A 53,184-nucleotide genomic window follows, 5' to 3' on the forward strand; every position below is an offset into this window, starting at 1 on the left:
AAACCAACATTTCTGATATTCCCCTCATAAGTATCGGATACAATTCGCCGTTTTTTATGTACAGCAAATAGGTTAAAAAATATGCGAATTGGCTATATTCGGGTGTCAACAATTGACCAAAATACAGAACTTCAGCGAGAAGCTATTGAACGCGCAAATTGCGAGCTAATTTTCGAAGATAAAATGACCGGTACCAAGGCTAAAAGGCCTGGGTTAAACCGGCTGCTTAAAAAATTAAAGCCGGGTGATACGGTTGTTGTCTGGAAGCTTGACCGGCTGGGACGTTCGCTCATAAATCTGGCTGATCTATTGCAAACATTTAAACAGAAAAACATCAAATTCCTGTCTCTGACTGAGGGAATCAATACCGATACATCAATGGGCCGCTTCACGTTCCATATCATGTCAGCACTGGCGGAAATGGAGCGTGAAATCATCATTGAACGAACGCGCGCGGGACTGGCTGTTGCACGTAAAAAAGGCCGGATTGGTGGTCGCCCACCAAAATACTCACCGGAAGATTGGGCGCAAATGGGTCGCCTGATTCTCGACGGCATGAGCCGAAATCAGGTCGCCATTATTTTCGACGTAGGCGTTTCGACGCTCTATAAAAAATTTCCGGCATCACAGATGGATGACCTGAATGATGCATATGCGGATGCTGATGATCAAGATGCGTTCAGCAAACGTCCTATATGGGAACAGGCCCTGGAAGAAGAATAAACCACTCAGTAAGTCTAAGCAGCCCCCCGCCAAATGTAACTTTCAATAAAATCGGACCTTGAAATAACTTGAAACGAGGTCCGAGGTGCTGATCAGCAACGACATCTTGCCGATAGCCATCGCCGTCGGCCTATCTCTCCTTAGCGGTACAGGTGTTTTCCTGATGGAACTGAGGGAAGGCAAGGTCAAAGGAACTGTAGTGGATTTCCTCACCACGATTTCTTATGCGGTAACAGCAGGGCTAATGGCTTACTACATTGGGCGGCACCAGAAATTCGATGAACCAATCATCTACTTTTCCGTACTGCTCTCCAGTAACAACGGGTACGAGGTCGTCCACATGGCCAGAAAGATAAATACTGAATCTGTTGCGAGAGTAATAACTCAAATTTTCTCAAAGGGTGGCAAATAATGATTGCTTTGATATTGGTTGTAGGGGCCAGCATAACCATGGCTGCCGACCGTTGGGCGCTGCGGCGCGCGACGGTAAAAAACCTTTTCGTCGGTGAACATAAAATCGAGCAAGGGCACTTACGCGTCCCTGTGTATTACAACGTAAGATCATCCCGTCTTATCGGGGCGACAATCGAGTTTACGCTGAGGGATAAGAGTTGCCCAACGACCGTTGTAGCCTACCGTCGTCGCACGCTGGAGCATGCGTCTAAAGGGGAAAACTGCGAATACCTTGATATTCCTCTCGACCGTCTAATCATCCCTGCTGGGGAATGGATCATCAACGTTAAAATTCTGCACGGTGATTCATTCTACAATCCTCTTTACCGTATTTTTCCGCTTCACCTTGATGCTCAGAAAGAGTTTGAAATTCTTCCCGGAGGGACGCATTAATGCCCGTGCCAAATAATCTCACCTCAAAGAACGGGAAAAAATACGCTCAGGTCAATTTCGACCAGGTAACAGAGAAGGGATTAAAACCTTTCCTCGACGCGCTCAAAAAAGCCGGTCTCACTGTCGAAAACGTAGCGGCAAGCAACCGAGTTACCAAGAAGAATGGGCTTAACGTGAAGACCGCAACATTGCGCTTCGAAGATGGCCAAGAACTTCAAACTGAAATTAACGACTCTGGTGATTTTTCTGGATTCAAATTAAACGGGAAACCGATCCCTGCAGTTCGCGCTGATACGTTATCCAAAATTGCAGATAGTCTCGCAACAACTGTTAAGCAAAACGCTAAAAAATTCAGTGAAAGTCTGGCTCGTAAGGCCAAGCGTGTCATAGATATTTCAGGCACCAAACCAGCGGTAAAATCTAACGTTCAGCGCCTTAAGGAAGCTAAGGATCGGCGGGATAAGCTGAATAAAAATGTTCAAACCCTTCAGGAAACCGTCAACACGGCCACGAAGCAGAAATCCGACCTCACTCAACGGGTACAGGATGCCCAAACGCGTCTGACGACAGCCAAAGCAATAACAGCTCAGCTTGAAGATCAGCTGAAAAAACTGGAGAACCCAGATGCTTAAGACCATTAACCATCATTCTGGACTCACATTGTCCAATCGCCAGGACCTACCCGCTATCCACATATCCGAGCAGGCAGTGCAGCAGCTCTACGCCGGTGATGGTGAACACTTCATGCTGGAATCGCTCTCACTTGAAGAATTCACCAGTACTTATTTTTACGATGTCCCGATGCTGCCGGAAGAGGACCTGATGCTTGAAGCAATTACCTCAACTCGATCGCGCCTGGCCGCGACTATGCGAGCGTTCGTCCGAGCATTAAACCAGTCACTTAATGGTACCGGGATTACTGCTGGCAACGACAGCGCCGGTGAAGTGGAAGACGGAACCAAATCCATTGGCGGCGCAAATATCGGTAGGGCGCGAAAGGTGCAGGGGATTGCGGTTATGCCTGCGCAAATTCCACTATCAGACGGTCAGAGTATAACTCTGATTTTCCATAGTCCGAGCGGTAATGTCGGGACGATCACAACAACCGATACGCTGGTTGCTTTCCGTTTCCTGCTGAATAAGCGAGATGTGACAAACGTCGTATCTCCCGCAAACGGTCGTGATATTTCGCTGAAACAGGTAACCATGGCACTTTCGAACCTGATTGAGCGAAATACCGCGAAATTCCAGAAGGCACAGGCACGCCAGGCAGAAGTAAAAAGCGAGATAGCTAACCTCCAGGAACAAGGCGATAAGCTGGAACAGCAGCAGTTGGCCCTCGTCGAAAGTGGTGATGAAATAAAGGCCGGGCTGAGTAATCTGTCTCAGCAGCTCAATTCGTTGAATGCCCAAGCCGTAGAACAGGAAGATCTGAATGATGAACTGCGTAAACAGATCGAGATCGTAGAAGCAGAAGCCGAGGCGAGAAAACAGAAGCCAATTCCTCCTGTCGATAATGAGCCATCACCGTTTGTGGTTGCCGCCGGTGCGATTGCCGCACGTACAGGCCACACAGAAGACCAGGTAACGCATTGGGCAGAAACAAAAGGGTTTAGCTCCGCGGAGCTTGTAGAGCTCTCAGAGAAGCTCTCAGCGCATCCCACGACACGTAACATCGAGAAGATGAAGTCAGCGATTGATTTTGGCGAGGACATTCCAACAATTTTGGAGTCTGAACCCGATGCCCCCCCTCCGGAAGCTGACACCGAAGCACAAAAGGCAATTGCTTATCTCAACAGTATTGCAGAGCTGGAAAGCTCTGACCTGGTGGTGATCAGAAATGCACGTGGTTCCGTACGTGAAGCCATATCAGCACTTACCGCCGCCGGTATTTATGACGAAAATGAAGAGCTGGTAAACACAGCAGTACAGCACCTGTCTGATCTGCTGGCCAACATAGCGCAGGGAGGCGCTGCAGCATGAAACTCAGCGCGATTGAACGCTTAGATCTCTCAGACAAACTTGATGAACTTCTGGGACAGGCAAAATCGGCAACCGGCATAGCCTTACTGGACCTCAACGACCAAATTGATGAGGTATTAGTGAAGTTGGGTTACGGGCCGACCGGCGAACCCGACACGCCAGCTGGTCCACCTAAGATCGTTACTGATTTCCTCGCCGGTGAATTCAACAAACAGAGCGCCACTGATTTTGTCGCTACGCTGAGAGCGCTGGAGCCCTTCCAGAGCGTTTTTCTCACCTTTGATGATATCAAGGCAGGCGCGCTCACCTGGATTAACGAGAACGCCTTACAGGCTGCCTAACGACATTAGCCGCCCCGATGATCCAACGATCCGGGCGGCGTGGATCTGGATCTATGTTAAAAACCACCCTCAAAGCCCCTAAAACGGACAAAAAAACGAAGGTCATCATCGGTATGTGCAATTCCGTTGATGACCTATCAGCTGCGATCCTCAGTTTCTGGGATCGTGAAGCTGTTAGTGGTAGCAGCTACTCTTTCATCCTCGATCGACTTTCTGCGTTATCCCTTAAGACAACTGCTAGCGAAAGCGATATCACTGCATTCACCAACTTGGCCAGCGCTGTACTGGGTAAAACTTTCACTGCTGCAAAGAAAGAGCTTGGCTACGGGAAAAGCATCTTTTTGACTAAAGCCGGGGAAATAACCCGAGTCCATCCGTTAGCAATCGAAAACCAGAAAATTTGGCGCTTCATGTTCGTCACCGGTGATTTCTTTCGGGTACGTAGTGTCGCGTTAGAGTGGAAGAGCGCTAAAAGCCCAGAAGAAAGAGATGCTGCTGCATTACGCATGAGAGAAATGCTCTATCCCATCATGGTCGACAACATAAAGTTTAAGTTCCCGGCCATATCAGCGGTCATGTCACGTATTGGCGATTTACTGAATGACCAGATGTTCAATATTTTTCAGATGCTACGTGTCGGAACGGAGGAACCAGCCAGCCAGACATTAACATCAGAGAGTGCATCTGACGCTTACCAGCAACGAAAAACGACTGGTGCCGACTTTCTTCGATCCATGTCAATACCAGGAAGGATCGAAGAGGCAAAGGCTGAAATAGCCAATCTGCTGGACAGCAAAAACCCGGAATCTCTGGAGTGGATTAACGTACGCAATTTGTTTGGGGAACGAGCTGAAGCCGTTCGTACTGCATTGCTGAGTGGGAAATTTGGTTTCGGTAGCCCAGGCGAGCAAGATGGGTGCGCGAATTTTATCAACTCTGGTCCAAGTCATGGCGCGGAGTGGTTAAAAGATGTGATCCAAACGTCGATCCAAAAAGTGATCCCTCAAGTAGAGCAAATCAGGGAAGAGTTGTTAAATGACGCCGAAATCAATGATGAGCAGGCTGAAGAGTGGATCGCCGGTATCAAAGTTAGCCGTGCGCTTATAAGCGAGTACGATATTTACAGCGGCGCAGAAGGTAGCTTTCTGCGGGATCTTAAAGCTGTTTTTAAACTTGCTCGCGGCCGCATCCGGACACTAAAAAACATCGATATCCTCCGTGGCCGGTCGTTTGCCAACATTCAAAAGAAACAAATCGCCCTGAACCCTCGCGGTGGTAAACGAGCACTCTGGCACGAAGTGGGCCATCACTTTGAGTTTTCAAACCCTGATTATCTGTTGATGGCGCGCGCCTATCTGGCGGAACGAACCAACGGGGAAAACGCTGCAGTAGCATCATTGAACCGTTTTTATCGGAATGGGGTTTACGGCGACAAAGAGGTTGCGATAGCTGATCACCTCTCATCACCCTACATCGGTAAAATCTATGGTGGCTACCATATCGATACCGCAAAGTTCACAGAGGTCTTTTCCTCTGGTTTCGAATATCTGGCGCAGCCTAACTCTGGCGCCATATCCCTGGTAAACAGTGATGGCCTCATCGAGTTTGTCACTGGTGTACTGAAGGAAGGTCACTGATGGTTGATATACAAATTTCCGACGGCACTCGCACCGGCGTAGTAACGTTCTATGGGGATGAAGCTCTTGAACCGTGTGATTTCGGTGTAACCGGTGATTTCTCGGTTGAGTCCATCATGAACTTGTTCTGGTTAATTACTGCTACTGCAGAGGGGACTGGGCAGGGTATTTACCCGGTCAACGGTCCGTTGTGCGCGCCGTATGAAATGCTTCGAGTATTTGAGCTCACAGCAGTAACAGTAACTGGTGTTCCTGATGCTTGGCTGGAGGAAATGGAAGCAGAGCTGCAGCAGAGCTATGAAGAATTTGAGAGTGATTCAGTCTCCTGAGTAGTCTTGAAAGGCGGTACTTGCCGCCTGTTTTTATCCCCATCGGGATGTAACTTTCCGTAGCATCCTCCAAAAGAAAAAGGACACCTGATGGCGTCCTTGTGAGTACTACTAACTTGTCTGCTGCATTTTTCCATAAGTTACATCTGGAGTAGACATGAATCCGAACATACAAGCGTTTATGAAAACGATCCGTTTTTCTGAGGGTACGCTAAATCATCCGCTTACAGTGAATGACGGCTATGATGTGATCGTTACGGGCATCGATGGCAAACCAGAGGTTTTTACTGATTACAGCGATCATCCATTTGCCAAGGGCCGCCCGGGTAAAGTGTTTAACAAAGCGGGGCAGCGATCAACAGCATCTGGTGGCTATCAGCAGCTTTATAAATATTGGCCGACGTACAAAGAGCAGTTAGGGTTGAAAGATTTTAGCCCTGAGAGCCAGGACAGACTTTGTCTGCAATTGCTGAAGGAACAGCGTGCTATTGCTGATATTGAAGCTGGCCATATCCGACGAGCGATTGCCAAGTGCGCTAATATCTGGGCAAGCTTCCCGGGAGCAGGGTACGGTCAGAGAGAGCATAAGGTCGAAGTTCTGATCGAGGCTTACAAGAACTTCGGCGGTAAGGTGGCCGAAATCAACTAACTGACGTGGCACTCTTCGGGGTGCCCTTTTATTATTATCCACACCATAGATCATAGTCTTTTAGATCAATATATAGATCAATATACAGATCAATAAAGATCACCACGCTTGTAACGTCATGATTTTACAAACGAAAACGGCACTTTGGGTTAACACTTTCATAAAAAAAGTGGGCACTTTCATAATTTTGGTGGACACTTTCATAATTTTAGTGGACACTTTCATAAATCAAAGGTGGGCACTTTCATAAAATCAGTGTGTTTTATCCACAGGTTTGTGAATAACTCAAAAAATATCTTTGTTATCAATATTTTTCATGTAGATCCTCTGCGTGATGTGAAATTTTTAACCACCGATTATGCACACGATTATTCACAGGCTCGTAATCGGTAAAATCTGAGTGTAGACGATGGAATCGACTGAAAATCAGACAGATGAAGGTTTAAACCCAGAACATCCGTTCGTAGTTCACCGTGAAACTGGTAAAGATTACATGCTGGTGCCAAGTGACGACAAAAGCGTTCAGCCAAGGGCGTTGCTCCGCCTTAGCGTGTTCACGCCTGTCGCACCGAAGGAACGCGGTAAGCGAGATTTCCTTATTGATGCATCAGAAGAGCTATCAACGCTGGAAATCGCGCGGCGCGAGGGCTACACAAAGATCCGAATTCAGGGCGCCAAGCTCAACATGTCCACAGATTTCAAAGCCTGGATAGGGATAGTATCAGCTTTCTCTAAATATGGCTTTGAAGGTGAAAAGATAACTCTCTCATTCTCTGAGTTCGGGCGTATGTGCGGTCTTCGGCCCACAGACCTGAACGGCCGTGCGCGCGCTCGGCTGAAGGAATCTTTATTCAATATCGCGAGTGTAACACTCGGATTTACCAGTAAAGACGGCACCAAGAACATGGTAAGCCACCTGGTACAGAAAGCGAAGCTGGATGAAAACGAGGATGTCGTTGAACTGGTAGGCGATAAGGATTTGTGGGAGTTATATCGCTGGGATCATAAAATCCTGCTCAGTTTGAAACCGCTGTCAAACCTCTCTCGAAAGGAAGCTGCACAGGCTCTGTATATCTACCTTGAAAGCCTCCCATCCAACACCGGCCCTCTGTTTATGACAATGAAGAGGTTTCGCGAGCGATTGCTACTGGACTCACCGGTGAAGACTCAAAACCAGACAATCAGAAAGGCACTGGCTGACTTAGAGAAGATCGGATATCTGGAGTACAAAGAGGTGAAAAAGGGGCGTGAAATTCAGTTCACGATCCTCGCACGCAGACCAAACCTCAAGTTGACCTCATCTAAAGGAAAATATGAGGAAAATGAAGGCGATGGTGGCGAGCAGTGATAGCGTAAAAAGGTAGTCACTTTCATAAAAAAGGTGGGCATTTTCATAAGAGATGCCCGCCTTTTTTGTTTTGGGTGGCTGGTATCATAAAAAGGTGACCACTTTCATAAAGGGGAGGGTGTGTATTCGGTAATTAGGTGGGCAGTTTCATAAAAAAATGGCTAAAGGTGACCACTTTCATAACTGTGTTTTTACCCACTTATGAAAGCAGCCACCTTTTTGATAGTTACGTGGTCACATTCCATAAAACGGAAGGTGTTTTGATGCGTTACAAGGTCACATTTTTATGAAAGTGGTCACCTTTAAATAGAGGCGAGTCACCTTTTATGAAGCTTCCCACCTTTTGAAGAAAAGGTGGGAAGGGTTTATGAAAGTGCATACCTTTTGCTGAGGCCGACTTTTATCGACAGACCGCCGAAGCAGTCCTTACTCTTTATCCAAACAGTTCTTCCAGATTTACTCCATACACCGCCAGCCATGCTCCGCGGGGCCAGGCGTGGACGCACTGAAATTTACGCAGCACCAGCGGCTCGACATTATTCCTGAGACACCAGTTACGCAGCCGGTGCCATTGATATTCTCGGCCCATCTTCCGTTCAACCGCATCGAGCGTGGCATAGTTACGGCTCTGGCCCAACCGTTCTGCCAGCTCGTCACGCTCGCGCAATAGGTCTTGGTTCGTCAATGGCTGGTGGTGGTGGTTTTTTTCTTCCAGTTTGGCGCGAAGTTGCGAGTTTTCGCGCTCGCGGATGAGCAGTTCTTCCAGCAGTTCTATTTGACGTTGTTGCGACTGTATCAATTGATGGGATGATGAATGTTCTGCTGGTGGCATAAGTTTGCCGGTACGGTAATCCAGAAATGTCTGGTTAACCTGCAGACGGAAGGCTGGAGAGATCCAACCGGCATACTCAATGGCCAGCAGCTCATGGGCGAATGTGCCACCGCTTCGGCCCTCATATGAAACTGTGCATATTTGTCCAGTTTGCATTTCGAGTTCAGAAAGCAGTTCTTTAGTTGATTTATTACGTAAGAATTTAGCCGGTGCCTTTTCTTCACCAAGGCGGCTTGCTTTGTGCAGGGCATTGAGGTTGAAACGGCCTTCGGCGTCAGTTGTGATCTCCACACCGCAAATCACCGGCGCTACAATTTCATTTTTGGTTGTGTTCATTTCGCCACCTTCATTCCCTGTGCTTGCCCTAAAAATGCTTTAATCTCACCAGTTAGACGGCGCTTAATGGCAGATTTATTCCTGAGTAAGTAAAAGCCTTCTGTAATCATAAAATGGCTGGCCAGCGTGGAAATTGCATTGATGCCAGTGATGTCTACATGCAGTTTTTGGGCAGCTGCGACGATCGCTTCTTCTGTCAGAAAAGTCATGGGCGAGCCCTCCAGTAGGAGAGAGTTGGGCAGGGCGAAGGAAATCGGGCAACAAAAAGGCAGGGGGCGTCGGGAAGTAGTGATCGGGCATCAGATTCGCAGGAGGCGATAACGATATGGTAACGGCGCAACTGGCAGGAATAGAACCGCCATATAAACAGGGGGTGAATCGGGGTTAGGATCGTAGCCATGGTGGCATCCTCATCGAAGGTTAAACAACACCACCGAGAGGTTCCAATCTCTATTTGGTGGTGAACTGAATGGGGTTGGAACTACCGGCCTTCGATGAACCCGGCGAACCTCTCGGTTCCCCCATCCAGCCCACCATAATTTTGGCGCGCACGGACGCTGGCACAAAAAAACACGCAGAGCGCGTGTTGAGTGCTCATCAAAGGTAATCGGGGTTCCAATCCCGGTCGCAGATTTTGCTACGACAGTAAAACCTTACTCTGAACCACCAGCACGCGTCAACACGTCCGGTATAAAACGGTACATTAAATATGGATATTAGCAAATAAAAATTAGTATTTTCTGTTTAATTAGGGGGCAAAGAGAACCCCCTCTATTAGGAGCTGCTTTATTCTTACTATTCGTCAGGTTCAAAGAAGTTAATGAACTGGCCTAAACTGTTTTTATATAATTTGTAGGTAACTGCTAGTTTATCTCCGTCCGAAAATTCATATGTTCCGTAGCATGTCAGAACATTCAGACCGCCTTTAACCGTCTTCTGGTCATAAGCATCAATTGCTGAGAATTCCGCATTCTGACTTTTCAGGAGATCATTATAAGACTCGATGAGCATTGCCCTAACTTTCGGGGAGTTGCAGTCAGTTTTAGCAAAATTGGCATCAGGATCGCCGACAGCAAAAGCAGATGTAGCAGTAGCAAACAATGAGACAACTAACATTCCCTTAATTATTTTGCGCATTTTTTATCCCATTAAATTAGTGGTTAAGCTCGCTTGCGGATGGCTGGTGGCGAAGGCCTTCAATCTGTGAAACGTCCGGACTACGCTTCCCTGTGATGATATTTTTTAATTCAGGAATGTCGTTCTTATAGACAAGTTTATTCTTCAGCATGAATGCCTGACCATCTGCGTTAGTCAGCATGTTGATTGGCATTACGAATTCACTCAGCCCTGCGGACATGTACCCCATGATCGATTGGTCTTTGGCTATTTTATGAAGGGTGTCGCGGTAGGAGTAACCCGCGGCTTGCATCGCATCATCGAGAGCGAGAGCAGAGTAACCATAGGCGCAGTTGCTGCGGCTTGTTTCGTCGGTTTTTGAGCTGCAGCTCATACCTTTAGCAACGATATTTTGGTCGATATGGCTCGCAACCCACCGAGCTTCCGCTCTGGTCGCTGGCATTGCAGCAGAAAAGGCATTAGCCGAGAAGATAGCCATAGTCGCAATCAAAAGAGTCTTTTTGTTCACTGTATATTCCTTGTGATTTTTTATTTTACTGTGTGGATGTCTAAAAGGGTTGGATATCCTGCTTGCCCGCAAAGTTGGTAATGCACTTTGTAGAAACTGCCAAGCTTAATGAAGTTATTGGCTTGTGACTGTTGGAGTGTTGAGAAGCCAGCGTTCTCGAAATCAGTGGGCATAGCCATTATGCTTTTGTCTGCATTCAGGAACTGGATCAGATCTAATGTCATGCCTGATTTGGAGAACTGTACTGCTACCACTCCCATCGTATCGGTCTTAACTGTGCAGCCAGAGTCAACAGGGGCAATATCCGTGATGCCAGTTTTTGAGATCTCCGCTGCTGAAACACCAGTAGAAACGGCAGCGCATAGAATCCCCAAACTTATTATTTTTTTCATATAGTAGTCGTAAATAAATAATAAAAACGAATGGTTACAATACTACCGCTGCCCCAAAAGTGCATTTGTCCAGGCTCAAAAAATTGACAAAAGAACGTTCTGGTATAAAAAAGCCGCAAGGTTAATCTTCCCCGCGGCCAGCTGATATGAGAATTTTTAAAGCATCTATGCGCTTGGTTTTTTTGGTTTTAAACCCGAATCTTTCTTCTTGGTTTTGCTCTTCAGCGGATTCTGTAAGGGCTTAAGCCCATTTTCCTTGCGGTACTTACAAATCCGGCGCCAGGCATGTTTTTTGTCTTCAAGGCTGATCGGTTCTACCGGCTTCCCATCCACATCGCGACGGGCGCGGCTGTTGATGATCCGCATTTGATAGACCTGTGAGCAGCAGCAAGCGCGCAAAGACTGCTGTAATTTTTCCTCAGAGATATCCAGGCCGCGTCTGACGATCTGTGTGAGCATGTCGTCTTTGATGCCGTTCTTCATCGGCAGCGGATGGTTACCCTGGAAGAGAGCAGGGAATAGTTCTTTGATCAGGTAGCGCTGAGCCCGATTTTTTCGGGTAGTCGCTTTACTGGCGTGGTGTGTTACAGGGGTTTGGGTTTCCACCATTTTTACCTTTGTTATCGACATTACAGAAAATACTAATTTATTATTAGTGTGATGTCGCTAATCAATGGCATAAAAAAGCCCCTTTCGGGGCTTGAATATTCGATTAACCCAACTTGGCGCGGACCAGCGCATCTTTGGCTTCGAGAAGCTTACGCAGTCCTGCGGATTTCTCCGGGCCATCCGGTAGCGCGCTATCCATAATCTCAGCCAACTCACCGATCGGCTTACTTACTTCCTGTAGATGGGCTGGAAGGTGCTCGTACGCGAAATACTTCATGATAGGACTTGGCATTATGGTTCCTTAGCCGAAATGACGTGTGGTGCTTTCAAAGTTAATGATGCTGGACTTGTCGACCGGCTCGGAATGGCGGCGCTTGGCCGGTTGGCTGCTGGTGGAGATCTGCTCTACTGGCAAAGTACGAATAGAAGGGCTGGCCAGCGATTCAAATAACTTATCGACGATGGCTAAATCTTCTTCCGTTTGCATGCTGGCAATGGCATCGCGCTGGCGCTGGTTAGTGAACACCGGCAGCTTATCGAGTACGCGCTCGAACATAGCTGTACGCAGCGCGGTCTTCTCCGCACGTTCCGCTTCACCTTTCCTCAAGGACTCCAGCATGATGCTCTGTTCTTCCAACTGGCGATCCTTATCAAGCAACTCCCCAGCAGCTGCCAGGCGGGCAACTTCCAGTTCCTCGATACGCTGGATACTTTCAAACATTACTTCGTACTCATTCAGTGCGGTGTAATGTTTGATGATTCCGTCGGCGTCTTCTTCGGTGAAGTTCTGCTTGATAAGGGCCTCAGTCATGACAGCGTTGCGATCTTCCGTGCTTTCACGCATAGCGGCCGGATGATCCATGCTGATGAAGTTGGGCATGGTCACATAATCCATGCCGTAGTAGCCCGTAGGTATGGAGATAGCGGGGGAGTCGCGGCCGGTTGTCACCCATGACCAACCACCAGCGCGGGATTCCAGCATACTGGCAACAATCCGCCCGGGTGCGGTATCAAAAATCTCTTCGGTATGAGTGACAACGCCATCATCGTCGACTGAAATAGCGATAGTACGGCTGGCCGGTACGTTCTCTATAACAACTGGTTTGCCCTCCACCATAATGACGGAAGTTTCTGGCAACTCAGGCGTTTTAGCCAACTCACGGCGAGTGTGGCCGTAATAGCCGTAGAGCTCTCCCAGGCGCAGGCCTTCCTGCGTCTCCTGGCTGTTGATCATTCTTTTCACCGCTTCAAGCATGTATTTGCGGTTGTTTTGTTTACCTTTACGCACCTTGTCGAACAGTGAAAAACGGTCCGTGTGCGTTAGCAGGGTTTTGTATTTAGGTGCCATATTGGTCCTCATTCTTCAAACGCTTTGATGATGATGTCTTGCAGCTCGTGTCTGTCCATCGACCTGATGAAATCGCACATGGCGGCATCTGGCCTGTGAGTGACACTTTCAAACATGCCTTTCTTATTGCCACCGCCGAAGTCGTTCTCGTGGTCCTCATCCTGAGATGCTTTAAGTTCTGTCAGCAGGGTTTCGAGCTTGGTTGCTGGGATCTTGAGAACGTCGCCCAACACGATCTGTTTGAAGGTGTTGGATTTTGCCAGGGCGGGGTTGTTGCAGATGGCGTCAGCAATAGTGACGAACACGCTTGCATAGTTGGCGTGACTGTCCATTGCGGCGCTTTCTTCCATCTCGATGCTGGTGGCCATCGAGTTGAATTCGATTTTGTAGGGACGCTCTCCGGAGGGGTAAACCTTCCCGTATTTGGCCGCGAGGTGGATATCGCAAAGACGGTAAATGCACTCGGCAGCGCCGCCACGCAGCCAGCCAGCAACCATGCCCGCCTGAATGCTGGTACGCAGGAAACCACCTTCCCCGAGTCCGCCAGTCATCTGGTCGGCAAAACCGAGCATCGTGTAATCGAGGTTAAGTGCGGACGCCAGCTGCTTGATGTGGAACATGATGTCTTCGATGCCGGATATATCGGCTGGCATCGATTGGGTATCGATGGTGATCTGGCCTTTGCCGTTTGCCAGTATCGGTAATACGGTGTTGGTGACCACCGGCGCAGTGTTGTTCCCGCGCGCCCGTTTCTCCATCTGCATGGCGGATTTTTGTAGCTGCTCGGACACGGTTCGGCCATACAGTGACGCTTTCGCAGGATCGAGATTGTCCATGTTCAGGCCAATCAGCCTGTCGATTTTGCTGGCGTTATAGCGTGATGCTTTTAATGCCCGGATGGCTCCGCGTAGATTCAGGTAAGGCTCGTAAGCATTTTGCAGCAGGCTGGTACCGTAATTCTGCGTTTCGACCGGCATCCGCTTTGTAGGATCTGATAGGAGGCTGAACTGTTCGGCACCGGTGTATATCGGCATGTTCTGCCTGCTCGGATGCCATAGTGGGATCTTCATCGAAACCATATCCCACGGCTTGGCGAACATGAGTGCACCGGTTTCATCCTTCAGGTAGTCACCGGTGAAGCCTGCCAGATCCCCGCCTACGTAATACTCCTTAATGAAGTAGGGAAGGGTGTAGTAGTTGCACTCCATGGAAGTGATGCCAACTTTCTGCGCTATATGCGGGCGTATGTAGCAAACACCGAAGATGGCCATAATCAGCCCCCAACTGGGGAGCTCTGCATTAACTTTTAGACCGATATCGTTGGTTAACTCTCGGCACAGCTCATGAGCCGCTTTATTTTCCTCATCGTTCTCATCCGCCACCGGCTGGAATTCAAAAGAAAGGTTGGTTCTCTTGTTGATAGAGAACGCGTACGACACGTGAATATAGAGTGCCTGGCCGATAGTCGGATACGTGGCCATTTCCTCCAGGAACGGATAGCGTTGAAGGCGCTCGACAGGTAGCGACACCTCATTCAGTAGATCGCGGCCGGAGCTGACCATCGAGTCGCCGAAATACTTATCTGTTTCACCTTTGCCCAGCAGGCAGGAGCGGGAAAACACGTTCATGAAACCGCTGCCGCCGCTGCTGGTGGCTCCCAGCGACATAACGTTTCCGTGATTCGCCTTCCCACCGGGCAGCAGTTGGTCCAACGCTTTCAAAATGTTGTCTTGCCGGAACTTGGGCATTCGAAATGTGACCTTTGATAAACTAAGAAATAAATTAGTACGTTTGGTTAATTTATCAAAAGTTCACTCTCGGAGGTGACGATGCCGGATGGCAAATACGCGGAAATTCTCGACTCATTTCGAACAGTCGAAGAAATCATAAGGCTTATCAGATCGCTGGGTTTAACCCGTGAGCCGGTTATCTACGGGATCACGAAAAAGGATGGTGTATCTGTCGACCGCGAGCGCAAGGAAGCGAATCGGAAAGCTATCGAGCTGCTGAATTCTCTGCCTGATGGTGCTGAGCTTACGCCGGAACAACGGCAGACGCTGGCCCGCTACACCGGCGAAGGCGGGATCGGCGGCTCAACGGACGAATATTACACCCCTCAATTCGTTGCGGAGGGCATTTGGGAAATCATGAAGCTCTACGGGGCTGATGCGGGGAATACCCTGGAGCCATCCTCCGGAGCCGGAGTTTTTAACGAAACGAAGCCGCGCGGTACCGTTATGACGGCGACGGAAATTAGCCCGATATCCGGGCGCATTAACCAGCTTTTACATCCGGAAGACGCCGTTCATGTGATGCCGTTCGAAAAGCTGGCCAGCGGCACCGACGATGCCATTTTCGATCACTGCGTTGGTAACGTGCCGTTTGGATCGACTCGTGGCGATACGATGAATCTCGATAAAGCTTATGCCAAAGAGAAAGACATTGGCCGTTACTTCATTCTCCGTTTACTCGACAAGATTAAGCCTGGTGGCCTGGCGTGCATTATCGTTCCCTATGGCATGACCAGCGGGACCCGAATGAAAAAACTCCGTGAGCAGGTTTCACGTAAAGCGGAGTTCCTCGGTGCTCATCGCTTACCTTCTGGAACATTCAAAGAGAATGGCACGCCGACGGCGGTCGACGTTTGGGTATTGCGTAAACATCCCGAATCGCTTTCCAACATGATCCTCCAGGCTAAAGAAGAGCTATTGGTTGAAGCAAATGTGCTGTGGCCAGAGTTCATCACCGGCAAATGGTTTGAGCATGACGGAAAGCGTTTCGTATACGGTGAGGTCAGTACCGGCTTCCAGGGCCGCATTGTGATTAAGAACGATCAGATCACCCCTAGCGCCCTTAAAGAGAAGTTAGCCCGCCGTTTCGATAGCCGTATCAACTGGGATTTACTCAGCGTGCCGGAGCCTGTCAATCAGAGCGCCAAAGAAGGCGATAAGCGCCTTATGAATGGCCAGTGGTACGAGTTTATCAACGGGCAGTGGGTTATCAGCGTGCCCACCAGCACACTCAAAGTCGACCCGGCAATTTACGGCGTTTCTTCTCTCGATGAAATTAAGGTTGTACTGGATAACCCCAGCGCATTGCTGGCTCGTGACTGGAAGCAGGTCCAGGCGCTGGCCGGTAACTACTGGGAAAGCATGAGCGAGTCGACGCGTAAAGCCTACTCCTATGCGCTGACGCAGCGCGGCGATCTACAGGAACGGCTTTTCCGAGGCGCACTCATTGGCGCGCAGATCGGCGTGCTGCAGGACGCTATCGCCAACAAAATGCCTGGTGACTATATAGACAGCCTGCGCGCCAGCGCCGCGAAGCTGGTGGATGAGGAATACAAGCGCTTTGGTGATCCGAACACCGGCAAGATAAGTAAGATCTCCGGCAACAATAGCGGGGATTGGCTTAAATATCGTGCGGCGATCACCAGCACCGGCGAGCTCTCTGACTTACTACAAGGCAATATTGAGGCGCAGGTATCAGGTGAATACGACACAACCAATCACGAGCAGGTAGTCCGCAGCCTGTTTAACCAGATTGACCTCATTCCTATCACCCTGGCGGAGTTCCGCGCGACGTCGACCGCTGAACTTCCGGAAAGCGATGAGGAATTGCTTGATCTGCTGGCCAACACTGACGGCATAGCGATAACGCCGACCGGTGACCTTATGCCTATGGACCGAGCCACCAGCGGTGATATTGGTCTGATTACCGGGCAGATTCAGGGTGTGCTGGCGATTATCAAAGAAGGTCCGCAGAAAAATAACTATCTGCGCCAGCTGGATGAAATTAAGTCGAAGCGTAAATGGACCGGCGTCGACGATATCGCGTTTACCCTCGATGCGCGCTGGTTTGATCGTAGCCTGGTGCTGGAGTTCTTACGTGAAAATGGTTACGACGAGCTGACGTATGTCGATTCAATTAAGGTTGAGAACGGCGCTTTAGTCTCTGAGCTTGGGTACCGCGGTAACAATGGTGTGTTTGCCGGATATCGTTACGGTACGGTCCTGAAAAAGGACAAAGAAACCGGCGAAAATGTGCCGACTTACGCACGCAGGACCAGTAGCGATCCTTTTGCTGCACAGCTGGAGAAATACCTCAATGGTGGCCGAGCAACAGGCGTTAACACCGAAGCGTATCGCTCGCGTATTGAGGACCTCGAAAGCCGTTTCAATGACTGGATTCGCCAGCATGATGAGATCGATAAGCTGGTGGATCAGTACAACGCCGCTTTTAACTCATTCATCCCCTTCGAACAATCTGATTCGCCGCTGGGCCTTAAGGGTATCAGTGGCCGTCGGGCTCCATTTGGCTATCAAAACCAGGAAATTCGCCGCCTGTCAGAAGATGGCCGCGGAATCATGGGGTTTGGTACCGGCTTAGGGAAAACGACGACCGCGCTGGCGCTGGGTTTGTACAACATCGAGAACGGCCGCAGCACGCGACAGGCTTATGTTGTGCCCAAGGCGGTGTATGAGAACTGGTACTATGAGGCCAAGTCGTTCTACAGCGAAGAGATGTTCAACAAGATCCTCTTTGTTGGCCTGGAGACTATCCCGGACGATGCCGGTGGCATTCGCCAGGTGCAGGTACGCGGTGAAAACGGGGAACCTAAATTTGATGATAACGGCGCTCCGGTAATGCGTGATGCGCTGAAGATTTCAGACAGCGCGACCATTAAAGCCCGCATGAACATGATCCCCCAATCGAACTACCCGATTGTGGTCATGACGAAAGAGCAATACGCCGCTATTCCAATGCGCGAAGAAACCATTCGCGACCATGCTCACGATGTTCTATTTGCTCAGGCTGAAGCTGGCCGAGTGAAAATCCTTGCTGAGACCTACAAAGAACAGCAGAAGAAAAATCGCCTGTTGTCCGAGCACTCCGATACCGGTACCGAGAAACAACACGACTTCCCTTATTTCGAAGACATGCAGTTCGATAGCGTGATCGTCGATGAAGGGCATAACTACCGTAACAGCTATAGCGCTGGTCGTGAGGCCTCTCAGTTGGCTTACCTGCCAGTTCCATCAGTTTCCCAGTCTGCGCGCGATATGGCGGTCAAAAACGCCTACCTGATGGCTAAGAACAATGGCCGTGGGCCGGTGTTGCTGACAGCTACGCCGGTGGTCAACTCGCCGATCGATGCGTTCAATATGCTCTCTCATTGCCTGAGCATGTCCGACTGGCAGCGCATGGGGATCTACACGCCGGATGATTTCGTTAAAGTTTTCGGCAAGAAAGAGATGTGTCTTGTCCAGAAACTGTCTGGTCAGGTTGAAAGTAAGCTGGGCCTGGTTGGCTTCCGAAACCTCCCAGGGCTGCGCGGTATCTTCCATCGCTGGGTATCACTGAAAACGGCGCAGGATGTTTCCGAGCAGGTCAAAATTCCGGAGCTCGACGAACGTACGGTCGAAGCGCCGATGTCGGAAGAGCAGGAGATTGAATACGAGAACCTGCGCCAGCGCGCTGAGAAGCTCTCACAGAATGACAAAATGGGGGATTTCGACTCTGAACCGGAAGAGGCCGACGAAGAGAAGGACACCATTTTCGGCATCATTCGTGATATGGACCGTGTTTGTACTGACATGGACCTGTATAGGCATCAGATCACTTTCTTACTGCCTGCCGCCGACGTGGATAAGGTACAGCAGCTGGTGGCCGATCTTCCTGATTCGCTGGGAGCGAAGGAAGAAAGTGACGAGGACTACGATGCTGAGGGCCGTTTTACCGTCGATGTTGATGGTAATACCTGCACGTTGGTGGTCCCGGAGATGTACGAGCAGGAGGTAATAAAACGCCTCTCAACGTTCGATATTGATCCCAAAGAGGTCTCGCACCCGCTCACGCCGAAATATAGCGCGCTGATCGAGGGACTAAAAGAGGGACTGAAAAACGGCAAACAGATCATCTTCACCGATGAAAAGAGCCAGCACGGTAAGCTCAAACGCATCATTTGCTCGCATCTGGGACTTGATGACAGTGCCGTTGGTATCCTGAACGCCACTACGGTCGCTGAGGCTGGTAAGAAAGGGCGTAAGCCGAAAAAAGTAAAACAGCCGAAAGACCTCCCGGACGAGCCTACCGAAGAGCAGGTTAAAGCCTATTACGAGCAGAAAGCCGCGTACGATGAGTATGTTGCTGCTATCAACGAGGTTAGCCTTGGTGGGTTGGAGCAAATCGCGGCCGACTACAATGAAGGCCGGTCACGCATCCTGATCTGTAATAAAAAGGCTGAGGTCGGGATTAACCTCCATATCGGCACAACCGATATTCACCACCTTACTTTGCCCTGGACACCGGCATCCATCGACCAGCGTAACGGCCGTGGCGCGCGCGTGGGCTCTACTCAGGACTCCGTTAAGGTTCACTATTACTGTGGCCGTGGATCGTTCGATGAATTCCGCCTGCAGACGCTGAAACGTAAAAAGGACTGGATTCGCGAGATCCTCACTTCCGACAAAGCAGAGATGGAAAACGCCGATGCCGGAAACATGGTTGAAATGCAGCTGCTGCTGGCGGCCAACCCAGAAGAGCGTGAGCGTCGTATTGCGGAACAGGTTGCTAAGGCAAAAGCCGCAGTTCTGGAACGCGCTACTAAGCGTGCGAACCTTGACCTTCAGAACTACATCAAAGCTCAGCATGCCAGTGGTTCTGATTTAGAAAAAGAGCAGCAAAGGATCGCCTACCTGGAGGGAGAGGTTGAGCGGACATCAAAACACCTCGAATCAGTCCGTAACGAAATCGAAGAGCTTTTAACTGAGCGCGAGGCGATTAAAGAACGTGAAGCCGCTGGCATAATGAAGAGTAATGACAGCTGGCGCCCACGTGCAATTGAGCGCGAGCTGCGTACCAGACGTGAGCAACTCAACGACGCCAGTAAAGCTGATGTGTCGGCTCGTTCTGCATTGATGAAACAGCAGCGCAAGATCTCCCGCCTGGCTAAAGCCGAGCAGAACATCAAGCAGCTGCGCCCGGTTGTCCTTAAGGCTATCAAAGAGGGATTGCTCAAAGTAGATCCTGATGTGATTGACCACGGCAAAGAGATTCTGCTGGTGGAAGGAAAGACCTATAAGGTCGGCCAGTACTTTCATTTCAATACGGCCACGAGGGGCGGGAAATACGATTCAATTTCCTACGCGAAGATCGTCGGGCTGGACTTTGACGCGCGTACGGCCAACCTTCGCGGTATTTTTTCTGCGAATGGCACAAGCAGTGCGCCCGATGCCAAGAATGTGCCGGTTCAGCTGCTGGGTGATCCATGTGATGTGACTAAAAGCGAACTTGAGGTGCTAAGTGAGCTACAAGGAGGCCTGAGCATTCGCAAGGCAGCAGAATTGCTGAGTAAAGATCAGTTCTATACCTTCCTTAAGACTGGTCAGCTGGTGCTTACCGATAATTATTCTGTTGCCTATGATGGCGGGGAATACACCCAACAAACGCTCAATATACGCAGCGCTGGCTACGGATATGGCTCTTCGGATACCAAGTCGATTGCATGGTACCAGCAGAATGGCCATAAGCTGGTTTACCCGGACCGCAGCGACGAGCAGCTCAAACGGGCTATTGCCATTCAGGAACGCCAACAAGCCCGGTTTACTAATTCATGTCAGGGATTTTTGCTGGCGTTATACGGCGAGAATTACAAGACTGTCATGGCTGGGTTTGGTGAGGTGGCCAGCACCGATGAGATCGCCGCGCTTGTGGCGAAAAAAGTCGCCAGCTTTTCTCTTTGGAGTAGTTCGCGTGATTTTAACATCTCAGTCAATGAGTACATTCGTAGCGGCCTGGTTCGTTCTGTTGAGCTGGATAGGCTGGCGTGGCTGAGCAATGAGGTTCCTGCAATCTACACTAATAAGCAGGACTTTATTAGCGCGTTGGATGCCGAGAAACCGCGGTTAAGAAAGCAGGCGCAGCAAGAGCTGGTTAATGGCGTGGCGAGTGTTGCCCAGGAACGTTATGAGGAATTTAGCCGGGCAATTAAGAGTGGTTATGCGCCTGGGGACCGTGAAATTCAAAGCGTACTGGACGGCTCTGGCACGTTCCTGAACACATACGGCGGTAACGGCCAGGATTACTTCCGGGTTGTTGAAGCGTGTGCGGCCATGGTCATTATAGGGTTGCTTGATCCGTCTAAAGTTACAGCTGAGTTGCTGGTGCATGAAGACGATGCCCGTCTGTTGGTCCGGGATGCAGACAAGCTGTATTACAACATGTCGGATGAGGATAAAAAACGGGTTCGCGATACCTATCAGGCTAAGCGCCTGGGCGTTTCTATCGAGGAATACCAGAAGCACGAGGAAGCCCGTAGGGAGGAAAAACGGAACGCTGAGGATGAGGCAGATGAGCTTGGTCTGCGAATTAAGGTTAACACTACTCATCTCCGCGCTAAGTATGGTCTGAATTTTGCGCCTGGTGGTTGTTATGGGTTGCAGGACCCGAAAGGGAAAGAAGGGGCATTATTCCGCGCTAAAGAGGCTTTAAAGGCTGATTTTGGGGCTCGCTATTATAACGGGAGGGATGCTGGCGAAGAGTTTGCTGGTAGCTGGTGGCTTATCCCTATCAAATATGGTCAGGCCGAAATTCTCAAAGTTGTGGCAAAATACTAATCTGAAAGGAGATTGCCGGGTAAAACCGGCAATAAAATTATGGCTTCATTAGACCAAACTCAAAAACCTACCACCGACTATCTTTCAGCTATCCGTGATGGTGCGTTAGCAGGTAGAAATGAGTCGCAATTTGTTAGCGACTATTTGAAAGGGATCGCCAAGTGCATTGATGACCGTCACGACTACTACCGCAGCTATGGACCTTACTGGCCAGCTATTAAATCGCTGCTGATTGAGAATGAGCTGTACGACGCCACCGGCGAAGTCGATGAAGACGTTCTTAACACATACAGTTATGACGAGGATTCGTTAACCGTAGTGGCCGCATCGCTTTATCAAAATATGCGTCTGGAAGATGGTCTGTTTTATTCTGCATACCACCAGCTGCCGGTGACAGATGATGAAGCATATGAATATTACTCGTATGATCTTGAACAGGAATCAGACAGATCATAATCGGTAAGGAGGATGCATGACTTACACCCCGCTTTTTATGAACCTGCGACGGCTGCAAGCTGAGGCTGAGTTGCATGGATGCGAATTTGTTGAACACCACCCGGTGTGGCGCATTTTCACCCTTAAAAAGGGGGACCGTTGGACATACCTCCGTAACCCTGCGACGAATGAGCCAATCGAGCGTATTCGCGAGCTTGGTGTCGACGATTGGAAGGTGGCAATAGCTAAGGCTGCTGAGTACCTAAAATCGGATGAGTATAAAGAAGCAAAAAATTAGTATTGTCTGTAAGTTTTTCCCAGGGTATATTCCTTACGTGTTACGCAATGCGTAATAACGGGGAGCCAAAAGCTCCATAAAAAAAGGCCCGCATACGCGAGCCTCTCTGTCGCTCAGGGGGCGAAGTCGCCAAACCAGACCCCTGAGCCAACAAAAGGAATATACCATGATCGATTATGTTGGTCGAGTTACCCAACCGCAGGCGCAGCGCGCCAATAAACCCGCTCAAGACTCTGTAGGCACTATGGCGAAAACCGTGGCCTATCTCTTCCCTGTTGTTTTCACCACAGCCTATTTTTTAAATGCCATTTTCGAGATGGCCAGCAGCAGCTGAGCACAATTAAGCGCCCTCGTGGCGCTTTTTTAACGAGAAAAATATGTCGAATTTGCACCCAGGGGAAATCCTGAAAAAGGTCATTGAACAACGCAACATTTCCAGCGCCGCAGCGGCCCGGGAAATAGGTGTGAATATTGCGACCATCTCACGACTGATTAACAAAAAACAGTCATTAACTGCCGATGTGGCGCTGAAATTAGGACCGTTCTGTGGGCTGGAGCCGTTGTGGCTGCTGGCTCAGCAGAATATCTACGACATTGCACTCCTTAGCAAGGAGCAGGGGAAAGATGAATGAGTAATGGAAAAGTGATTCAGATCCGACAGGCGCGTCCGGATGCGGATGAAATGGAATATTTCTGGAAGCTGTATTCCGCGGCGCAGCGTGTCGAGGATCGCTGGTGTACCAATACTGTGCCAGGTATCGCAGAAGAGCTGGCAAATACAGAGCTTTCTCGCGAGGAAAAGCTATTCCTGTTACGCGCCTGGCAAGTGCTGGTGGATGATCGAGGTGGCTTTGGTCGTCATTTAGGCGCGCTGGATACCTACATTCATAACGTACAGGACCCGAACGATAGTTGCGTAGAGTACAAGCCAGAGCTGAAGGCCTGTTTAGAGGATGGGCTCCTGTTTGACGTTATGTGTGAAGCGTATACCGAGGCGAAAACACGCATAGCAGAGCTGGAGTTAAGCCACGCTCAAGTTATCCATTCACGGGATCACTATAAGCGCATGTCAGAAGAGGGACTTAGGCAAATAGGTGAGTCCCGCACTGTCACTGTGCTGCTACCTGAAACTGATTTGAGTTGGGAACAGCAACAATATCACGAAGAAGTTGTTGCTGTGCTTACTGCCGCTGGCATTTGCATTAAGAGGGACTAACTCATGATAACTACTACCAGAGAGTTCACCAAAGAGCAGTTAATAAAATGGGCGGAAGATTGCCGGATGTTGGCGCAGTGCGCTGTTGACGCGCGGCCTGGTGATGTGGCTGCGGCTAAAAATCTGGCGCTGTATGAAATCGCACTGGCATCACTTAACTCGCGGCCGGTGGCTTCCTGTATCGTTGAAGATGGCTCTATGTGCATTGATGGATACGGTGAGTATGCAGAACACTCATTACCTGATGGGGCACATGACCTCTACGCGGTCCCGCCACTTTCCGTACCGCCAGAGCAGGTCCCTGAAACCCTACGTGATGAAATAATCGACTTATGCGATGGCTATGAGGTTGGTGATATAGGTGCGCAGGAGATATGGGATGTTTGCCGTGCCACGATGTTGAATGGAGCGAAGCCATGAAAAACTCACTTGAGGACCTAAACAATCATCTATTTGCCCAAATTGAGCGTTTAGGTGAAGAAGATTTGAAAGAAGAAAAACTCCAGCTGGAGCTGAATCGCACGAAGGCAATAACCAGCGTGGCAACCCAGATCATTCAGAACGGCAAACTTGCTCTTGAGGTACAGAAAGCGCTCGGAGAAGGTCGAGTTAAAAATGTTCAAAAATGGCTGGAATCGAAATGAAGTTTGTCCATACACCAGCGATGTGCGCATGGATGAAGGTTAATTACATGCTACCGGCGGGCAATCTGGCCATAGCGTTCAACAATCGTTTTGGTACTGCCAGAACTCCGAAAGAACTGCATGCATTCCGCAAAAGGTTGGGGTTGAAAACGGGTAGAACCGGTCAATTTCAGAAGGGGCATGTACCGGCCAACGCTGGTACTAAAGGAGTGATGAAAGCAAATTCTGGCTCTTTTAAGAAGGGGCAAACGGCGATTAACAGCCGTCCAGTTGGTGCTGAGCGAATCAATCGCGATGGGTACATAGAAATCAAAGTGGCCGAGCCCAATAAATGGCAACTGAAACAGCGTGTTGTCTGGGAAAAACATAACGGCAAACTGGCAGCTGGTCATTGCGTTACTTTCAAAGATAACGATCCACTAAATTGTGAGCCAGAGAACCTGCAGCTAATAAGCCGCGGCGAGTTAGCCGTACTTAACAAACGATTTGGAGGTATTCCCGTAGAATTGAAGCCAACCGCTCGAGCGGTAGTGACGTTGATCATAAAATCCAAAGAATTAAGCAAAAAACCACTGCCTGACAGTGATGGCCGCACTCAGGACTAAGACTGCGGTTATGCAACATATAATGGCTAAAAATGAGTCATTGAGTGTTGACGATATGAATAATCCCCATAGTTAGATATGGGGATTATTTTCTAATTAAAGAAATTTTCAGCCTTTGATTGGTTTAGTATAAGTACGGGTTATCCAGCCCGTTATAAGATCATCACCTGATTGCACTTGAACATATAACCACTGCCTACCACGTTTGTCCAAAATAGCAACAACCGTATTTTTTCCAATGACTTCAATAACTTCACTTTTCATTGATGGCTTTTCACGGAGGCGAATATTCTCACCCGTAATAATTCTAAAATCATTCAGTGAGTTCCAGTCTATATTTTTGTTTTCTTTCAATATATTTGTTCTGGTAACTGGTTTTTTATCAAAAATGGATTGAATATATGTTTCAGCCTTGTATATTTCAACTAAAACCTTAGCTTTTCCGTAATCAATGAAAGCGCCTAAAAAAATATGAGAAAGTATTGCATAGATAATTAATTGAATAGGTTGTGGGAGTGCTTTAAATAAATTGAGAAACTTTGCGTAATCGTTATTTTCGGTGGGGGCTGAACTAATATCTGATTTTGTTGCTGCTTCATCACTGGTCTCTAAAACACCTTCGTTGTAAGCTTTAGCTACTGAAGATATCCCTAGCTCCATAATGTAAGACAGGGAAGGGTTATTCTCCTTAACGTAAGCATTAAAAATATTTTCAAATTGTTTTAAAGAATTAACTGATTCAAAAAGACCAGCCTGTTTTTGTATATCTTTCAGCAGTGAACCGGCACTATATAAACCTGATAATTTTTTTTCTACGTCAAATCTATCTCGCAATTGACTACCGAAAATTAATTGTTTTTGCATATCAGTAAGCTGTTTTCGAACCAAGTTGCCCAAACTATTTTGTTCAAGAATCTTCTTGGTTTGGTTGCTTAGATACCAAGCTGGACTAGTTTGTTTACTAATTTCTTCTATTTGTTTATGGAACAAACCATCAAAACTCGCATGCTTCTGAATGCCTTCTAATAATCCACCTAAACCAGCCTGTTTGTGAATACCTTCCAGTAGTCCACCAAAACCAGCTTTTTTCTGGATCTCTTCCATTTGTTTATGCAATGAACCGCCAAGCCCTGCTTGTTTCTGGATATTCTCAATTTGTCTATACAGTGCGCCAAAACTTCCTTGTTTCTGCATTTCAATGAGCTCTTTACGCATGCGCTCGTATTTCTCAGTTTGGGTTTTGTGTAACTCTTCTGAGTGTTTGCGTACAATTGCGCTCAAGCTATTTTGTCGATGGTATTCTCCAAGTGTTTTACTCAATGCCCCTTGGGGATCAGATGCTTCCAACTGTTTACGTAATTCATCACTAATGCGTCGTTCATCCTGGTTATCTGTAACATCTGAACTTTCGTTTTCTTCACTTTTTTTTATGTCTGTTGGCTGTTTTTTCATTGTTATATCCTGGGTAAACATATAGGCACGATACCATTAACTTATAAATTTCATGTGGTTATGGCAATAGATTTACATAGTAATTGTCAAGTTATGATCTTGCCTATGTACTGCACTTACCGATTATTTAGTACTATATGTATGCAGCGAGTAATATTATTAGAAATATTCACATACTGGAGAAAAGTTGTGCTTCGATTTGATGAGCGCTGGCTGGAGTCCACCGGTCGGGATAAGAATGGCCGCCTGAAGAAGTCAGGGAAAAAGCGTTCTGACGGTATACCCGATATTATCAGTGTACCAAAGGGTAAGATGGCTTCAGTGATTGCCCGGTTAGAGCAAGATCTTGCTCCGTCAGTTCATGCAAAAGCGCTGACGCAGCTGGCGAACAAGCCCGAGCTGCTCAAGGGTAACTATGAGCACTGGGACCAGGTGCGTTACTTCGATTTTATGCATCGGAAACATCGCGAAATTTACGATCTCCTGCACGCTACGCCTAATGGTGGTGCGCGTTCGGATAAGGTAGGTTTTGACATGAAGGCCGAGGGCCAGAAGAAAGGCTATCCTGACGCCACGCTCGATGCCGCCCGCGGTGTATATCATGGCCTTCGTCTTGAGTTGAAGTTTGGCAAAGGGAAACCAACACCAGAGCAACTGGAGTGGCAACAGCGATTGAGAGAGCAGGGGTATTGCTATGAGATCGTTGTTGGCTGGGAAATGATGGTGAAGATGACGTTGAGGTACTGGTTGCTGGAGCCGGGGGAGTCCATTACGACACCTTAAAACTAAGCGCATGATTAGTATTTTTATAGAGTAACTTATGCTTTAATTCCCTCATTAATCCAACCGGTGCGGCCGTAAACCGCACCGCTATCACTGCTAATGAGGTTCTAATGACTCAAGATCCTGTTCTCGATATCCCTGAAGAGATTGAAGTAATCACCGTTCGCGTGCCTGAGCGTGAAGCTCTTCACGTAGAAGCAAACGGCAGTAGCATCACCATTTTCGGTGATGGCCGTGTAAGTGTGGTATCTGACCAGCCGGTACAAATCAGGACCCCGACACATATTGAGATCTCTGCAACGAATATCTCCATCGATGCTGGTGGTGAAAAACAATCCTCCTGATCTTCACGGAGCTCACGTTGTTTAATGAAGTTTTTTGTGTCGCTTCAGGACCATCGTTGAAAAAAGTGGATTGCGAACGAATAGAAGAACGGGGATACCCAGTTGTTGCAGTTAACAACGCATACAGCATGTTCAGACAGCCGTATGCATTGTTTGCTGGGGATGAAGACTGGTGGCGTCGTTATGGAAAAAGCGTTCCTGAGAATATCAGGCGCTGCACTGCTTCCCGGTCGGCAAGCGTTCTCTACGGTATCGAATACCAGCGCTTTGGCGCGCCAGAGGTTGAATTCAATTCTGGTTCAATGGCCATTCAGTTTGCCGCCAGTCTTGGAGCAAAACATATCTACCTGATCGGATATGACTGCTCTATACGCCGGGGTGTCCATTTTCACGGGCGCCATACCGGCAATTTACGTAATCCATCTCAACTCAGTGTTAAGAAGTGGCACCGCGAATTCGCCGGTGTGCGGGAAGAGCTATCGCATATCGACATAATCAACTGTTCCCGGAGAACTGAACTTACATGCTTTCCTATAAAAAGCCTCGAGGCGGTGATCGGGTGATCATCGTGGCTTCCGGCCCTTCAGCGGCTGGTTTTGTTCCACCACGCGGCGTACCAATTATTGCGGTTAATGGCGCTATTGATTGGCTGTCACGTGCCTCGTATTTCTTCACGTTAGACCCATCACGCGACAACATACGTCGACTGCGCATTCGACGTCGTAACGTGCACTATTGCTCAGCTGGTGCGCCGGTAACCAACCACGTTCATTCGTTTGAGCGGGTAGGGGAGCAGGGACCTGAGCCGCGTATTAAAGGCAGCCCCGAATGGTGGTTATGGCGGTGGTCAGCCAAGAAAACTCTCTCTGAGGATGAGGCCAAGATCCACAACGGCAACTCTGCCTGGGGAGCACTCGGTCTGGCGCATCATCTGGGGTTTAAAAACGTCGCCCTTGTTGGCGTCGATGCCACACAGGAACCGCGGGTACATACTGGAGGGATTCCGAATAACTTGTCCCATCTCCCGTTACTGTTCCGCTCCGCTCTCCCGCAGATAAACGTTGTCTCGTGCGGGAAACTGAATTCCATTCCACAAATGAGCTTAAAACAATGGCTAAAAAACGCTTAACGATAGCCCTGGTGCTGCGTTCCGGTGGTGACTATACCGTCGATCACGTTAAAACACTGGTAGCGCAGCTGCCGACCGGCTACAAAATTATCTGTTTCACCGATACCCCGTTTGTAATGGACCGTGTGGAGTGTGTCCCACTGAGTAACTCTTATCGCGGTATGCACGGCTGGTGGGCGAAGATAGATCTATTCCGCCCTGATATTACAGACGATCTGCTCTACTTTGACCTCGATACAGTCATTGTAGGCAATGTTAGCAAACTGCTGAAGACTACCGGCAATACCATGGTGATGCTCACTGATTTCTATCACCCTGAATACCTGATGAGTTCCGTCATGTATATCCCTAACAACGTAAAAGCGAGGCTCTGGAATACTTTCTGGAATGATTCCGCTCGTCATGTTGCAGAGTGCACTGTGACGTCTAAATGGGGAGACCAGGGATTTATCCGGGGAGTTATTGGTGATTGCCGACGTTGGCAAGATCTCTACCCTGAAATGTTTGTAAGCTACAAAGCAGACATTGCTAAATTTGGTGAGAGTAAATGGGCTACCGAGCGTTATTCTCGTGGCAACGGCTCTCTTCCGTCGACTGCGAGTGTTGTTGTCTTCCATGGACAGCCTCGGCCGTATGATTGCGGTGAGTCCTGGTTACCGCCATTTCTGTACTATTCCTCACCTTCATCTTAAATAACCCGGGCATAAATCTAAAAAATAGGCAAATAACATTACAAACCATACTAATTTTTCGTTATCATCACAAGCTAATTAGTATGGTCTGTAGGGTTTAACATGTTTCAATTTTTCCAACGCCGCTATCACTTTTGGTCCCTCTGTTTTTATACAGAAAAAGGGTTCCAATCCATCATCTACCAAAGCAAAAAACGCCGGTTAACCCCCATGGGGATCGCTGTCGCTGCCCAGCAGGAAAACTTTCCCGCAAATACCCCGTTGGTGTCTGCATCTCACCTGGGCCGAATGACGGTTAAAGACGCCGAAAAATTGTCTTAACGAGGAATTGCCATGTCCGTAAATACCGATATCAAAGAGGAAGCTCCTAACCTTATTGACCTGATCAATGAGGGCTTCACAAGTAGTATTGTCCAGCTCGATTACGCCATAAAACGTGTAAAGGGCGACGATATGTCCACCCGTTACATCCAGAACTGCATCGACAGTCTTCGAATGCTGGCGCAAGAAATTGCTGATGCAGCCGGTGACGACATTGATCAATACAACGAAGCGCTTGAGCTTGCCCAGTCGCGTCTTGAAGCCCAAAAGCTGCTGCAGTTAGATAATGACGCATTGCGCGAGCAAAATGAGATCCTTGCTGGGCGCGCTGAAAATCTCGACAAGGAGATTCAGGAGGCAGTAGACACGGCTGTAGAAAATCATGTCGTTCGAATTCAGCAGTTGGAGCATGCTGACGAACTTCTGAAAAATAAAATTACAGAGCTACGGTCACAGGTAGAAACTTATGCCCTGCGTGAAAAGCGTATTTCGAGCCGTCTCAGAGAGCTCGAAATTATGGAGCCAGACAAGCTCAAAAAGAAAAATGCCGAAGCGAAAAAAGAGCTCCGTGAGACACGAGAGGCACTGAAAAGTACGAGCCAGAAACTGAACCAGCAGCGCATTACTAATTCAGAGTTGTCCAAAAACAACTCGGTACTTATGGCTGGCCTTGAATCTGCACGTAATGAAATCGAAGAGCTGCAGCGGAAGATGCAGAGAGCTAACGGCAAGGCCGCGGAATATTGCTACGACACCACAAAAGAAGATGGCCAGCCGATTCGCTTCACTATGCATCGTTTCTTTCGCGGCAGCCTGATTCACCAGGACCCCGAAGACTACCCGCGTTATGTGAACACGTTGGATTTTACCTATCACATACTCTGCACGCTTGGTATTGGCGCGACAGTGCATCTAAACGAATGGCTGCGCCCAGAATATCGAATTGATCCGCTGGTGGCTGACGTATGGCCAGAAGGTATGTACGAAGACCTGCAGGAGATGTACAGGGATGATATGGCCACCACTCACCCACACTTACTGAAGCGTGTTGATTGGGCTAACAGTGTCAGCCTGGAAGATGTTGAAGGCATCCCGGCCGCCGTCTTGAAAGCGCTGCGCAACCATGACACGCCATTCCAGAATCTGCGGCACGTTCTGATGTTTAGTGAGCCAGAACTGGCGAAGGTTAAGGGTATCGGCGGCAAATCTGCGGCTATGCTGCATCAGGTCTGCCGTAAGCTGGTGGATGAGTGGGAAAAAGAGAACGGTAAACTAAACGTTTCTTTCCCTCCACAGGGCCTCCAGTGAGGCCATAACGTGATTGCCTGCTGTATAAATGCAGGCATTCTTTCGTAAAATATCTAACTAATTAGTATTGTCTGTTACTTTTCGTTGCGTTAAAGTCAACGTCGCATAAAACAAAGATTAACCGAAGGATATTCATATGATGGCTCAGCAGCTGTATGCCCCAGAACTTGAGGCTCCAACCCTAGACGTAATGGAACGGGCAGTGAACATGTTCGCGATAATGACGAACAAAACGCTTACATCCGAAGAGGGATTCCAGTTCCTCACGCTCTGGACAATGGTTAATAAGGCTGGAGCGCAAACTGCACCAGAAGAGCAACCCACAGTAGCAATCGAAGCTGAACCGGCCGTAGTAATTCCTGAATTACCCGCAACTAATACACCGGCGACTCCGGTTGCTAAGGCATCATCAGAGCCAGTGAAAATTGCCGCGATGCCAGCCATTGAAGAAATCAATATTCCTGGTCTTGAAGTCCCTTTGCGTAAGGTACAAAACTTCATTAAGTCGCAAAGCAAGTACTGGATGGAAGGTTATCCATGGCGCATCAGCGTTGAGCCATTCGACCGTTATGGAGAGATGGAAGCGTATTATGTGCATTTTCAGGATCGTCCGACCCCAGAACAGTTTGCTGAGCACTACGCGCATTACCTGTCTGATTCCAATAAATGTCGTGTACACCTCTTTGAAAGTGATGGCACTAACTCACGACGAATCACAGATGAGTATTGTTCTTTCACTGAACGCGGCGATGTGAATTATCCCTCTGACGAAACACTTGTTCCTCGCCTGACCTGGCGTGATGGTGAGCGTTTCCGTATTCGTTTCTTTGATGAGCGGATTCATAAAGACAATTTTATTTACTATCCGCATAAACCGCATAAAAGCGAAGTAAATCGCCTCAGCACCCTTAAGAAGGTTGCTATCGTCGAAGCCCGCAGAGCAGGAAATGATTAGTAAAAACCAAATCGAAGATACGCTGGCGCGTGTGCATAAAAGTATTGATGAGCTCGTTTGCCAGCGTAATGAGCTCGCAGCTGAAGGGGCGGGATTACTCGCCCTGTTTGAAGTCGTGATGAATATTGTGTACGGCAACGAAGTTCGTGCGGAGGTTATTAAAGAACGACTGTCTTTGGCAGTGCGCGGTTGCAACCATGCGACCACCACTACCAAAGCCATTCGTCAATTTGAAGCTGATGGTATGGATAAACTTCTGGCAGAGCTTAAAAAGTCTGTTGAAGAGGGGTTAAGTGCTGAGTACCGGCCTGGCGCAGATCTTTGTCTGGGTATGGTCGAAGCGCTTGCGCGAAAAGGTAGACAGTCCTTATAGCGCTTTCACGGTGCAAACGTGACGCAAGTTTGGTTGGGTTAGTTGTCATCCATGAGAAGACGCCAGCGGCCAGGTAGACCAATCGCCTGAGTGGCCGCGCCGGGATAAGCTCCGGCACTTTTGGCCCCTTAGCTCAGTGGTTAGAGCTGTCGACTCATAATCGATAGGTCGCCGGTTCAAATCCGGCAGGGGCCACCAAACACAACAGGTAAGAGCATTGACGCGTTGACGTCGGACCCATTGGCGATGAGTCAACAGGGAGGGAATACAAACGATACAGTGCTCTTTCCGTTGTGGTGAAAGCTCAAGCTGATGAGCACGAGATCTGCGAAGGCCAAGTAGGTTGACAGTGGAGAAGAAGCGTCATCCTGATAAGGTGAAATGCTCTGATTAAGTTCGAGTCCGCCGGAGATCAGCACCGGCCACTACAACTTAACCGCAGGAACGACCAACAAACGGTAGTCCGTATGGAGAACACCCGTTGAGGAAGAGGCCTGGCCGGAACCGTAACCGGCACACAACATGAAAGCGCACTCCTGTTTATTAACTTTGGGGAAGGTTTGTTATTTGGGTAGTGCGCTTCCAGTTGTGGTGTAGCTTAATTGGAACAGAGCGCCCCCTGAAGGGGGAGTTGAGCGCTACCCAAGGATCATAACCCAGGGTATCTCATGCGGTCCGGCCGGACGTTATCTGGGTTCGAGTCCCAGCGCTGCAACAACATTGAATTGCTGTGTGTAGTCTTCGCCCATCCTCTGTGATGGGCTTTTTTATGGGAATACATTAGATATACCTAGTATATCCAAAGGATTTACCATGTATGTTTTAAGTATATCTTCACGCAATATTCCTCCATCACTTCGCTGCTTGCCTCTCAACAATATTGATCTGCGATAAGTACTAAAAAAAAATATCATTTCCCGCAAAAATTAACATAGATACCGAGTTAACTCTGCATGTATCATTACAGACAATACTAATTTACGGTGATGATATGGATACAAGCGCTCACGAGGTAGAAAAGCCGCTGTTAGCGTACAGCGTGCAGGGGGATGAATACGGATGTGTGGTGTTCGCTCATAGCAACGTTATCGCTCGTCGTAACGGAGCCAATGAGCTCGGCATTGAGTTCAGCCAGGTTAAATCCTGTCGCAGGATGCCAGAGGTGGACAAATACGCTAGTGAACACAAGGTCCCGATGAAAGTCCTTATTGAAGAGTTCGGCTGGTGGCAAGAATGCACATATTGCAGCTCTATGGTCAGCGCTGAAGGCCATAAGGAACGTGTTTGGGACCGTCAAAGCATCTTTTGCGATAAAGAGTGCCAGCAAAACTATCTGGCCCAGGAAGAACGCTGGAGACAGGAACGTGCAGAAGCAGCGGAAAAATTAGCCGAGGTAACACAGCTGGCAATAACGCGGTTCCCCGGCATCACTAATGTCCATGCCTATAAGGAATGGGATGAAGGCCATCGGGTTTATTTCAATTTCCCCGGAGGTAAACGATCTGCGTCCTGGCTCGTTGGCTCTGAAAACATCAACGTAAGTGAATGTGATGTCGACGCGGGAAAAGCATTCATGGAAAAGGTGAGGGCATCTCGATGACCAGAGAAGAAATACTCCCGCGCTTTAGGCGGGACGTCAGAAACCACGTTATGCATATTTTGCGAGATGACAAAGCGTACCGTCACATTCTTTTTAAAGCGCCAGGCACCTCCTGTTATCACTTCGAGCTGCTCACTTGGCCGGGATATCTCACCATTTGCGGAGATTGCGGTACCTATACCTTCAGGCGCGTGAGTGACATGTTCACCTTTTTCCGGATGGACGAACATGATTTCCATTACTCAAAAGGCGAACTGTCAATCAATGTAGGTTATTGGGCTGAGAAATTGCAGCACGGTAATGGCTATCGGAGCGAGTTATATACCGAGTGGGATGAGGATGCCTTTAACGAACGAGTGGATGAATATTACCAGTCGTGGTTAGAGGGATTTGATGAAACCCAGCATGAAGAGCCGGATGAAGTGAAATCCACTGTGAACATGGAAATTGCAGATCTTAAAAAGGCTGGCGACGATGAGTTTGAAGCGGTCATTGCCGTTCGCGAATTTTGCAGTCAGTACATTGAGATCTATGACTTCTGGGAAGGTGATAGTTGTCGAAGACCAACCGGCTCTTTCTTGTGGTGTTTGTACGCCATTGTTTGGGGTATTCAGGCATACGATCGGGAAAAGTTATTAACCCCGGCCATCAATAAATTTCTGGCCATTCGTAGGAGCACATCTTTATGAAGAGTTATCAGATAAACCAAATCAATCTGATTTCCGCTATTACTAATGAACTGAGCCGTCAACACCCAGGTATTGCCGTTGATCATCGCTTCAACAAGATAATCGAAGCCGCAAATATTATTGTCGCTGAATTTGGCCGCCCTTATGTGCCAGCGTCTTCAAATATGGGGCTTGAGGCGTGGTTAAACAGTGACGAAACCGGTAGTAGCAGCCTTTACATGGCCTGGATTCTAAGTGGCGGGGGTTTTGGTCACTGGTGGGGAAGACGTCAACCAGAACCTAATTACCCACGGGACCCGGATGATTTTGGACGTTGCCTGAAAATGGTCGAGGCCGTCCCTGAGTTTAAGGGGATCATTTATAAAATGAACGACTGTGGGCCTGAATGGATGGCCGTTGCGCGTCACTGGGATAGCTGGGAGAAATTGTACCGGGAAAATGATGGTCGTGACTTATATGACTTGATGCAATCCGCCTTTAAAGCTGCCCGGGGTGAATAGTGAAATTGCTCATCATTGGAACGCAGAAGAGGTCCCTGGAAGATGTGAAATGCTACAGCGACATGTGGATGTTTCATCTCTGCTCGGCCTTTCGATCGCTTGGTGTCGAGCTGGTATTTCACCGCGGGTATAAGCCCGATGAAGATCCGACAGCCTTTGCTGATAGCGTTATCAGTATGGTTAAAATCACCACTCCAGCCGCAATTCTCTCGCCAGGAGTACGCGATTTTACCCGGATACCACTTACTATCGGTGGACGCTTACGTAATCTTGCCGGTGTACCAGTAACGCAGATCTATGACGGATCGCTACTTGATAGCGCACCGGTGGATTTTACTTTCACCGTTCGTGATGACGCCTGGAAATTCCAGGATGATAAGCATCGCCTGGCTCGCCACCAGCGCTATAACAAATATGTTGGCTGGGCAGCTGATAGCTCTCTCTTTTACCCCGAGAAAAAACATCATAGCCAGCTACGCATCTTTATTGATCATGCAGCGTTCGACGTTTCCGGCTTTGACCATTCACTGACCATCATGATGAACCTGCGTCAGCTCTCAGCCATGGGAATATCGTTTGTGGCCAGAACGCTGACGGATGAAGGGATAGCAGACGTTGATCCGGAAAATATCTGTCTGAAGCCATATCGTCGCAATGGGGTTTCGGCTATCGAGTTCGCCGCCGAGCTGCGCCAGGCCGATATTTTTATCGTAACGCATCCGGAAAGTCTGGGCCTCACAGTTCTGGAGGCTGCGATGTGCGGCGCATTGGTGCTAACCCCCGACCATTGCATCGCTCCTGACCGTCTGCAGTTGGTAAACCACCAGGTCATAACTTCAAAAATTGATTGGGCTAAAGCGCTGGTCGCTGTCGATCGCGAAGCAAATGCTGAGAGGGTTGCAGGTTTTACGTGGGAAGCAGTCGCGGGCAATATTATTTCGATACTTAATAAATAAGCACAAATTTAGTATTAATAAATTGTTGCTCGTGCCACCACTTAAGCACCGGCGCAATCACACTAGCCAAACAGGATACCGAATGAATATTTCGAATAGACACAATGAAGCCATTGAATTTTTGGCGTCAATTGCCAAAGGGCGGACATCTCTCAGAGAAGTGGCAGAGCAGAGACGTGTATCAATCAGCTATTTAGAGCACTTAGCCGCCGTACTGCGTAAAGCTGGCATGGTTCGTTCTACTCGTGGCGCTGGTGGCGGTTATGAGTTAACCCGTCCATTGAGTGAGATAGATCTGGTGGATCTGCTAAAGGCTGTTGGCCTGAATGATGAGAGCCAAAAGACTGCTCTGATTAAAACGATTCTGCTCAACCTGAGCGGTATTACTGTCGCTCAGGCATTGAGCACGGACAACGCATAAGGTGAAAACTATGGCACGAAAGTTTATCGATGATGATGAAGTCATTAGCTTCCTATCCGTTCACCCGGGCTCCACAGCGATCGAAGTGCAGCAACACATTGGCGCCACGATTAACGGCGTCCGCACGAAGTTGAGAAAAATGGTTGTAGCGAGGGTTGTCGAAAGTAAGCGTATCAATGGTTGCAATCATTACCAGCTTCTTGAGAACACGGCGGTTTTCGGTAGCCCTAACCAGGCATTGTTGAACGCTTTACTAGGCCGCGTGCAGCCGCGGAGGATGTCATTGTGAGCGTTCCAAAACTTATGGCCATGTTTCCTGAAGAGGTCGTTCGTAATAACGATGGCTCTTACTACCATCCAGCCTACACAGCTTTTTGCGCCGGTCGCGAATGGATCAGCTATCCGGAGTTAGAAAACTGGTTAACCGCTCACGGCCTTGAATATGCTGTCAGTCAATTTGACCAGGAACCGGATACGGCCGCTGCGCGCGAATATGCTTCCACAGCATCATTTACGACCTGGGAGCCTGAAGCACCTGGCGGCGATGGATGGTTTATCGCCACCATTTATGAAAGTGAAGACGGGCCTGAATGCATATGGGTGCGCTCCAATGTTTATAGCCAGTTAGATGCGGCGTTAAACACCATACGCGAAGCTAAATCCAATTCTGGTTGCCCTGACGGTGTTGATTTACAAGAGCACCTCAAGCAGTTGGTGGTTGAAGGTGCAGCGCTAAAGCATGCTCCGCAACATAACTCCGTCGCGATGTTGCTTGCTCTTGATGCTCTGAAGAGTACCGCCTTACCTGACGTAGGCCTGCAGCTCGCGTTCTCCACTCTGATCCAAAACCGAAAAACACCGGCGCTGAATGCTGCCATCAGGGCTATCAAAGCTCAGGGCGTTGAGATGGCAATCCAGGAGGTTCTGAGCGTAGACACCATTGCCTCAACCGGTGTTGTAAAACACCTGCTGCATACGTTCGCTACCCAACTACGCCAGGAGGTCTAATGAGCCAGCCTAAAACCCATACCGGCGAAGTCGTCACCAAAGACGGAAATAAGCGCATTAAGTTGCGTGAGACAGCAACAACCTGGTGCGCCGGTCCCAGAGAGACATACGACAAATTCACTGGCCGCCGCATTGGTGCACCGCATACAAAGCGTCGTCTGAAGTTGGACAGCATTAAGCCGATTGAGGAAGGTTGAGGGGTAACTCATGCCAAAAATTACCAGAGAACGCCTTTTAAAAATCCAATCGTGGCGCGAAACATACGGACCAGGAAGCAACATTGTACTGCCAGCCGAAGAGGCTGAAGAGTTGGCGCATATAGCGCTGGCCTCGCTCGATGCTGAGAGAAATAAGTGCTGTCATGGTGCACTGGATAATGAGGACGGTGTAATTACCTGCCGGCCATGCGGTAAGGAGTGGAATGTATGAACAATGACAAACAGGATTTAGACGACGCACTGGACTTTGCAGACGCCGACATCGACGTTGCGATGTTCTCTTCGCTTGAGGGCTTCGCCTCTCTTGTGGTTGGTTCTATTGAGTTCGAACTTGGCAGAGAGTTAACGGAAGAAGAATGCCAGCGTGTTTATCGCTATACGGAAGAGACAATTACTAAAGGGCTAACCCATGAGCAATAACATGTTAACAAGCGAAAATCTGGACGATGAAACGCTGGCTGAATTGATTGAATTTCGACGGACAACACTCAAGCACCATACAGATAAGGAGAACAAAACACAGGCCATATTACACAATATGGTGCTGGTGGCATTGCTTGAGCTTCAAGAACGCCGCAAGCCACAACGACCGGTAGCGTTCCTGAATGATGCACATCTTAATCGCGGTTATGTCGAGGGCGGAGTAACGAGCGACGATGATGCGCCGGGGATGATTCCTGTATACCGGGAGCCTGTGGGCGTGGTCTACGTTAGTTGCCTGCCTGAATCAGAGTTTGATGAGCTACAGGAACGCCGCAAGGCTGATAGTGCAGAACCGATTGGTTGGACGGATGCAGAAGAACTGCGTTCAGTTGAAAAGGACGGCTGCGGCTACTTGTTTAAAGCTAACCCCATCTCACCGAATGCTGACCCTCGGCGCGTGATTAAATTATACCGCCACGCGCAGCCTGCGCCGGTAATGAATGATGACCTCTATAAACTAGCAAATCACGTAGCCAGCAGTAAAAACGGATTGCCGGAGGAGTGGCAAGATTGGGCTGAAGAACTGGAGAGTGAAATCCGCCGCGCCGCCATGCTTAGAACGGAACTTGTAAGCGAGCCTGATAAGCTGCGTACAGTCTCGTTCTATCGTGATGGCATCGAAGCCGCTGCTAATTGGGTAGACCAGCAACGCGAATCCTACGATAGCGAACACGGACGGCAGGATGACGAGACTGGATCGTTTGAATTTGGTAACGACGCGCAACGAGAGTATTCCGACACGCTAGCAGAGATAGCCGAGGGCATCCGGGCACTGCACCCAAATGCAGGTATACGGCCAGCGCCGGAGGTTAATTAATGAACTCAACCTATTTAGTAATGCTGGTGGTTTATATATTGGGGTTTGCTGGCATGTTTTTCTATTCGCTAAAGCGGGATGAGGATTGCGATCTCGAAAGAAACCCAAAAGAAGCATTTCTATTCGGATTGTTTTGGTTTGTGCTCATTCCAATTCTGCTTATCTGGATTGTGGTAGAAAAAATTATTCACTTGGTACGTGTTACATACAACCGGAATAAAAAGAATGGCTGATCTCCACCTAGCGGTGAAAGGCGAATATTTTGATGCTATGAAGCGTGGAGAAAAACCCAAAGAGTACCGTTTGTGTAATGACTATTGGACTAAACGGCTGGTAGGCCGCTCATATGACCGCCTGATTATTACCAAGGGCTATCCACGCAAAGACGACGCGGATCGGCGCATAGTTGTTCCGTATGACGGCTATGACATAGAGACAATAACTCATCCTCACTTTGGTGCCGAGCCGGTGAAGGTGTTTGCAATTAAGGTGAATAAATAAGATGAGCAAACGTGAAGAATTGCTGGCACGTCATGCGCACCGGCTGCAGCAAATGCTGGTGGGCCACCAACAGGAAATTACCGACCTGATCGCTGCGCAACAGCTGGAGCTGGCGGAGTTGATGATTCATGAGGACGATCCTCAGCGCGCGCTCGATGTACTGAATATTGTCAAAGCACCGCTTCAGTATGAGGTAAAGAACGGCAACCCTCAGTTGGCTGATACACTGGACGCAAAATGCCTTGTACACGTCATTGATCGCACCATAGAGCACATTACCGAGAAATATCGCATGTAACCGGAATTGACACCATGCCCCTGCACAATAATACTGTATATAAAACCAGTATCATTGTGCGAGGTATTCCCGTGGGCTTTCCATCACCAGCAAACGATTATGTCGAACGCCGTCTTACCGTAGACGATATCTGCCATAACGATGCTAACTGTTTGACCATACAAACATCGACCGGCTACGCCGTTGTTAACCGCTCATTTAAGCCAAAACAGAGCAACCTGGTGCTGATCTCATTCTGCGGTCGTACTCACTTTGCACGTGTAATGGGGAAAGCGTTGATAACCGACGACGGCGAAGCCATTGAAGGGGATGCTCTTGATGATGTAACGGTCATGGGAGTCGTTACATTCCTCATCAACTCCGCATTAAATGCTGTGACTGATGAGCTTCCCGTAATTTAGGGGAATTATGCCAACTAAAGCTGAACTCCAGGCCAAATGTGAGCAACTGGAAAGGGATAATGCAGAACTTGTGCGCCAGCTGCGGCGCATGGAAAGGCAGCTCTCCGGGCAACTTCTTCCCGAAGAATGCCAACCGGCAGATATGCCGACAAACCTGATGGCGCTGATGAAAAAGCACAGGGTTCCGTGGGAGGTTTTTTGGTGCTATGAACACGGACGCTGGCTTGATGAGTTGTGTAGTAGCTTCCCGCACGATACCTACGGGACGTGTCCGGGTTGCAGGGGGGAAGATGGCCAGAACTGCGACTGAGCGAGCAATGAATATTCCCGGGCACGCATACAGCTACTGGGAACCAGGCCGCGTACATATATGCCAGATTTGCGGCACAGCAGAACACAAAAATGGTGAATACTGGTGGGCTGGCCGGTGGTCATTGGTTGAGCCACCTTGTGGGCATACAAGTACAGAACAGAAGATATGGTTCAACATGGCCAACCCTGATCCTGAATTTCCAGAGTTGCCGGATATGGTGGTAAGCAATGGCAGTCACTGACGAGAGCATTTACTTCAAAATGCTGAGAGAACGGCATCTGATGCGCCAGAAAATAGCGTGTCTTGAGCGCCAGCTGCGTGAGGCAGAAGAACGTCTGAATTGCTACGGGACAAACCAGAGTACGATCCCACCAATACCTATGACAGCGCAGATCCAAGAATGGATGTTTGAGTATGGTCTGCCGTGGGAGGTTTTCTACTGCTACGATCACAAGCGCTGGGTGGACGAGCTGGATAACAGCTTCCCGTATTTCTGCGACAACCGATGCCCTAAGTGTCGGCAGAAGGGATAGCTCGCCCATTTCCCGTTATTGCGCTTTTAACCCGTATTCACCGCCATAAAAACTTACGGCGCTCCATTCATTAGGAAGCTCTTTCTTGTCGAGCGTGTAATGGTGGACAACATAACCGTCGGCTGCGTCTTCAAAAACCAGGCTCACGTAGCCGATGCGAGTTAATTTACCTGGTTCTTTCACTGAATAGATGTCACGGAGATATACCGGATACTCAACGACGATATCTGGAGAGTTAGCCCCCATTGTATCTTCACAGTGCTGAAGTAGCTGATTGTTCATTTCTGCAACTGAGTCGTGGTCGTACACTTCAAGGTAATTACCCCAGTCACGGTGGTATTGAATTTTTGCCATTCTCTTATTCCCTTTTATCCGTTCTGCACTTCGCGGATGCGTTTAATCACAACTTCCCGTAGTTCACGTAGCGCGTTTGCTTCATTACCCAGCTTAGAGATAGACAGCTCAAGCTCATTGCTATACCAGGCCAGTTGATGGAGGTTCATTTGCTTATGGTTGAGGGTAGGTGCGATCTCTACAAAATCGTTTCCTTCCTGCTTTAAGTTAAACAAACTCATTTCTTCTACTGTGGAGAACTCAGCAATGACGACCTGCTGGTGGTCTGGACGCTGTGGTTGTCGAATGAGAATGAACGGTGGTTCTGTCGAGTACAAGAACGTCGGTTGTGCGCGTGTTTTTACCCACTCGGCCTGTTTTTTTTCTGCCAGTTCACAGGCCTCATCATAGGTATCAGCTTTACCAAACAACGTAGGGCGGTCCCACGCTCCACCATTCAGACAGTACACCAGGAATGCGCCGTCATGGGTGATGCAGTAAGGATGATCCCACCAGGTGTCGAGCTGGTTCTTAGATCGTTTGTCGTTTGGTGTAATGTCAAAATTGGCGGGTAATTTTGGGTCTAGCGGAATACAGTTAGCCATAGTATTTCCATATTTCCATGAGGTTTATGCTCATAGATTACACTGTGTGTATAGGGAATAAAGCTAAATTGTGAGAAGAGGGCCCGCCTAAGCGAGCACCTCTTTGCGCACTGAAATTAACGATCTTTCCAGTATTCCAGCAGGGTCATGATAATGACCGCTACAGGGTGCGCAAGTTTCAGCAGAAGAAGAAACATGGCATGAGCCTCTATTGTCTCCGTGCCTGGCTGCAAACACTCTTACACTTGCCTTTGCAGTTTTTGTATCTGTAGTCGCCAGATACATTCGACACGAATTTAGTGGGAATGAGGTTTAAGCATCACCAAAAACCTGGACAAACTAAATTCACATTCAAATCAGTAGTAAACGACTTTTACGTCTAAAAAAATTGAAGATTTCTGCTCCTTTCGTTAAGCTTCCCTCAGTCGCCAGATACATTCGGCACGGTAATTGAGCCGCAAACTCAACTACTGACTGAAAGGCCCAGTCTCATCAACTGGGCTTTTTCTATTTTGGCCTTAACCCAAAATAAAAACTACATGTAGTGGATGCTTGATAAAGTAGACGCTATATGGTGAGTATTCTAGTAGGGATTCTTTTCAGTACAAGAGTTGATTTTGAGATTAAATTGAGGTTGCAAAAGGGTAATATTCGCTAAGTGCGCGTCTTATAAGGCCTGGCAGATATGTCAATAATTGAGAAAAAAAATAGAAAATTTGATCGAGTGCTGTATTATTCATGAGCAGCAAATCAATTCTCTATTTTTTAACGCAAAATAGTGTATGTATGCACAGTTAAATCAGCTAACGCTGGTTCTCAAGACTTTCGAATGACTCCTCAATTTCCCACGGAATAGACTTAAATCTCTCAATCGCCTTAAACACATCCCCCACGCTGGCGGTCGGTTCAACAGCACCTTGCAGCCACGGTAACAGGGCATCAATAACACGGACCTTCATCTGCTCGCCGGAGGCAAGCAAACGGGCCTGGTATGCCTCAATATCAGCCACCAGCGCAGACTCAGCTAAGCGCTGGAATGGTTCGCCTTCGCTGGGTACATCCAGTTGCTCCAGGCGTTCTTTAATGCGCTGCGTATCGCGTTTTATTGCATCAGAAGGCGTGGTTGCTAACCATAGCTGGCATAGGTGATCGGGAATAACGATCGTCGTGCGTGTGCCGGTGCCTTTCCTCACATAGTTCACTTTCATGCTGATTTCCTGCTGTCTTTGGTAGAGCACATCATATCCTTCCATCAATAGAGAGTAAATATTTACTCTTTTCTCTTGATCTCATTCCTCAAATGAGTAAATATTTACTCATTGGCGACGGCGCCACGATAAATTGAGGGAAATACGATGAAACTGATTCGCAACGCTACCACTGCCGCAAACCCTGACCTGCGCGGCCGCAAACACCATTTCACTATCGAGAACGCACCTGCGGCCACCCTGGAAGCAATGGATGACATGCTTACGGCTGCCGGTTGGAGTAATGACGGTTGCCCATGCTACGACGATGGTTTCGGTTGTGGCTGGTGGATCGATCTGAGTGAAGTTGACCAGTTCAAAGCGGCATACAAAGAAGCTAAAGCTGGCGTTAAAGAGTTCATGGCTCAGCCAGTTGCCCCAGCTGAGTTCGAAATCACTATTAAAGGCTCGGTAGGCGTCGATAACCTTTTCCACCCAGGAGATGTCGTTTACTGCGGTTCTAAGCTGCACATGAAAGCTGTCGTTACCACGTTGCCGAAAATTGGTGATGTTATCCCGGCGACCGACCTGATGGGGGAATACGACGCCCGCGTTAAAGTTCGCGAAATTTTAAACGACTGCCCGCCGCGTCCTGCACACCTGCAAGCGGCTCGCGATGCACACCACAACGAGCTGTTTTCTGGTTTCTTCAACGACCGCGTTAAACCTACCGAAGCGCGTAAACACGAGCTGGAAGATATGAGCGATGATCAGATTTATGTAGCCTTTGCTGTTGCACCGGTAGTTTCCTCCGATGAGATTAACGCTGCCCACTCTGAAGCTTTAACAATGGGTGCGCAAATGATGCAGGACGCATGGGATAACGCCGATGAAATAGGTCGTTTAATCGAACTCGAATACGCCTATGACGAAGCGTTAAAAATGGATGAGGAAATAACTTTCGTTCGTGAAATGGAGTCCCTCACAGCTGATCAAGCTATGGCATATGCTGAGCAGTGGGCATATAGCAATGCCGATAATGCAACACAAGAACTCATGTTAGAACGCGACCATATTGAGGCACTTAGCCTCAATGACAAAGTGGATACAGATTTAGCAATTTTACGAAGCGATATCCAAAGCTTTCGCCGTGAACACACCGGCGCGAGGCTGGAACAGGTGATCGACTATGCTATCCGTCACACGTTCAACCGGATCGTGCAGCTGTATGGGGTAGAGATACACCGTGACTTTTTTGCAGATTTAGCCCGCACACCAGAACAGAAAGCTTTTAGTGGTGCAATGAAGGCAGATGCCAACACTGATATTTCGACACCGATACGGATAATTTCTGATTACATGCAGCGCTTCATGCGCAATAACAAAGACGCCAAGCTGTCCGAAGCCAAACAACGGCTTGAAAGTAAGATCGTACTGCTCATAGACGACGGGTACGATGAGCAACACTTGCGCCAGGCATTATCTGCCGCCACCAGCAGCCATACCCGTGAAGCATTCCTCACTGCTATCAAGCACTGAACACAACAATGAATAGCTTAATTCTCATGTCCTGCTCTGCGACAAAGGGCAGGGCAGCTGCCCCGGCAATAGACCTTTATCAAGGGGTCATGTATTCGACGTTCCGCTCGAACGCACCGGAAACATGGCCAGCTGTTGTCATCTTGTCAGCAAGACACGGTTTTATTGACGCGAACCGTATCATTGAACCGTATGAGCAACGCATGACCGAGGCACGAGCAGATGAGATGATCGGCGAGCTACCTGGTTTCGACTCAATAGCATGGCCCGCTGGTGTGCGCTCAATACTGCTAGCTGGTGGTAAAACCTATCAGCGAGTGATGCGAGCTGCGATTGAGCGGCGTATCAAACTAGGCTTGCTTGATGCCGATATCATTATTGAACAAACGAGCGGCGGTATCGGTTATCAGCGGGCGCAGCTCGGAGCTTATCTGCGAAATTTGACTCACACCTAACAGGTATGAAAATTATCAGTAGGGAAGAATTAATATGAGCAAAGATAAATACAGCGCAGCTGCGCAGAAACATAAACGTGCGGTACTGCGCGATGAGGCGAGCGTACTGCTGGAACAGGCCGAAGCGATATTGGTCGCGTTGGTGGAAAGCTACACTACCGAACCGGATGGCAAGTTCTCTGCATGTCACCCCCGATCTGGTTTTTCAAACACCCTGAACCAAATACATAAACTGCGTAAGGCAATGAAATCGGCAAAGGTATGAGCAACCATTGCCGCTTAAACAAATATAACCAACCCTCAAAATTATAACTAAATAACTTGCATTATAACTAAATATAGTTATAATTAATCTCGAAGTTCGACGAGAGGGATACAAAGTGCCGAAGGTTGAATGGAGTAAAAAGGCAAAGAAACAACTCTCCCGCATAGATAGCCGCTACCGTGAAATGATTTTTGACAAGGTAGGTGAGTTAGAGGACTTCCCCGATGTGCAGTTAGATTTAAAGAAGATTCAAGGCAGTAAAGACAAAGAGTATCGGGTAAGGGTGGGAGTATACAGGGTGCTGTTCACAGTGATAGACGGCAAACCGATAATAATCCGAATTGATGAGGTAATGCGCAGACAGACAAATACGTACTAAGGCGAGGCGGGGAAACCCGCCCAACCCAGCGAGAAAGCGACTTTCTCCAATATTTACGAGACCCGTGAGAATGAGAAACATACAATTTTTGACCGACGAAAACGGCGCACGTCAATCAGTAGTGATACCGATTGATTTGTTTAACAAGCTGGTGGCCACTTCTGATCTGGATGAGCTGTATGAAGCCGTCCCATACACAGAAGGCCCGAACGACGATGAGACAATCCCTCATGAAGTTGTAGGCTTTCAGATTAAAAAAGGCGTGACCTTACAAGCGGCCTGGCGCATGTATCGCGGTTTATCTCAGGAGGCCGTAGCAGAGGCGCTAGGCATCACTCAGGCGGGCGTAGCGAACATGGAAAAGCGAAGCAAGCCACAAAAGGCGACTCTCGAAAAGCTGGCCAAACTGTACGACTGCCGCGTTACCCAACTGATAGACGACTGACAGGACACAGCCCGCGAAAGCGGGCTTTCTTGCGAGGACAGGAAAGAATTATGAGTCATTTTCAAAAGGTGTTTGTTTATACGCTCACCTTTGTTGCTTTACCAGCCTGGGGAGTCTGGCTGTACTGTCTGATGATGTGAAACTTGATCTCCAGGCCGTTCTGTCAACGTCCCCTGATACGTTACTAACTGATCGTTTATACATTGAATACTTAGTATGTTCTGTATTAAGATATGTGCGGCATAGCTTCTGAGGGATTTTGTAATGTGCTTAGTCGAGTCCATTCCAAGATTCTTTTGTGAGTAGCCATCGGTAATCTTTGTGCATACTAAAATTCCATGAATCAAGGCGCTTAATGCGCCTTTTTCTTGTTTGCAATTAATGTCGTTTGAAAAACAGACATGTCGTCAGTAGAATCCCTTTTGCATTAGTACAATCTGTCGTATCGGCGAGGTGTCTATTTGGCAAAGCACAATAGGCTAACGTCGTGGGAAATTTCGCAGTATCTGATTGAGCTTGGTAGACCGGCAACAGCAAGGGAAGTAGCTGAAGGGCTAAAATTGAAGTATCCGCAATACCACTCATCGTTACGTAATATTTATCTGAGAATGCGATCTATTGCCTTGTCGCACAACTCAGATTGCGTAGTAGACCTTTCTGTACGCCCACGAACGTTTTACTTAACACGGATAGATGATGCATTCTTCAGGCGTTGCAGAAATCCGGAGAGAATCCCTCCGGACCGCCGTGAAAAAATGCTTATGGATGAGGATGAGAAGGAAAGAGCAGGTGCTTATTTGACGCGGTTGATGCTGTATCCATCGCGAAATACATCAAGCACCGGGCAAGCGGTTAGCGAAGCGACTCACTCTAGCTGAACCTTGTTCCTCTGTTTTTTCCTGCTTTTCTTCAGTAGTTGTTGCTGGTGGCTCCTTAACAGCAGGGGCCACTGGTTTAGTTTGCGCTACAGGTTCTGCTTTAGGTGTCATAACCACCGGCGCGGCCACCGACTCTGTTACACCGATAAACTCCTGCATTCTGGCCAGCAGCATCATTCGCTTTTGATCAATATCGAGTCTGGTAAATGCCTCAGTGTCGATAAAGCCAATAACGGCCATCAGTTCGCATTCCTGCATAATCTGGCCAGCGGTCAAAGCACTGACAATCTTGGTGCGCTTTGCGCTACGGTCGCTGGTGGCACGATACTCATCAATGAAGCGACACGAAGCCGCTGATCGCTTCAAATCCTCGGTGATGTTGATCGACAACACATCACGTTTCGCCTTGGTGTCGCTTCCTGACATATTAAGCCTCCGCAGTTTCCGCTAAATCTTGCAGAATGCGCGTTTGTGCGTTCTGGAGCAGAAGGTGTACGCCACGAACTACGGCGAACTGAGGTTCATCCGGAATGTACGTGTAATCGTGCCACTCTTTAGAGAAGTCTGGCAGATAGTCCAGCTTCCCGCCCAGCCAGTTCGCGCCACCACCGACAAACAGCAGCATATCGATGTCGGTCATGTTGCGGTGCAGACTGCGAATGTCATTGCGGATATCGTTTGCCAGCTCGCGTGCTGCTTGCTCCACCAAATGGCGAATATCACGGCGTAGATGGGCACGCGATGCAGCCTGGCTCCCGGCATAACCACGTTCAATAAAGCCGTCGAGGGCAGACAGGCTAATCTCTTTGGCTTCGGGCAGATTGAGTGCCTCCTGGTGCTCCTGCAGCAGATGATGAAGGCGCTTAATCATCACGTGGATACCGTGCTCTGTAGTGACGCGGTTGAGGATTTCCAGCTCGTTGGTAACGATAGCAATGTCGCAGGTGAAGCGACCGAGATCCACAATCATGCAGCGCTGTACGCCTTCGAACGCGGGGTTTTCGCTGCCGTCTGGCATAACCGTTGCACTGACGTACGCTGTGACCGCTTCAGGGTAAATGGCCACATGTTTGATGTTCGGCGCAGCAGCTGAGCCAGAGTAGTTCTCGACGGCACGCAGCAAGCTATTTTTCTTGGCCTCAATGCGTACTTTGTTGATGCCGTTATCACCGTAATACTGATCCGCTGGCAGCGTATCAGCCAGAACCACGTCACGCCCACCTAACCCCGCACGGCTGAGCGCATTAAGTACCAGCACGCGGTTGGCCGGACTCAGTTGGTACTCTGGATCACAGGTGTTGACCAGCTCGATGCTGGTTGCGTCATTGGTAACCGAGTAGATTTCGTCTTCATCGGTACGCCAGGTTGTAGATGATTCCTGAGTTCCGTGCTGAAGCAGGCCACGACGTACCAGCGCGGGGCTGATGTGCGTTTTCAACTCGCCTTGTTCATTTTCAAAACGAAGCGCGATATTGCCGGAGCCGCCGTCGACAGCCACAAAAATTGGTGATTTAGACATAGTGTTAATCCTTGCGTTTAACGCTAACTGCTTGTGATTGATTGAAATAGCGAGTCACATGTTACAAAAACCACCGAGAAAATCAATAAATCAGCCAACAAATAACATAAATATGTCTGTTTTTTGGTTGTTGAAATAACAGCTAATACCAATCAAAAGTGATCAATTGAGATGTAACGATCAGTAGACTGCGATCATCGTTGTAAAGGGGTGATCGCAGTGGCAGTAAAAACGGACTGGTCAGAACATAGAAATCGCTATGCGGAAATGCGCGCCGCTGGCGAGAAAATATCTATTAAGGAATATGCACTTACCTATGGTTTAAACCCTAATACCGCACGTCGTTACCTGGGTGAAGGCACTACTCAGTTAGGTAAGGTTCAAGACCAGCGATCAGCTGATCAGATCGCTAAAAAGGATGGAAAACGATCAAATGATCAAAAAAAGTCAGGTAAGCGCAAAAACGATCACAAACCCGCGAAACAGAATAAAAATTTATCACAGGAAATCAATGAATTAAGCCTGCAAGTTAAAGAGGCCGGAAGACACGCGCGCGTCGAAGCTGGGCAAACGGAAGAGGCTGTGCTGGTCGGTAAATTGATCAATGCAGTATCGACCAAAACGAAATCGGGACGTACGCGTGATCAGTACATGGCCGGTAGCCAGATTCTGGAAGCATCCATAATCCCCAGCGATGAAGACATGGAGGAAGCCCGAAAGCTAATAGCTGCAGCCGGTGTTGATGATATTGAGGCTATGGCCATCGAATCATCCCTCGTTAACCTGTTCTGCCTTAACCGCACTGTTAAAGCGGTCCTTACCTTCCTTACGGAACAAACACCGGCATCAGGTGATGATGATGAGGCTGGACCAAATCCAATAACTAAAGCTCTCTCTGTTGCCGCAGCCGCAGCGGGCGCCATTAATGACACCGCGCGCTCGTTAGCGGGCATTCGTCAGAGCTATGCGAAGAACAAGCGCGAGCAAGAGCTGCACGACCGCAAAACGGAAGAGCCTGAACGAATTATGCAAGCGTACCAGCAGCGAAAGGAAAACGGTTGGAGCGCTGTTGATACCGCGATCTACATCGAGACGCATGGCTATAAGGTTCCGGCGTTGCTTATGGAGATGGCGCGTAAAGAGGTGAAAGACGGTGAGTCTGACAAGGTTAAAGCCGTGGCTTATGACCCAGAAGAACTGGACCGCCAGGCAAGGGAGGCTCGCGCAATTCGCCATGCTCAGCACGAACAACTTATGGCGGAGAAACGAGAGGCTGTAAATCTCCTTGTTGATGGAGGCGGATTTGGCGATGTCGCTGCTGACGGTTCTCTTAACGATATCAACCTAACGGCACAATTTGCCGACGATGAAATACCAGATGATGAAGTAAATAACCTGCTGTACGGGGGCGACGATGGCAGCCATAACTAGGCGCTCAATCACTGAAGACCCTCGCTGGCAAGAGCTGGTAAAACTCTATCGTTATGACTGGGTAACGGCTGCTGAAGTCATGTTCAATAAGATCCCCACCTGGCAGCAGGAGGAAATTATCGAATCAGTTCAGCAGACCGGCAGCTGGACGACGGTATCCTCCGGGCATGGTACGGGTAAGTCCGACATGACCGCCATCATGATCTTGTGCTACCTGATGTTCTTCCCAGAGTCACGTATCATTATCGTGGCCAACAAACTGCAGCAGGTTAAAACCGGTATCTTTAAGTACATCCGGCAGAACTGGAAAGAATGCCTGAAGCGGTTCCCATGGCTCGGCCAATATTTCACTCTGGCCGATGTCACCTTTTACGAGAATGCGTCGAAGGGTAGCTGGGAAGTTATCGCTAAAGGCTTCCGCCTGGGGAACGAAGAAGCACTCGCCGGTGAGCACGCTGAGCACCTGCTGTACATCATCGATGAAGCATCAGGCGTTTCAGATAAGGCGTTTGGTATCATCAAAGGTGCGCTGACGCAGGACGATAACCGGCTGATGCTCATCTCACAGCCAACTCGTACAGCTGGTGAGTTTTATGACTCTCACCACCGCCTGGCACGCACAGAAGCTAATCCGAATGGGCTCTACAACGCGATTAAGCTCAACTCTGAAGAATCGCCTCTCGTAACGCTGAAGTTTATCCGTGAAAAGCTGGTGGACTATGGTGGCCGGGAGTCACCGGAATACCTCATTAAGGTACGCGGCGAATTCCCCAGCTCGCTTTCCGGCTATCTGCTCGGACGCGATGAATGCGAACGCGCGCAGCGACGGAAGGTTCCCCTTGCAATGGGATGGGGCTGGATCTGCTGCTGTGACGTCGGTAATGGCCGCGATAAATCAGTAATGGGCATCTTCAGGGTATCCGGATACGGAAAACACCGGCGTGTGGTCCCTCACCTGGTTAAGGAGATGGAAGCTACAGTTACACCGTCACGTTTTGCCGATTTCATTTTCAGTGAATGTGATCCGGAGAAATACCCAAATATTCAGATCGCCATCGATGGCGACGGCGTAGGCGCGACCACCGCTGATGTGCTGGAAGAAAAACACGGCATCATCGCTCAGCGAATCCGTTGGGGTAAACGGATGCATACCAAGAAGGATAAAGAGCGATTCATCAACCAGCGCGCCTATGCAAATATCATGGCCAAGATGGCCGTGCAGCAGGGACGCCTCAAATTCGATAAAGGGGGCAAGGCTGTTGACCAGGCATGTAAGATACCGTGCGGACTAAATGAAGCCGGTCAATGGTATATGGTCCCGAAAGAGCAGATGCGCGAGAAGCTCAACATCAAATCGCCGGATCATTGGGATGTGTATTGCTTCACGCAGCTGGTGGACTTTACCCCGGCGAACGAAGAGACCTTCCATGATGAAGAAGAGACTCGTTCTGAAGCCGAGGAATGGTTGCGTAGACGCAGAGCAAGTTAAACTCACACCACCAGCTGCGCGCTGGTGGTCGAGTCAATCGTGGCTGCTACCTGAAGGGTTTTTCTCGCTTGCCGCATGTTCAGCATCAGCCTGGATGGCATTTTTGGCGGCCCGGGTTTTGTTATAGCGCGACCATTGCTCACGCTTGATCTCTTGCTCATTCTCTTCTCGATACTTTTTGCGTGCGGCTTTTGCCTTTTCAACAGTATCGATGTCGTAAATATCTATGCTTTGATAGAGCGATTGTGGAATGGGGCTCAATTCTGAGTAAATCGATGCTTTACTGTTTTTGGTTTTAGGCCCGAAGGTGAAACCCTGTCCAAGAGTACGCTCATCAAAGAACACGCCAGATGATGATACGCGTACCATTATCTGACTCTCTTCAGTTGTGCTATATGCGCAATTCAGATCTGTGTAGCCGGTGCGCCGTAATCTCAGTTTCGTTTTGGGGGGCAAGGCTTCGAATGTTTTACGCTCATCCTGCAACTGGGTAAGGTATGGATTAGTATTATCTATAGCCTTAAAGCGCTCAATTTCACGATCATAGTCAGCAAGAATCTTCTCGCGTGCCTTGGTTGTTACTTCGGTAGCCGGTAGCTCATAACAACGAACGCGTATAGCCCCGGAGATGAATTTCGGGGCTGGCTCGTACAGGGAAACAGGTATGCCCAGCTGAGGGTATTTCTTGAGTTCTTGAGCGAATTTATTCCATTGGTCAATCGCTTCAGTCCATTTTTTAAGCCTGCGCGCGTTGACAAGCACAACAGGCCTAAACCGCTCACCAAACTTATTCGTGCTCCAGGCAGAAGCTTCATCCATAGCATCTGTCAGGAATGCGTCCCGGAATTCAATAAATTCCTTGTAGACGGCTTCGCCCGTACGGCTATCTGACATCAGTATTCTCCGGTTGTGGGCGCAATGCCCAATAGTTAAAACTAAGGGAGAATTTAGTCTATTTCGTTAGAGAAATCGACCATAAGCAGAGTTAGTCTGGGCAAATTTTTGGGAAATGTGTGTGTTTATTTGAAACCGAATGCCTTTACGAAGACGTTTTTGTACGCTGGCGGGCTTGGCATGCAATCCTTTGACAATACAGAAATGGCTGGTGAGCGTTGAAACAGCACGTTGAGAGGTGATATCAAGGTGAAGTTTTTGAATTGCCGTTGTTATTTCGCTGTTAATTAGTAAAAGTTCATCACTGTTAGCCATTTTCTATCCTAAAATCATACAAATTAACGAATTGGGCTTGTATATCATCCTGTTGCCTGGGGTAAAAGGCTGAGAAAGCCAATCATTGAAATTAAGTATGATTTGTATGTAATTTAACCAACAAGCCAAAAATAGAGATTATTCTGATAATTCATCGCATCATTGCTCACCTTTTAGACTCCACCTAAAAAACCAACAAAAGTAATATAACACCCATTATATTACCTTTGTTTTTATGTAAAATGGCATGGTTAACAAAACATCTGAGCCGGTTTTTACATCGCCAATAACCTTAGTCTTTACTCAAGTATTCGCGTTGCTACGTGAAATCTGATAATTCAGCTCGGTCATTGTGCTACAGAATGAAAAATACAGCGGTTTTCTTAAAAACCGTGTAAATTTCATAAAAAACCTAACAGATTATACTAATGTTATGGTAGTTTTCCGTAGTGAGTCACTACTCGTACCCGTGCACATGAGAGATATGCCAATGACCAATTTGCCGGTTAACCATACCGATT

72 protein-coding genes and 2 tRNA genes (1 of these 74 only partly in view) are annotated in these 53,184 nt (G+C 48.6%); 56 read left to right on the top strand and 18 right to left on the bottom strand.

Features of this window, described 5'->3' with window-relative positions:
- The first annotated feature begins 81 nt into the window (after window positions 1–81).
- From OGX94_RS19270 to OGX94_RS19315, 10 genes are all read left to right on the top strand, one after another.
- The gene (locus OGX94_RS19270) at window positions 82–723 is read left to right on the top strand and encodes a recombinase family protein (RefSeq protein WP_181553316.1); all 642 of its coding nucleotides are present in this window, start codon (window positions 82–84) and stop codon (window positions 721–723) included.
- An 85-nt stretch (window positions 724–808) separates the two neighbouring features.
- The gene (locus OGX94_RS19275) at window positions 809–1,135 is read left to right on the top strand and encodes a holin (protein WP_181553315.1); all 327 of its coding nucleotides are present in this window, start codon (window positions 809–811) and stop codon (window positions 1,133–1,135) included.
- On the top strand, window positions 1,135–1,569 hold the full coding sequence (locus OGX94_RS19280) for a lysis protein (RefSeq protein WP_256433815.1): 435 nt from the start codon (window positions 1,135–1,137) through the stop codon (window positions 1,567–1,569). Before OGX94_RS19275 ends, OGX94_RS19280 begins: the two co-directional genes overlap by 1 nt.
- Window positions 1,569–2,201 carry a defense against restriction DarA-related protein gene (locus OGX94_RS19285; protein WP_181553313.1) on the top strand — a complete coding sequence of 211 codons (633 nt, stop codon included), beginning with the start codon at window positions 1,569–1,571 and terminating at the stop codon, window positions 2,199–2,201. Before OGX94_RS19280 ends, OGX94_RS19285 begins: the two co-directional genes overlap by 1 nt.
- Window positions 2,194–3,552, top strand: a complete 1,359-nt coding sequence (gene darA / locus OGX94_RS19290) for an antirestriction phage head protein DarA (protein ID WP_268056573.1) — start codon at window positions 2,194–2,196, stop codon at window positions 3,550–3,552. Before OGX94_RS19285 ends, darA begins: the two co-directional genes overlap by 8 nt.
- Complete coding sequence (locus OGX94_RS19295; RefSeq protein WP_268056575.1) at window positions 3,549–3,893, top strand: ddrA; 345 nt, start codon at window positions 3,549–3,551, stop codon at window positions 3,891–3,893. The genes darA and OGX94_RS19295 overlap by 4 nt, the downstream gene beginning before the upstream one ends.
- Before the next feature lie 53 nt (window positions 3,894–3,946).
- The gene (locus OGX94_RS19300; RefSeq protein ID WP_268056577.1) at window positions 3,947–5,530 is read left to right on the top strand and encodes a hypothetical protein; all 1,584 of its coding nucleotides are present in this window, start codon (window positions 3,947–3,949) and stop codon (window positions 5,528–5,530) included.
- Complete coding sequence (locus OGX94_RS19305) at window positions 5,530–5,859, top strand: hypothetical protein (RefSeq protein WP_268056578.1); 330 nt, start codon at window positions 5,530–5,532, stop codon at window positions 5,857–5,859. The genes OGX94_RS19300 and OGX94_RS19305 overlap by 1 nt, the downstream gene beginning before the upstream one ends.
- A gap of 157 nt (window positions 5,860–6,016) precedes the next feature.
- A complete protein-coding gene (locus OGX94_RS19310) occupies window positions 6,017–6,508 on the top strand; it encodes a glycoside hydrolase family 24 protein (RefSeq protein ID WP_268056579.1) in 492 nt (163 codons plus the stop codon).
- Between the two features lie 409 nt (window positions 6,509–6,917).
- Entirely contained in the window at window positions 6,918–7,856 is a 939-nt protein-coding gene (locus tag OGX94_RS19315) for a RepB family plasmid replication initiator protein (RefSeq protein WP_268056580.1), read from the top strand.
- A 433-nt stretch (window positions 7,857–8,289) separates the two neighbouring features.
- On the opposite strand, the gene OGX94_RS19320 is transcribed toward OGX94_RS19315, so the two are convergent.
- The 10 genes from OGX94_RS19320 to OGX94_RS19365 all read right to left on the bottom strand — a co-directional run bounded on the left by OGX94_RS19320 (window position 8,290) and on the right by OGX94_RS19365 (window position 14,685).
- Entirely contained in the window at window positions 8,290–9,024 is a 735-nt protein-coding gene (locus OGX94_RS19320; protein ID WP_268056581.1) for a KilA-N domain-containing protein, read from the bottom strand.
- Window positions 9,021–9,233 carry a hypothetical protein gene (locus OGX94_RS19325; protein ID WP_181553306.1) on the bottom strand — a complete coding sequence of 71 codons (213 nt, stop codon included), beginning with the start codon at window positions 9,231–9,233 and terminating at the stop codon, window positions 9,021–9,023. Before OGX94_RS19325 ends, OGX94_RS19320 begins: the two co-directional genes overlap by 4 nt.
- A complete protein-coding gene (locus OGX94_RS19330; RefSeq protein ID WP_268056582.1) occupies window positions 9,230–9,424 on the bottom strand; it encodes a host cell division inhibitor Icd-like protein in 195 nt (64 codons plus the stop codon). Before OGX94_RS19330 ends, OGX94_RS19325 begins: the two co-directional genes overlap by 4 nt.
- A 395-nt stretch (window positions 9,425–9,819) precedes the next feature.
- Window positions 9,820–10,161: a hypothetical protein gene (locus OGX94_RS19335; RefSeq protein WP_181553304.1), complete on the bottom strand. Its 342-nt coding sequence runs from the start codon at window positions 10,159–10,161 to the stop codon at window positions 9,820–9,822.
- Window positions 10,162–10,177: 16 nt separating this feature from the next.
- Window positions 10,178–10,669: a hypothetical protein gene (locus tag OGX94_RS19340; protein ID WP_268056584.1), complete on the bottom strand. Its 492-nt coding sequence runs from the start codon at window positions 10,667–10,669 to the stop codon at window positions 10,178–10,180.
- Between the two features lie 20 nt (window positions 10,670–10,689).
- Window positions 10,690–11,061 (bottom strand): hypothetical protein, encoded by a 372-nt coding sequence (locus OGX94_RS19345; protein ID WP_181553302.1) that lies wholly within the window; start codon window positions 11,059–11,061, stop codon window positions 10,690–10,692.
- 165 nt (window positions 11,062–11,226) lie between these two features.
- Window positions 11,227–11,670, bottom strand: coding sequence for a ProQ/FINO family protein (locus tag OGX94_RS19350; protein ID WP_181553301.1), 444 nt, complete (start codon window positions 11,668–11,670; stop codon window positions 11,227–11,229).
- Between the two features lie 103 nt (window positions 11,671–11,773).
- A complete protein-coding gene (locus OGX94_RS19355) occupies window positions 11,774–11,962 on the bottom strand; it encodes a hypothetical protein (protein ID WP_181553300.1) in 189 nt (62 codons plus the stop codon).
- A 9-nt stretch (window positions 11,963–11,971) separates the two neighbouring features.
- Window positions 11,972–13,018, bottom strand: coding sequence for a head processing protein (locus tag OGX94_RS19360; RefSeq protein WP_181553299.1), 1,047 nt, complete (start codon window positions 13,016–13,018; stop codon window positions 11,972–11,974).
- A gap of 8 nt (window positions 13,019–13,026) precedes the next feature.
- Window positions 13,027–14,685: a phage portal protein gene (locus OGX94_RS19365; RefSeq protein ID WP_181553298.1), complete on the bottom strand. Its 1,659-nt coding sequence runs from the start codon at window positions 14,683–14,685 to the stop codon at window positions 13,027–13,029.
- 162 nt (window positions 14,686–14,847) lie between these two features.
- Here OGX94_RS19365 and OGX94_RS19370 point away from each other — a divergent pair, with 162 nt between their 5' ends.
- From OGX94_RS19370 to OGX94_RS19410, 9 genes are all read left to right on the top strand, one after another.
- Window positions 14,848–21,636 carry a helicase-like domain-containing protein gene (locus OGX94_RS19370; protein WP_268056585.1) on the top strand — a complete coding sequence of 2,263 codons (6,789 nt, stop codon included), beginning with the start codon at window positions 14,848–14,850 and terminating at the stop codon, window positions 21,634–21,636.
- A 39-nt stretch (window positions 21,637–21,675) separates the two neighbouring features.
- Window positions 21,676–22,092, top strand: coding sequence for a peptide-binding protein (locus OGX94_RS19375; RefSeq protein ID WP_268056587.1), 417 nt, complete (start codon window positions 21,676–21,678; stop codon window positions 22,090–22,092).
- A gap of 16 nt (window positions 22,093–22,108) precedes the next feature.
- Window positions 22,109–22,369: a hypothetical protein gene (locus OGX94_RS19380; RefSeq protein ID WP_181553295.1), complete on the top strand. Its 261-nt coding sequence runs from the start codon at window positions 22,109–22,111 to the stop codon at window positions 22,367–22,369.
- A gap of 166 nt (window positions 22,370–22,535) precedes the next feature.
- Window positions 22,536–22,703 (top strand): hypothetical protein, encoded by a 168-nt coding sequence (locus tag OGX94_RS19385; protein WP_175540298.1) that lies wholly within the window; start codon window positions 22,536–22,538, stop codon window positions 22,701–22,703.
- Between the two features lie 43 nt (window positions 22,704–22,746).
- Window positions 22,747–23,001, top strand: a complete 255-nt coding sequence (locus tag OGX94_RS19390; RefSeq protein WP_181553293.1) for a HigA family addiction module antitoxin — start codon at window positions 22,747–22,749, stop codon at window positions 22,999–23,001.
- Window positions 22,998–23,585, top strand: coding sequence for a hypothetical protein (locus OGX94_RS19395; protein ID WP_268056588.1), 588 nt, complete (start codon window positions 22,998–23,000; stop codon window positions 23,583–23,585). The genes OGX94_RS19390 and OGX94_RS19395 overlap by 4 nt, the downstream gene beginning before the upstream one ends.
- Window positions 23,586–23,588: 3 nt before the next feature.
- Window positions 23,589–24,005, top strand: a complete 417-nt coding sequence (locus OGX94_RS19400; RefSeq protein WP_268056589.1) for a hypothetical protein — start codon at window positions 23,589–23,591, stop codon at window positions 24,003–24,005.
- Complete coding sequence (locus OGX94_RS19405; RefSeq protein WP_071667216.1) at window positions 24,002–24,229, top strand: hypothetical protein; 228 nt, start codon at window positions 24,002–24,004, stop codon at window positions 24,227–24,229. Before OGX94_RS19400 ends, OGX94_RS19405 begins: the two co-directional genes overlap by 4 nt.
- Window positions 24,211–24,834, top strand: coding sequence for an HNH endonuclease signature motif containing protein (locus OGX94_RS19410; RefSeq protein WP_268056591.1), 624 nt, complete (start codon window positions 24,211–24,213; stop codon window positions 24,832–24,834). The genes OGX94_RS19405 and OGX94_RS19410 overlap by 19 nt, the downstream gene beginning before the upstream one ends.
- 108 nt (window positions 24,835–24,942) lie before the next feature.
- On the opposite strand, the gene OGX94_RS19415 is transcribed toward OGX94_RS19410, so the two are convergent.
- Entirely contained in the window at window positions 24,943–26,286 is a 1,344-nt protein-coding gene (locus OGX94_RS19415) for an SH3 domain-containing protein (RefSeq protein ID WP_268056592.1), read from the bottom strand.
- 189 nt (window positions 26,287–26,475) lie between these two features.
- Here OGX94_RS19415 and OGX94_RS19420 point away from each other — a divergent pair, with 189 nt between their 5' ends.
- The 28 genes from OGX94_RS19420 to OGX94_RS19555 all read left to right on the top strand — a co-directional run bounded on the left by OGX94_RS19420 (window position 26,476) and on the right by OGX94_RS19555 (window position 40,929).
- The gene (locus OGX94_RS19420; protein WP_405234075.1) at window positions 26,476–27,069 is read left to right on the top strand and encodes a PDDEXK family nuclease; all 594 of its coding nucleotides are present in this window, start codon (window positions 26,476–26,478) and stop codon (window positions 27,067–27,069) included.
- A gap of 110 nt (window positions 27,070–27,179) precedes the next feature.
- Window positions 27,180–27,413 carry a hypothetical protein gene (locus OGX94_RS19425; protein ID WP_268056593.1) on the top strand — a complete coding sequence of 78 codons (234 nt, stop codon included), beginning with the start codon at window positions 27,180–27,182 and terminating at the stop codon, window positions 27,411–27,413.
- A 17-nt stretch (window positions 27,414–27,430) separates the two neighbouring features.
- Entirely contained in the window at window positions 27,431–27,976 is a 546-nt protein-coding gene (locus OGX94_RS19430) for a hypothetical protein (RefSeq protein ID WP_071667211.1), read from the top strand.
- Window positions 27,937–28,542, top strand: coding sequence for a hypothetical protein (locus tag OGX94_RS19435; RefSeq protein ID WP_326498236.1), 606 nt, complete (start codon window positions 27,937–27,939; stop codon window positions 28,540–28,542). Before OGX94_RS19430 ends, OGX94_RS19435 begins: the two co-directional genes overlap by 40 nt.
- Window positions 28,524–29,234, top strand: a complete 711-nt coding sequence (locus OGX94_RS19440) for a hypothetical protein (protein WP_256433905.1) — start codon at window positions 28,524–28,526, stop codon at window positions 29,232–29,234. Before OGX94_RS19435 ends, OGX94_RS19440 begins: the two co-directional genes overlap by 19 nt.
- Before the next feature lie 102 nt (window positions 29,235–29,336).
- Entirely contained in the window at window positions 29,337–29,555 is a 219-nt protein-coding gene (locus tag OGX94_RS19445; RefSeq protein WP_181553388.1) for a hypothetical protein, read from the top strand.
- A gap of 12 nt (window positions 29,556–29,567) precedes the next feature.
- On the top strand, window positions 29,568–30,863 hold the full coding sequence (locus OGX94_RS19450; protein ID WP_268056595.1) for a hypothetical protein: 1,296 nt from the start codon (window positions 29,568–29,570) through the stop codon (window positions 30,861–30,863).
- A gap of 136 nt (window positions 30,864–30,999) precedes the next feature.
- Window positions 31,000–31,818 carry a hypothetical protein gene (locus OGX94_RS19455; protein ID WP_268056596.1) on the top strand — a complete coding sequence of 273 codons (819 nt, stop codon included), beginning with the start codon at window positions 31,000–31,002 and terminating at the stop codon, window positions 31,816–31,818.
- Entirely contained in the window at window positions 31,811–32,191 is a 381-nt protein-coding gene (locus tag OGX94_RS19460; protein ID WP_268056598.1) for a hypothetical protein, read from the top strand. The genes OGX94_RS19455 and OGX94_RS19460 overlap by 8 nt, the downstream gene beginning before the upstream one ends.
- A gap of 122 nt (window positions 32,192–32,313) precedes the next feature.
- A tRNA-Ile gene (locus tag OGX94_RS19465) sits at window positions 32,314–32,389 on the top strand.
- Window positions 32,390–32,778: 389 nt separating this feature from the next.
- Window positions 32,779–32,906: transfer RNA gene (locus OGX94_RS19470), tRNA-Met, on the top strand.
- 276 nt (window positions 32,907–33,182) lie between these two features.
- Entirely contained in the window at window positions 33,183–33,791 is a 609-nt protein-coding gene (locus OGX94_RS19475; protein ID WP_268056600.1) for a hypothetical protein, read from the top strand.
- Window positions 33,788–34,480: a hypothetical protein gene (locus tag OGX94_RS19480; protein WP_268056601.1), complete on the top strand. Its 693-nt coding sequence runs from the start codon at window positions 33,788–33,790 to the stop codon at window positions 34,478–34,480. Before OGX94_RS19475 ends, OGX94_RS19480 begins: the two co-directional genes overlap by 4 nt.
- Window positions 34,477–34,980 carry a hypothetical protein gene (locus OGX94_RS19485; protein WP_273622598.1) on the top strand — a complete coding sequence of 168 codons (504 nt, stop codon included), beginning with the start codon at window positions 34,477–34,479 and terminating at the stop codon, window positions 34,978–34,980. The genes OGX94_RS19480 and OGX94_RS19485 overlap by 4 nt, the downstream gene beginning before the upstream one ends.
- Window positions 34,980–35,936 (top strand): glycosyltransferase, encoded by a 957-nt coding sequence (locus tag OGX94_RS19490; protein WP_268056518.1) that lies wholly within the window; start codon window positions 34,980–34,982, stop codon window positions 35,934–35,936. Before OGX94_RS19485 ends, OGX94_RS19490 begins: the two co-directional genes overlap by 1 nt.
- A gap of 82 nt (window positions 35,937–36,018) precedes the next feature.
- Window positions 36,019–36,357 (top strand): RrF2 family transcriptional regulator, encoded by a 339-nt coding sequence (locus tag OGX94_RS19495; RefSeq protein ID WP_268056519.1) that lies wholly within the window; start codon window positions 36,019–36,021, stop codon window positions 36,355–36,357.
- A 10-nt stretch (window positions 36,358–36,367) separates the two neighbouring features.
- The gene (locus OGX94_RS19500; protein WP_268056520.1) at window positions 36,368–36,646 is read left to right on the top strand and encodes a hypothetical protein; all 279 of its coding nucleotides are present in this window, start codon (window positions 36,368–36,370) and stop codon (window positions 36,644–36,646) included.
- Window positions 36,643–37,365: a hypothetical protein gene (locus OGX94_RS19505; protein ID WP_268056521.1), complete on the top strand. Its 723-nt coding sequence runs from the start codon at window positions 36,643–36,645 to the stop codon at window positions 37,363–37,365. Before OGX94_RS19500 ends, OGX94_RS19505 begins: the two co-directional genes overlap by 4 nt.
- Window positions 37,365–37,562: a hypothetical protein gene (locus tag OGX94_RS19510; RefSeq protein WP_071667199.1), complete on the top strand. Its 198-nt coding sequence runs from the start codon at window positions 37,365–37,367 to the stop codon at window positions 37,560–37,562. Before OGX94_RS19505 ends, OGX94_RS19510 begins: the two co-directional genes overlap by 1 nt.
- Before the next feature lie 10 nt (window positions 37,563–37,572).
- Window positions 37,573–37,794: a hypothetical protein gene (locus OGX94_RS19515; protein ID WP_286569798.1), complete on the top strand. Its 222-nt coding sequence runs from the start codon at window positions 37,573–37,575 to the stop codon at window positions 37,792–37,794.
- Window positions 37,791–38,003 carry a hypothetical protein gene (locus tag OGX94_RS19520; RefSeq protein WP_268056523.1) on the top strand — a complete coding sequence of 71 codons (213 nt, stop codon included), beginning with the start codon at window positions 37,791–37,793 and terminating at the stop codon, window positions 38,001–38,003. Before OGX94_RS19515 ends, OGX94_RS19520 begins: the two co-directional genes overlap by 4 nt.
- Window positions 37,993–38,883, top strand: a complete 891-nt coding sequence (locus tag OGX94_RS19525; RefSeq protein WP_268056524.1) for a hypothetical protein — start codon at window positions 37,993–37,995, stop codon at window positions 38,881–38,883. Before OGX94_RS19520 ends, OGX94_RS19525 begins: the two co-directional genes overlap by 11 nt.
- A complete protein-coding gene (locus OGX94_RS19530; RefSeq protein WP_268056525.1) occupies window positions 38,883–39,116 on the top strand; it encodes a hypothetical protein in 234 nt (77 codons plus the stop codon). The genes OGX94_RS19525 and OGX94_RS19530 overlap by 1 nt, the downstream gene beginning before the upstream one ends.
- Window positions 39,109–39,384: an ASCH domain-containing protein gene (locus OGX94_RS19535; protein WP_268056526.1), complete on the top strand. Its 276-nt coding sequence runs from the start codon at window positions 39,109–39,111 to the stop codon at window positions 39,382–39,384. Before OGX94_RS19530 ends, OGX94_RS19535 begins: the two co-directional genes overlap by 8 nt.
- A 1-nt stretch (window position 39,385) precedes the next feature.
- A complete protein-coding gene (locus tag OGX94_RS19540) occupies window positions 39,386–39,682 on the top strand; it encodes a hypothetical protein (protein WP_071444865.1) in 297 nt (98 codons plus the stop codon).
- A gap of 71 nt (window positions 39,683–39,753) precedes the next feature.
- A complete protein-coding gene (locus OGX94_RS19545) occupies window positions 39,754–40,083 on the top strand; it encodes a hypothetical protein (RefSeq protein WP_234105110.1) in 330 nt (109 codons plus the stop codon).
- 7 nt (window positions 40,084–40,090) lie between these two features.
- Window positions 40,091–40,393: a coiled-coil domain-containing protein gene (locus OGX94_RS19550; protein WP_268056528.1), complete on the top strand. Its 303-nt coding sequence runs from the start codon at window positions 40,091–40,093 to the stop codon at window positions 40,391–40,393.
- 230 nt (window positions 40,394–40,623) lie between these two features.
- Window positions 40,624–40,929, top strand: a complete 306-nt coding sequence (locus tag OGX94_RS19555; RefSeq protein ID WP_268056529.1) for a hypothetical protein — start codon at window positions 40,624–40,626, stop codon at window positions 40,927–40,929.
- 15 nt (window positions 40,930–40,944) lie between these two features.
- On the opposite strand, the gene OGX94_RS19560 is transcribed toward OGX94_RS19555, so the two are convergent.
- The 3 genes from OGX94_RS19560 to OGX94_RS19570 form a co-directional block, all read right to left on the bottom strand.
- The gene (locus tag OGX94_RS19560; protein WP_185656619.1) at window positions 40,945–41,283 is read right to left on the bottom strand and encodes a hypothetical protein; all 339 of its coding nucleotides are present in this window, start codon (window positions 41,281–41,283) and stop codon (window positions 40,945–40,947) included.
- Between the two features lie 14 nt (window positions 41,284–41,297).
- Entirely contained in the window at window positions 41,298–41,867 is a 570-nt protein-coding gene (locus OGX94_RS19565) for a DNA-binding protein (RefSeq protein ID WP_185656618.1), read from the bottom strand.
- Window positions 41,868–42,670: 803 nt separating this feature from the next.
- The gene (locus OGX94_RS19570) at window positions 42,671–43,075 is read right to left on the bottom strand and encodes a hypothetical protein (RefSeq protein ID WP_268056531.1); all 405 of its coding nucleotides are present in this window, start codon (window positions 43,073–43,075) and stop codon (window positions 42,671–42,673) included.
- Between the two features lie 147 nt (window positions 43,076–43,222).
- Between OGX94_RS19570 and OGX94_RS19575 the strand changes: the two genes are divergently transcribed.
- From OGX94_RS19575 to OGX94_RS25010, 6 genes are all read left to right on the top strand, one after another.
- The gene (locus tag OGX94_RS19575; RefSeq protein ID WP_268056532.1) at window positions 43,223–44,593 is read left to right on the top strand and encodes a DUF5417 domain-containing protein; all 1,371 of its coding nucleotides are present in this window, start codon (window positions 43,223–43,225) and stop codon (window positions 44,591–44,593) included.
- Between the two features lie 8 nt (window positions 44,594–44,601).
- On the top strand, window positions 44,602–45,048 hold the full coding sequence (locus OGX94_RS19580) for a DUF6884 domain-containing protein (protein ID WP_268056533.1): 447 nt from the start codon (window positions 44,602–44,604) through the stop codon (window positions 45,046–45,048).
- Window positions 45,049–45,082: 34 nt separating this feature from the next.
- Window positions 45,083–45,313 carry a hypothetical protein gene (locus OGX94_RS19585; protein ID WP_268056534.1) on the top strand — a complete coding sequence of 77 codons (231 nt, stop codon included), beginning with the start codon at window positions 45,083–45,085 and terminating at the stop codon, window positions 45,311–45,313.
- Window positions 45,314–45,428: 115 nt separating this feature from the next.
- Window positions 45,429–45,692, top strand: a complete 264-nt coding sequence (locus OGX94_RS19590) for a type II toxin-antitoxin system RelE family toxin (protein WP_268056535.1) — start codon at window positions 45,429–45,431, stop codon at window positions 45,690–45,692.
- Between the two features lie 70 nt (window positions 45,693–45,762).
- Window positions 45,763–46,137 carry a helix-turn-helix domain-containing protein gene (locus OGX94_RS19595; protein ID WP_071667185.1) on the top strand — a complete coding sequence of 125 codons (375 nt, stop codon included), beginning with the start codon at window positions 45,763–45,765 and terminating at the stop codon, window positions 46,135–46,137.
- Window positions 46,138–46,598: 461 nt separating this feature from the next.
- On the top strand, window positions 46,599–47,015 hold the full coding sequence (locus OGX94_RS25010; protein ID WP_442494612.1) for a hypothetical protein: 417 nt from the start codon (window positions 46,599–46,601) through the stop codon (window positions 47,013–47,015).
- On the opposite strand, the gene OGX94_RS19600 is transcribed toward OGX94_RS25010, so the two are convergent.
- Both OGX94_RS19600 and parM read right to left on the bottom strand, forming a co-directional pair.
- Window positions 46,971–47,441, bottom strand: a complete 471-nt coding sequence (locus tag OGX94_RS19600) for a hypothetical protein (RefSeq protein ID WP_268056536.1) — start codon at window positions 47,439–47,441, stop codon at window positions 46,971–46,973. The two genes, OGX94_RS25010 and OGX94_RS19600, sit on opposite strands and share 45 nt — an antisense overlap.
- Window position 47,442: 1 nt before the next feature.
- Window positions 47,443–48,534, bottom strand: coding sequence for a ParM/StbA family protein (gene parM, locus OGX94_RS19605; RefSeq protein ID WP_071667183.1), 1,092 nt, complete (start codon window positions 48,532–48,534; stop codon window positions 47,443–47,445).
- Between the two features lie 219 nt (window positions 48,535–48,753).
- Here parM and OGX94_RS19610 point away from each other — a divergent pair, with 219 nt between their 5' ends.
- Together OGX94_RS19610 and OGX94_RS19615 are read left to right on the top strand one after the other, a co-directional pair.
- Window positions 48,754–49,965, top strand: a complete 1,212-nt coding sequence (locus OGX94_RS19610) for a hypothetical protein (protein ID WP_268056537.1) — start codon at window positions 48,754–48,756, stop codon at window positions 49,963–49,965.
- The gene (locus tag OGX94_RS19615) at window positions 49,949–51,454 is read left to right on the top strand and encodes a terminase (protein ID WP_181553361.1); all 1,506 of its coding nucleotides are present in this window, start codon (window positions 49,949–49,951) and stop codon (window positions 51,452–51,454) included. The genes OGX94_RS19610 and OGX94_RS19615 overlap by 17 nt, the downstream gene beginning before the upstream one ends.
- Window positions 51,455–51,487: 33 nt before the next feature.
- On the opposite strand, the gene OGX94_RS19620 is transcribed toward OGX94_RS19615, so the two are convergent.
- Both OGX94_RS19620 and OGX94_RS19625 read right to left on the bottom strand, forming a co-directional pair.
- Window positions 51,488–52,348, bottom strand: a complete 861-nt coding sequence (locus OGX94_RS19620) for a hypothetical protein (protein ID WP_181553360.1) — start codon at window positions 52,346–52,348, stop codon at window positions 51,488–51,490.
- Window positions 52,349–52,414: 66 nt separating this feature from the next.
- A complete protein-coding gene (locus tag OGX94_RS19625) occupies window positions 52,415–52,663 on the bottom strand; it encodes a hypothetical protein (protein WP_181553359.1) in 249 nt (82 codons plus the stop codon).
- Between the two features lie 484 nt (window positions 52,664–53,147).
- Here OGX94_RS19625 and OGX94_RS19630 point away from each other — a divergent pair, with 484 nt between their 5' ends.
- A protein-coding gene (locus tag OGX94_RS19630; RefSeq protein WP_268056538.1) for a tyrosine-type recombinase/integrase crosses the window boundary here: on the top strand, window positions 53,148–53,184 show its beginning. 1,007 nt of this gene lie beyond the right edge of the window; only the first 37 of its 1,044 coding nucleotides appear in the window; its start codon is at window positions 53,148–53,150; its stop codon lies beyond the right edge, outside the window.

This window comes from Citrobacter sp. Cpo037, from assembly GCF_030332945.1.
GTDB lineage: Bacteria > Pseudomonadota > Gammaproteobacteria > Enterobacterales > Enterobacteriaceae > Citrobacter > Citrobacter portucalensis.

What these genes read in the sequence shown, in the direction of transcription:
- OGX94_RS19390 (WP_181553293.1), top strand. Translation starts at nt 22,747, where the DNA reads ATGTCGAATTTGCACCCAGGGGAAATCCTGAAAAAGGTCATTGAACAA.
- OGX94_RS19575 (WP_268056532.1), top strand. Translation starts at nt 43,223, where the DNA reads ATGAAACTGATTCGCAACGCTACCACTGCCGCAAACCCTGACCTGCGC.
- OGX94_RS19620 (WP_181553360.1), bottom strand. Translation starts at nt 52,348, where the DNA reads ATGTCAGATAGCCGTACGGGCGAAGCCGTCTACAAGGAATTTATTGAA.
- OGX94_RS19535 (WP_268056526.1), top strand. Translation starts at nt 39,109, where the DNA reads ATGGCTGATCTCCACCTAGCGGTGAAAGGCGAATATTTTGATGCTATG.
- OGX94_RS19565 (WP_185656618.1), bottom strand. Translation starts at nt 41,867, where the DNA reads ATGGCTAACTGTATTCCGCTAGACCCAAAATTACCCGCCAATTTTGAC.
- OGX94_RS19570 (WP_268056531.1), bottom strand. Translation starts at nt 43,075, where the DNA reads ATGAAAGTGAACTATGTGAGGAAAGGCACCGGCACACGCACGACGATC.
- OGX94_RS19295 (WP_268056575.1), top strand. Translation starts at nt 3,549, where the DNA reads ATGAAACTCAGCGCGATTGAACGCTTAGATCTCTCAGACAAACTTGAT.
- OGX94_RS19405 (WP_071667216.1), top strand. Translation starts at nt 24,002, where the DNA reads ATGAAAAACTCACTTGAGGACCTAAACAATCATCTATTTGCCCAAATT.
- OGX94_RS19510 (WP_071667199.1), top strand. Translation starts at nt 37,365, where the DNA reads ATGAGCCAGCCTAAAACCCATACCGGCGAAGTCGTCACCAAAGACGGA.
- OGX94_RS19285 (WP_181553313.1), top strand. Translation starts at nt 1,569, where the DNA reads ATGCCCGTGCCAAATAATCTCACCTCAAAGAACGGGAAAAAATACGCT.
- OGX94_RS19355 (WP_181553300.1), bottom strand. Translation starts at nt 11,962, where the DNA reads ATGCCAAGTCCTATCATGAAGTATTTCGCGTACGAGCACCTTCCAGCC.
- OGX94_RS19585 (WP_268056534.1), top strand. Translation starts at nt 45,083, where the DNA reads ATGAGCAAAGATAAATACAGCGCAGCTGCGCAGAAACATAAACGTGCG.
- OGX94_RS19365 (WP_181553298.1), bottom strand. Translation starts at nt 14,685, where the DNA reads ATGTCGCTGGGAGCCACCAGCAGCGGCGGCAGCGGTTTCATGAACGTG.
- OGX94_RS19595 (WP_071667185.1), top strand. Translation starts at nt 45,763, where the DNA reads ATGAGAAACATACAATTTTTGACCGACGAAAACGGCGCACGTCAATCA.
- OGX94_RS19445 (WP_181553388.1), top strand. Translation starts at nt 29,337, where the DNA reads ATGTTTCAATTTTTCCAACGCCGCTATCACTTTTGGTCCCTCTGTTTT.
- OGX94_RS19410 (WP_268056591.1), top strand. Translation starts at nt 24,211, where the DNA reads ATGGCTGGAATCGAAATGAAGTTTGTCCATACACCAGCGATGTGCGCA.
- OGX94_RS19530 (WP_268056525.1), top strand. Translation starts at nt 38,883, where the DNA reads ATGAACTCAACCTATTTAGTAATGCTGGTGGTTTATATATTGGGGTTT.
- OGX94_RS19315 (WP_268056580.1), top strand. Translation starts at nt 6,918, where the DNA reads ATGGAATCGACTGAAAATCAGACAGATGAAGGTTTAAACCCAGAACAT.
- OGX94_RS19425 (WP_268056593.1), top strand. Translation starts at nt 27,180, where the DNA reads ATGACTCAAGATCCTGTTCTCGATATCCCTGAAGAGATTGAAGTAATC.
- OGX94_RS19325 (WP_181553306.1), bottom strand. Translation starts at nt 9,233, where the DNA reads ATGACTTTTCTGACAGAAGAAGCGATCGTCGCAGCTGCCCAAAAACTG.
- OGX94_RS19400 (WP_268056589.1), top strand. Translation starts at nt 23,589, where the DNA reads ATGATAACTACTACCAGAGAGTTCACCAAAGAGCAGTTAATAAAATGG.
- OGX94_RS19555 (WP_268056529.1), top strand. Translation starts at nt 40,624, where the DNA reads ATGGCAGTCACTGACGAGAGCATTTACTTCAAAATGCTGAGAGAACGG.
- OGX94_RS19455 (WP_268056596.1), top strand. Translation starts at nt 31,000, where the DNA reads ATGATGGCTCAGCAGCTGTATGCCCCAGAACTTGAGGCTCCAACCCTA.
- OGX94_RS19515 (WP_286569798.1), top strand. Translation starts at nt 37,573, where the DNA reads ATGCCAAAAATTACCAGAGAACGCCTTTTAAAAATCCAATCGTGGCGC.
- OGX94_RS19335 (WP_181553304.1), bottom strand. Translation starts at nt 10,161, where the DNA reads ATGCGCAAAATAATTAAGGGAATGTTAGTTGTCTCATTGTTTGCTACT.
- OGX94_RS19450 (WP_268056595.1), top strand. Translation starts at nt 29,568, where the DNA reads ATGTCCGTAAATACCGATATCAAAGAGGAAGCTCCTAACCTTATTGAC.
- OGX94_RS19520 (WP_268056523.1), top strand. Translation starts at nt 37,791, where the DNA reads ATGAACAATGACAAACAGGATTTAGACGACGCACTGGACTTTGCAGAC.
- darA (WP_268056573.1), top strand. Translation starts at nt 2,194, where the DNA reads ATGCTTAAGACCATTAACCATCATTCTGGACTCACATTGTCCAATCGC.
- OGX94_RS19305 (WP_268056578.1), top strand. Translation starts at nt 5,530, where the DNA reads ATGGTTGATATACAAATTTCCGACGGCACTCGCACCGGCGTAGTAACG.
- OGX94_RS19395 (WP_268056588.1), top strand. Translation starts at nt 22,998, where the DNA reads ATGAGTAATGGAAAAGTGATTCAGATCCGACAGGCGCGTCCGGATGCG.
- OGX94_RS19480 (WP_268056601.1), top strand. Translation starts at nt 33,788, where the DNA reads ATGACCAGAGAAGAAATACTCCCGCGCTTTAGGCGGGACGTCAGAAAC.
- OGX94_RS19560 (WP_185656619.1), bottom strand. Translation starts at nt 41,283, where the DNA reads ATGGCAAAAATTCAATACCACCGTGACTGGGGTAATTACCTTGAAGTG.
- OGX94_RS19580 (WP_268056533.1), top strand. Translation starts at nt 44,602, where the DNA reads ATGAATAGCTTAATTCTCATGTCCTGCTCTGCGACAAAGGGCAGGGCA.
- OGX94_RS19525 (WP_268056524.1), top strand. Translation starts at nt 37,993, where the DNA reads ATGAGCAATAACATGTTAACAAGCGAAAATCTGGACGATGAAACGCTG.
- OGX94_RS19330 (WP_268056582.1), bottom strand. Translation starts at nt 9,424, where the DNA reads ATGGCTACGATCCTAACCCCGATTCACCCCCTGTTTATATGGCGGTTC.
- OGX94_RS19550 (WP_268056528.1), top strand. Translation starts at nt 40,091, where the DNA reads ATGCCAACTAAAGCTGAACTCCAGGCCAAATGTGAGCAACTGGAAAGG.
- OGX94_RS19350 (WP_181553301.1), bottom strand. Translation starts at nt 11,670, where the DNA reads ATGGTGGAAACCCAAACCCCTGTAACACACCACGCCAGTAAAGCGACT.
- OGX94_RS19310 (WP_268056579.1), top strand. Translation starts at nt 6,017, where the DNA reads ATGAATCCGAACATACAAGCGTTTATGAAAACGATCCGTTTTTCTGAG.
- OGX94_RS19540 (WP_071444865.1), top strand. Translation starts at nt 39,386, where the DNA reads ATGAGCAAACGTGAAGAATTGCTGGCACGTCATGCGCACCGGCTGCAG.
- OGX94_RS19280 (WP_256433815.1), top strand. Translation starts at nt 1,135, where the DNA reads ATGATTGCTTTGATATTGGTTGTAGGGGCCAGCATAACCATGGCTGCC.
- OGX94_RS19270 (WP_181553316.1), top strand. Translation starts at nt 82, where the DNA reads ATGCGAATTGGCTATATTCGGGTGTCAACAATTGACCAAAATACAGAA.
- OGX94_RS19375 (WP_268056587.1), top strand. Translation starts at nt 21,676, where the DNA reads ATGGCTTCATTAGACCAAACTCAAAAACCTACCACCGACTATCTTTCA.
- OGX94_RS19415 (WP_268056592.1), bottom strand. Translation starts at nt 26,286, where the DNA reads ATGAAAAAACAGCCAACAGACATAAAAAAAAGTGAAGAAAACGAAAGT.
- OGX94_RS19600 (WP_268056536.1), bottom strand. Translation starts at nt 47,441, where the DNA reads ATGTCAGGAAGCGACACCAAGGCGAAACGTGATGTGTTGTCGATCAAC.
- parM (WP_071667183.1), bottom strand. Translation starts at nt 48,534, where the DNA reads ATGTCTAAATCACCAATTTTTGTGGCTGTCGACGGCGGCTCCGGCAAT.
- OGX94_RS19475 (WP_268056600.1), top strand. Translation starts at nt 33,183, where the DNA reads ATGGATACAAGCGCTCACGAGGTAGAAAAGCCGCTGTTAGCGTACAGC.
- OGX94_RS19345 (WP_181553302.1), bottom strand. Translation starts at nt 11,061, where the DNA reads ATGAAAAAAATAATAAGTTTGGGGATTCTATGCGCTGCCGTTTCTACT.
- OGX94_RS19440 (WP_256433905.1), top strand. Translation starts at nt 28,524, where the DNA reads ATGGCTAAAAAACGCTTAACGATAGCCCTGGTGCTGCGTTCCGGTGGT.
- OGX94_RS19625 (WP_181553359.1), bottom strand. Translation starts at nt 52,663, where the DNA reads ATGGCTAACAGTGATGAACTTTTACTAATTAACAGCGAAATAACAACG.
- OGX94_RS19360 (WP_181553299.1), bottom strand. Translation starts at nt 13,018, where the DNA reads ATGGCACCTAAATACAAAACCCTGCTAACGCACACGGACCGTTTTTCA.
- OGX94_RS19320 (WP_268056581.1), bottom strand. Translation starts at nt 9,024, where the DNA reads ATGAACACAACCAAAAATGAAATTGTAGCGCCGGTGATTTGCGGTGTG.
- OGX94_RS19615 (WP_181553361.1), top strand. Translation starts at nt 49,949, where the DNA reads ATGGCAGCCATAACTAGGCGCTCAATCACTGAAGACCCTCGCTGGCAA.
- OGX94_RS19460 (WP_268056598.1), top strand. Translation starts at nt 31,811, where the DNA reads ATGATTAGTAAAAACCAAATCGAAGATACGCTGGCGCGTGTGCATAAA.
- OGX94_RS19500 (WP_268056520.1), top strand. Translation starts at nt 36,368, where the DNA reads ATGGCACGAAAGTTTATCGATGATGATGAAGTCATTAGCTTCCTATCC.
- OGX94_RS19300 (WP_268056577.1), top strand. Translation starts at nt 3,947, where the DNA reads ATGTTAAAAACCACCCTCAAAGCCCCTAAAACGGACAAAAAAACGAAG.
- OGX94_RS19495 (WP_268056519.1), top strand. Translation starts at nt 36,019, where the DNA reads ATGAATATTTCGAATAGACACAATGAAGCCATTGAATTTTTGGCGTCA.
- OGX94_RS19370 (WP_268056585.1), top strand. Translation starts at nt 14,848, where the DNA reads ATGCCGGATGGCAAATACGCGGAAATTCTCGACTCATTTCGAACAGTC.
- OGX94_RS19385 (WP_175540298.1), top strand. Translation starts at nt 22,536, where the DNA reads ATGATCGATTATGTTGGTCGAGTTACCCAACCGCAGGCGCAGCGCGCC.
- OGX94_RS19435 (WP_326498236.1), top strand. Translation starts at nt 27,937, where the DNA reads ATGCTTTCCTATAAAAAGCCTCGAGGCGGTGATCGGGTGATCATCGTG.
- OGX94_RS19485 (WP_273622598.1), top strand. Translation starts at nt 34,477, where the DNA reads ATGAAGAGTTATCAGATAAACCAAATCAATCTGATTTCCGCTATTACT.
- OGX94_RS19380 (WP_181553295.1), top strand. Translation starts at nt 22,109, where the DNA reads ATGACTTACACCCCGCTTTTTATGAACCTGCGACGGCTGCAAGCTGAG.